General features: G+C 69.6%; 47 protein-coding genes and 2 pseudogenes. 27 read left to right on the forward strand and 22 right to left on the reverse strand.

Annotation, left to right across the window (positions count from 1 at the left end; genetic code table 11):
• Positions 1-111: 111 nt before the first annotated feature.
• Together D7Y21_RS16375 and D7Y21_RS16380 are read right to left on the reverse strand one after the other, a co-directional pair.
• Positions 112-1,047 carry a DUF2381 family protein gene (locus tag D7Y21_RS16375; RefSeq protein ID WP_147443058.1) on the reverse strand — a complete coding sequence of 312 codons (936 nt, stop codon included), beginning with the start codon at positions 1,045-1,047 and terminating at the stop codon, positions 112-114.
• Between the two features lie 95 nt (positions 1,048-1,142).
• Positions 1,143-1,538: a hypothetical protein gene (locus D7Y21_RS16380; protein ID WP_120560882.1), complete on the reverse strand. Its 396-nt coding sequence runs from the start codon at positions 1,536-1,538 to the stop codon at positions 1,143-1,145.
• A 256-nt stretch (positions 1,539-1,794) separates the two neighbouring features.
• Between D7Y21_RS16380 and D7Y21_RS16385 the strand changes: the two genes are divergently transcribed.
• The gene (locus D7Y21_RS16385) at positions 1,795-3,129 is read left to right on the forward strand and encodes a hypothetical protein (RefSeq protein ID WP_120560881.1); all 1,335 of its coding nucleotides are present in this window, start codon (positions 1,795-1,797) and stop codon (positions 3,127-3,129) included.
• 183 nt (positions 3,130-3,312) lie between these two features.
• Positions 3,313-4,956 carry an ATP-binding protein gene (locus D7Y21_RS16390; protein ID WP_121714269.1) on the forward strand — a complete coding sequence of 548 codons (1,644 nt, stop codon included), beginning with the start codon at positions 3,313-3,315 and terminating at the stop codon, positions 4,954-4,956.
• Here D7Y21_RS16390 and D7Y21_RS16395 read toward each other — a convergent pair.
• Together D7Y21_RS16395 and D7Y21_RS16400 are read right to left on the reverse strand one after the other, a co-directional pair.
• Complete coding sequence (locus tag D7Y21_RS16395; protein WP_120560879.1) at positions 4,898-5,308, reverse strand: hypothetical protein; 411 nt, start codon at positions 5,306-5,308, stop codon at positions 4,898-4,900. The genes D7Y21_RS16390 and D7Y21_RS16395 overlap by 59 nt on opposite strands.
• 94 nt (positions 5,309-5,402) lie before the next feature.
• A complete protein-coding gene (locus tag D7Y21_RS16400) occupies positions 5,403-7,376 on the reverse strand; it encodes an ATP-binding protein (protein WP_121714308.1) in 1,974 nt (657 codons plus the stop codon).
• Positions 7,377-7,648: 272 nt separating this feature from the next.
• On the opposite strand from D7Y21_RS16400, the gene D7Y21_RS16405 reads away from it, so the two are divergent.
• The 10 genes from D7Y21_RS16405 (at position 7,649) to D7Y21_RS16450 (ending at position 19,825) form a co-directional block, all read left to right on the forward strand.
• Positions 7,649-8,101: a Fur family transcriptional regulator gene (locus D7Y21_RS16405; RefSeq protein WP_014400341.1), complete on the forward strand. Its 453-nt coding sequence runs from the start codon at positions 7,649-7,651 to the stop codon at positions 8,099-8,101.
• A gap of 203 nt (positions 8,102-8,304) precedes the next feature.
• Positions 8,305-8,682, forward strand: coding sequence for a response regulator transcription factor (locus D7Y21_RS16410; protein WP_120560878.1), 378 nt, complete (start codon positions 8,305-8,307; stop codon positions 8,680-8,682).
• Positions 8,683-8,728: 46 nt separating this feature from the next.
• The gene (locus D7Y21_RS16415; RefSeq protein ID WP_120560877.1) at positions 8,729-9,214 is read left to right on the forward strand and encodes a hypothetical protein; all 486 of its coding nucleotides are present in this window, start codon (positions 8,729-8,731) and stop codon (positions 9,212-9,214) included.
• A 164-nt stretch (positions 9,215-9,378) separates the two neighbouring features.
• On the forward strand, positions 9,379-10,644 hold the full coding sequence (locus tag D7Y21_RS16420) for a TolC family protein (RefSeq protein WP_233612124.1): 1,266 nt from the start codon (positions 9,379-9,381) through the stop codon (positions 10,642-10,644).
• Positions 10,645-10,743: 99 nt separating this feature from the next.
• Complete coding sequence (locus D7Y21_RS16425) at positions 10,744-11,817, forward strand: efflux RND transporter periplasmic adaptor subunit (protein WP_121714271.1); 1,074 nt, start codon at positions 10,744-10,746, stop codon at positions 11,815-11,817.
• Entirely contained in the window at positions 11,814-14,927 is a 3,114-nt protein-coding gene (locus tag D7Y21_RS16430) for an efflux RND transporter permease subunit (protein WP_121714273.1), read from the forward strand. The genes D7Y21_RS16425 and D7Y21_RS16430 overlap by 4 nt, the downstream gene beginning before the upstream one ends.
• Positions 14,924-15,607 (forward strand): response regulator transcription factor, encoded by a 684-nt coding sequence (locus D7Y21_RS16435; RefSeq protein WP_120560873.1) that lies wholly within the window; start codon positions 14,924-14,926, stop codon positions 15,605-15,607. The genes D7Y21_RS16430 and D7Y21_RS16435 overlap by 4 nt, the downstream gene beginning before the upstream one ends.
• Complete coding sequence (locus tag D7Y21_RS16440; protein WP_120560872.1) at positions 15,604-16,980, forward strand: sensor histidine kinase KdpD; 1,377 nt, start codon at positions 15,604-15,606, stop codon at positions 16,978-16,980. The genes D7Y21_RS16435 and D7Y21_RS16440 overlap by 4 nt, the downstream gene beginning before the upstream one ends.
• A gap of 147 nt (positions 16,981-17,127) precedes the next feature.
• Positions 17,128-18,693 carry a hypothetical protein gene (locus D7Y21_RS16445; protein WP_120560871.1) on the forward strand — a complete coding sequence of 522 codons (1,566 nt, stop codon included), beginning with the start codon at positions 17,128-17,130 and terminating at the stop codon, positions 18,691-18,693.
• A gap of 223 nt (positions 18,694-18,916) precedes the next feature.
• Positions 18,917-19,825, forward strand: a complete 909-nt coding sequence (locus D7Y21_RS16450) for a metallophosphoesterase (RefSeq protein WP_120560870.1) — start codon at positions 18,917-18,919, stop codon at positions 19,823-19,825.
• Positions 19,826-19,852: 27 nt separating this feature from the next.
• On the opposite strand, the gene D7Y21_RS16455 is transcribed toward D7Y21_RS16450, so the two are convergent.
• Positions 19,853-20,383: a DoxX family protein gene (locus D7Y21_RS16455; protein ID WP_233591293.1), complete on the reverse strand. Its 531-nt coding sequence runs from the start codon at positions 20,381-20,383 to the stop codon at positions 19,853-19,855.
• Positions 20,384-20,508: 125 nt separating this feature from the next.
• Here D7Y21_RS16455 and D7Y21_RS16460 point away from each other — a divergent pair, with 125 nt between their 5' ends.
• The 4 genes from D7Y21_RS16460 to D7Y21_RS16475 are packed head-to-tail and all read left to right on the forward strand — an operon-like array spanning position 20,509 to position 23,994.
• The gene (locus D7Y21_RS16460) at positions 20,509-21,399 is read left to right on the forward strand and encodes a transporter (RefSeq protein ID WP_121714275.1); all 891 of its coding nucleotides are present in this window, start codon (positions 20,509-20,511) and stop codon (positions 21,397-21,399) included.
• Positions 21,399-22,136 carry a hypothetical protein gene (locus D7Y21_RS16465; RefSeq protein ID WP_121714277.1) on the forward strand — a complete coding sequence of 246 codons (738 nt, stop codon included), beginning with the start codon at positions 21,399-21,401 and terminating at the stop codon, positions 22,134-22,136. Before D7Y21_RS16460 ends, D7Y21_RS16465 begins: the two co-directional genes overlap by 1 nt.
• Entirely contained in the window at positions 22,133-23,440 is a 1,308-nt protein-coding gene (locus tag D7Y21_RS16470; RefSeq protein ID WP_120560866.1) for an ATP-binding protein, read from the forward strand. The genes D7Y21_RS16465 and D7Y21_RS16470 overlap by 4 nt, the downstream gene beginning before the upstream one ends.
• A complete protein-coding gene (locus D7Y21_RS16475) occupies positions 23,437-23,994 on the forward strand; it encodes a response regulator transcription factor (protein WP_120560865.1) in 558 nt (185 codons plus the stop codon). The genes D7Y21_RS16470 and D7Y21_RS16475 overlap by 4 nt, the downstream gene beginning before the upstream one ends.
• 10 nt (positions 23,995-24,004) lie before the next feature.
• Here D7Y21_RS16475 and D7Y21_RS16480 read toward each other — a convergent pair whose 3' ends face one another.
• The 7 genes from D7Y21_RS16480 to D7Y21_RS41450 all read right to left on the reverse strand — a co-directional run bounded on the left by D7Y21_RS16480 (position 24,005) and on the right by D7Y21_RS41450 (position 29,497).
• Positions 24,005-24,421 (reverse strand): hypothetical protein, encoded by a 417-nt coding sequence (locus D7Y21_RS16480; RefSeq protein WP_121714279.1) that lies wholly within the window; start codon positions 24,419-24,421, stop codon positions 24,005-24,007.
• Positions 24,421-24,714, reverse strand: coding sequence for a hypothetical protein (locus D7Y21_RS16485; RefSeq protein ID WP_121714281.1), 294 nt, complete (start codon positions 24,712-24,714; stop codon positions 24,421-24,423). The genes D7Y21_RS16480 and D7Y21_RS16485 overlap by 1 nt, the downstream gene beginning before the upstream one ends.
• A gap of 86 nt (positions 24,715-24,800) precedes the next feature.
• Complete coding sequence (locus tag D7Y21_RS16490) at positions 24,801-25,283, reverse strand: hypothetical protein (RefSeq protein WP_147443055.1); 483 nt, start codon at positions 25,281-25,283, stop codon at positions 24,801-24,803.
• A gap of 59 nt (positions 25,284-25,342) precedes the next feature.
• Entirely contained in the window at positions 25,343-26,278 is a 936-nt protein-coding gene (locus D7Y21_RS16495; RefSeq protein WP_121714283.1) for an Imm5 family immunity protein, read from the reverse strand.
• Between the two features lie 539 nt (positions 26,279-26,817).
• Positions 26,818-27,129, reverse strand: a complete 312-nt coding sequence (locus tag D7Y21_RS16500; RefSeq protein ID WP_147469304.1) for a hypothetical protein — start codon at positions 27,127-27,129, stop codon at positions 26,818-26,820.
• 108 nt (positions 27,130-27,237) lie between these two features.
• Positions 27,238-27,528 carry a hypothetical protein gene (locus tag D7Y21_RS16505; protein WP_121714287.1) on the reverse strand — a complete coding sequence of 97 codons (291 nt, stop codon included), beginning with the start codon at positions 27,526-27,528 and terminating at the stop codon, positions 27,238-27,240.
• 1,510 nt (positions 27,529-29,038) lie between these two features.
• Complete coding sequence (locus D7Y21_RS41450) at positions 29,039-29,497, reverse strand: hypothetical protein (RefSeq protein WP_147469305.1); 459 nt, start codon at positions 29,495-29,497, stop codon at positions 29,039-29,041.
• Positions 29,498-29,688: 191 nt separating this feature from the next.
• On the opposite strand from D7Y21_RS41450, the pseudogene D7Y21_RS16520 reads away from it, so the two are divergent.
• The 4 genes and pseudogenes from D7Y21_RS16520 to D7Y21_RS43345 form a co-directional block, all read left to right on the forward strand.
• Positions 29,689-30,081, forward strand: a pseudogene (locus D7Y21_RS16520) (NAD-dependent deacetylase); the annotation flags it as partial.
• 120 nt (positions 30,082-30,201) lie between these two features.
• Positions 30,202-30,681 carry a hypothetical protein gene (locus D7Y21_RS16525; RefSeq protein ID WP_120560862.1) on the forward strand — a complete coding sequence of 160 codons (480 nt, stop codon included), beginning with the start codon at positions 30,202-30,204 and terminating at the stop codon, positions 30,679-30,681.
• A gap of 201 nt (positions 30,682-30,882) precedes the next feature.
• Positions 30,883-31,182 (forward strand): annotated as a pseudogene (locus tag D7Y21_RS43340) (recombinase family protein); the annotation flags it as partial.
• Positions 31,177-31,356 (forward strand): helix-turn-helix domain-containing protein, encoded by a 180-nt coding sequence (locus tag D7Y21_RS43345; RefSeq protein WP_255427327.1) that lies wholly within the window; start codon positions 31,177-31,179, stop codon positions 31,354-31,356. The pseudogene D7Y21_RS43340 and the gene D7Y21_RS43345, both read left to right, overlap by 6 nt.
• A gap of 151 nt (positions 31,357-31,507) precedes the next feature.
• Here D7Y21_RS43345 and D7Y21_RS16535 read toward each other — a convergent pair whose 3' ends face one another.
• On the reverse strand, positions 31,508-31,774 hold the full coding sequence (locus D7Y21_RS16535; protein ID WP_120560860.1) for a hypothetical protein: 267 nt from the start codon (positions 31,772-31,774) through the stop codon (positions 31,508-31,510).
• 1,765 nt (positions 31,775-33,539) lie between these two features.
• Here D7Y21_RS16535 and D7Y21_RS16540 point away from each other — a divergent pair.
• The 4 genes from D7Y21_RS16540 to D7Y21_RS16555 all read left to right on the forward strand — a co-directional run bounded on the left by D7Y21_RS16540 (position 33,540) and on the right by D7Y21_RS16555 (position 36,408).
• Positions 33,540-35,036 carry a hypothetical protein gene (locus D7Y21_RS16540; protein WP_121714297.1) on the forward strand — a complete coding sequence of 499 codons (1,497 nt, stop codon included), beginning with the start codon at positions 33,540-33,542 and terminating at the stop codon, positions 35,034-35,036.
• An 84-nt stretch (positions 35,037-35,120) separates the two neighbouring features.
• A complete protein-coding gene (locus tag D7Y21_RS16545; RefSeq protein WP_121714299.1) occupies positions 35,121-35,552 on the forward strand; it encodes a VOC family protein in 432 nt (143 codons plus the stop codon).
• A gap of 11 nt (positions 35,553-35,563) precedes the next feature.
• Positions 35,564-35,926 (forward strand): helix-turn-helix transcriptional regulator, encoded by a 363-nt coding sequence (locus D7Y21_RS16550; protein ID WP_120560851.1) that lies wholly within the window; start codon positions 35,564-35,566, stop codon positions 35,924-35,926.
• Positions 35,923-36,408, forward strand: a complete 486-nt coding sequence (locus D7Y21_RS16555; RefSeq protein ID WP_120560850.1) for an SRPBCC domain-containing protein — start codon at positions 35,923-35,925, stop codon at positions 36,406-36,408. Before D7Y21_RS16550 ends, D7Y21_RS16555 begins: the two co-directional genes overlap by 4 nt.
• Positions 36,409-36,427: 19 nt before the next feature.
• Here the strand turns inward: D7Y21_RS16555 and D7Y21_RS16560 are convergent, their stop codons facing one another.
• The 3 genes from D7Y21_RS16560 to D7Y21_RS16570 all read right to left on the reverse strand — a co-directional run bounded on the left by D7Y21_RS16560 (position 36,428) and on the right by D7Y21_RS16570 (position 42,376).
• A complete protein-coding gene (locus D7Y21_RS16560; protein ID WP_120560849.1) occupies positions 36,428-37,369 on the reverse strand; it encodes a hypothetical protein in 942 nt (313 codons plus the stop codon).
• A 193-nt stretch (positions 37,370-37,562) separates the two neighbouring features.
• Positions 37,563-39,131: an ATP-binding protein gene (locus D7Y21_RS16565; RefSeq protein ID WP_158627300.1), complete on the reverse strand. Its 1,569-nt coding sequence runs from the start codon at positions 39,129-39,131 to the stop codon at positions 37,563-37,565.
• A 206-nt stretch (positions 39,132-39,337) separates the two neighbouring features.
• Complete coding sequence (locus D7Y21_RS16570; protein ID WP_233612125.1) at positions 39,338-42,376, reverse strand: TonB-dependent receptor domain-containing protein; 3,039 nt, start codon at positions 42,374-42,376, stop codon at positions 39,338-39,340.
• Positions 42,377-42,738: 362 nt separating this feature from the next.
• Between D7Y21_RS16570 and D7Y21_RS16575 the strand changes: the two genes are divergently transcribed.
• On the forward strand, positions 42,739-43,158 hold the full coding sequence (locus tag D7Y21_RS16575; protein WP_120560846.1) for a hypothetical protein: 420 nt from the start codon (positions 42,739-42,741) through the stop codon (positions 43,156-43,158).
• Between the two features lie 7 nt (positions 43,159-43,165).
• Here D7Y21_RS16575 and D7Y21_RS16580 read toward each other — a convergent pair whose 3' ends face one another.
• From D7Y21_RS16580 to D7Y21_RS16600, 5 genes are all read right to left on the reverse strand, one after another.
• Positions 43,166-43,579, reverse strand: coding sequence for a helix-turn-helix transcriptional regulator (locus D7Y21_RS16580; RefSeq protein WP_223639461.1), 414 nt, complete (start codon positions 43,577-43,579; stop codon positions 43,166-43,168).
• Positions 43,580-43,889: 310 nt separating this feature from the next.
• The gene (locus D7Y21_RS16585) at positions 43,890-44,498 is read right to left on the reverse strand and encodes a putative glycolipid-binding domain-containing protein (protein ID WP_121714303.1); all 609 of its coding nucleotides are present in this window, start codon (positions 44,496-44,498) and stop codon (positions 43,890-43,892) included.
• A gap of 60 nt (positions 44,499-44,558) precedes the next feature.
• Entirely contained in the window at positions 44,559-45,383 is an 825-nt protein-coding gene (locus D7Y21_RS16590; protein ID WP_233591292.1) for a DUF4157 domain-containing protein, read from the reverse strand.
• Positions 45,343-45,741 carry a hypothetical protein gene (locus D7Y21_RS16595; protein WP_233591291.1) on the reverse strand — a complete coding sequence of 133 codons (399 nt, stop codon included), beginning with the start codon at positions 45,739-45,741 and terminating at the stop codon, positions 45,343-45,345. Before D7Y21_RS16595 ends, D7Y21_RS16590 begins: the two co-directional genes overlap by 41 nt.
• A 152-nt stretch (positions 45,742-45,893) precedes the next feature.
• Entirely contained in the window at positions 45,894-47,141 is a 1,248-nt protein-coding gene (locus D7Y21_RS16600) for a metallophosphoesterase (protein WP_370038726.1), read from the reverse strand.
• A 123-nt stretch (positions 47,142-47,264) separates the two neighbouring features.
• Here D7Y21_RS16600 and D7Y21_RS41455 point away from each other — a divergent pair, with 123 nt between their 5' ends.
• Positions 47,265-47,645, forward strand: a complete 381-nt coding sequence (locus D7Y21_RS41455; protein ID WP_147469306.1) for a hypothetical protein — start codon at positions 47,265-47,267, stop codon at positions 47,643-47,645.
• A gap of 7 nt (positions 47,646-47,652) precedes the next feature.
• Positions 47,653-48,030 (forward strand): DUSAM domain-containing protein, encoded by a 378-nt coding sequence (locus D7Y21_RS16605; RefSeq protein ID WP_121714306.1) that lies wholly within the window; start codon positions 47,653-47,655, stop codon positions 48,028-48,030.
• 43 nt (positions 48,031-48,073) lie between these two features.
• Here D7Y21_RS16605 and D7Y21_RS16610 read toward each other — a convergent pair.
• On the reverse strand, positions 48,074-49,612 hold a 1,539-nt coding region (locus D7Y21_RS16610), incomplete at its 5' end, for an MYXO-CTERM sorting domain-containing protein (RefSeq protein ID WP_233612126.1).

Here is a 49,612-nt window from a genome sequence, read left to right on the forward strand (position 1 = left end):
CCACCTCCCAGCGGTCCACGCGGGTTCCAGGCGGCAACCACTCGGGGGAGAGCAGGACCCGTCCCAGCACCGCCTCCGCATGGCGAAGCCCCAGCTCTGGTGACTCACTGCTCACGGGGACAGCCCTTTCCATCGCACGGAGCGATCACCTTCCTGATTCCAGACCTCCAGCACATAGCGAGCCTGGGGATCCAGGCCCTCTGGCAGATGCCATTCCAGGACCACCTGGCCGCTCGCGCCAGGTGCCAGCCGGTCCTCCAACATCCGAACGGGAATCTCACGATGAATGACCTGCCCCTCCTTCTCATCCGGCCCCAACTGGATGAGCCGTCCCACGCCGGGTACCCACAGTGCGGAGCCGGGTGAGTTTCTCAGGGTGAAGGCCATCAACCGGGTTTGGATGTGGCGGTAGAGAAGCGCACTCCTCACGACCTCCAGGCCTGGCGTTTCAACGGCCGTAGGAGGCCGCTCCACCGACACCGGCTCCCGCCCCAGCGCTCCGGTGAGCACCGCCCCCGCCAGTCCGGTCTGGGCGCACTGCGCACGCAGGGTGGCGAGCCCCGCCTCGGCGGCGACGCACCGTCCCCGCAGCAGGGACAGCTCCTCGCCCAGGTCCTCGGCGGACAGCGCGTGGCGGGACACCTCCACCACGGTGTCCACCTCCTTGGGGTCGGTGACGAGCAGGAAGGACACCTGCCGGGGTGCGTCCTCTCCCGCGAAGCGCGCGGTGATGAGCGGTCGGGACGTCTCCGGCATGGCCACGGCGGGGCGCAGCACCATCACGCCCGGGTACACCTTCAGTTGCCCGAACAGCGGCGCCAGCGCCTTCGTATCCACGGACGCGGGCAGGATGTCCTCGTTGAACACGACGGTGGTGACGGTCCCGGGAGCGACGCGCAGCAGGTGCAGCGTCGTGGCCTCCTCCGCCCGCACCACCAGCTTCCGCTCCCGAGTGACTCGCGGTCCGGAGGCCCCAGCCCACGCCGGAACCGCCGCGCCCAGCATCATCAGCAGGATTGGACAGACAACCAGACGGGGCGTAAGCACGAGGGGCAACCTCCAGCATCACACCCTAACAGATAGGGGTGACGTGACACGGAGGTTTGGAGCCCGGCATGTGACAGGTCGTCCAGCGGAGCCACCTACGTCGGCCCCGGAGGGAACTTCTTCATGAGTTCTTCAGGCAAGGGGGTCCGCAGGAGTGACTGCTGGCCTCCGCCAGTCCGGATGACCTGGAACCCTTGCCCCGCGATTCTGAGGAGGTCTCCATCCTGCCCCTTGTCACTCTCCAACCACTCTTCCGCAGCCTGACGCGTCTCGAACGTCCCCGCGACGACGACATCCTCGATGGCGGGCGTATCGAACGAACGGAAGAACGCACGGTATTCGTCCAGCCGTCGTCCTTCCTGGATGTAGATCAGCGCGACCGCCGCGATCCGCAGTGCTTCATCCTCCGCTGAGCCCTCTTCGTACTTCTCATTGATGCGCCGAAGCACGTCGAGCACCGACTCCACCTGAAAGCCTTGATTGTATTTCATGAATATCTTCCTAGAGGGCAAGAGGAGCGAGGAGCAACGCCCCCGCCGCACAGATGTCTGCGGATGCTCGAGACGCCCTGAGGTACTACGGTGATGCGCTGAGCATTCGCCGCCCCGGAATGGAGATGGAGGCACAGGTCCGGAGGGTCAATCTCATCTATGAGGGGGGCGACCTGAAACCTGTCGACCCGGGAGTATGGAGAACGTCCGTGGAACAGGTTGAGACCAAAACCCAAGGAGTGGAGGTATCGACTCAATGAAGGCGTTTGAATTCCATGAATTGGGCACGACGGACAGGCTCCGGCTTTCGTTCGACGGCACCTTCAACCCCCTTGCGGACTTGGGGGTCGAACTGGAGCCGTTCTTCCATGCGCTCGAGACATACGCGGGGGAGTGGATGCCAGACCTCATCAAAGGCAAACGACAAAGAAAGTACTCCCGCACCGCTGTCTGGAAGACCCTGAAGGAAGAGCGCAACGAAAACAGTACATCCATCGGTCTCTATCGAACGGAATCACCAGCCTTGGACATCGGGCTTGATCTTTGGTTTCCGCCGCTCCCGCCAAGACTGCATGTATGGATTGCAGTCCAGCCGATGTCGCTCTTCGCGGACGCGGAAATCTGCGACAAGTTCACGGAGATGGTCCGTGCCTGGGCCAGCCGCCATCCTGCAACCCATGCCATGGCCAACAGCCTGGCCGAAGACCAGATGTCGGGTGCTCCCGACTTCGGCCGCGATCAAAGAACCTCGCGAAGAGACGGATTCGACAAGATTTACGAGGTCTGTTGGCTGAATGTCTTCGGCCCGAAGCTGGTCGCTTCCGTCGGGCGCGAGCGGATGCTGTCCACGCCTGCCCACCGCGTGGAAGAACTCCCCAACGGCTCCGTCCTGCTGGTGCTGTGGCCCACCGCCGCGGACTTCGCCAGTGACGAGGCGCGCGTGGCCCAGGCCCGTGCCCACGTCCACCTGCGGCCGGACCTCGACTTCGACACGGTGCTCCGCACGCTGAGGGAGCGCAGTGCAGCACTCGTCCCCGTCGAGCCCCGCTTCCATCCGGACCTGGCACCTCTGCTTTCGCGGGTGGTGGACAGGGTCGCCATCAGTGAACGGCAGCGGAAGATCGCTGAACTCAATGCCTTCCAGCCACCCGAACCGGAAGAGTGGCTCCCGGCCGACCTGCCCTCGGACGTAGCGAGTCCAGCGCAGGTCCACAGCGGCGATAGCGACCTGACCGAAGGCCTCGTGGCCGCCCTGCATACCCACGTGCCCAGCATCTTCGACGCGACACCCGAGTCCCTCACGGACCTCGACTTCTACTTCTGGCGGGAGAACTTCCCGGAGCGCTACAAGCGGGACCTCATCGACTCGCACACCGCCCCGGCCCTGGGGGCCTATCTGGGTGGCATCCTGGTGAAGCACCTGGGGGGGACCTGGATTCCGCGACAGAACCCCGAAGAGTCTCAGGTGCGTGTCGGCCAGCGCGTCTGGCTGCCCTTCCTCCGCGCACGCCGCTACATGGAATCCCGCCAGTCGCTGCTGACGCACTCGCTCACGCAGTTCTTCCGGGAAGCGGAGCGACACAGGTCGTGACAGGAGCCGCGCTCGTGCGCTCCATGAAGTGCCCGCGGATACGGCGCACACCCGCTTCACCAAGTGTTGGCGCATCAACGACCGTGACTGGCTGTCTACCGGGCAACCAACCCTCATGAGGCCGCTGCCCGCCGCCACTAGACTTGGGTCTGACGGACGCACTAGGACCCCGTCCATCGCCCGATGCCCTCTGCCCCCCCCACACGCCCCGACCCGGCGGCACGCCCCACCGTGTGGCTGTTGGAGGACTCGCCCACCGAAGCCCGGGCCACGCAGGCGGCGCTCGCTTCCGCGTGTGACGTCACCGTGTTCCCCGACGGGGCCGCGCTGGTGGAAGCGATGGGCTTCCAGCAGCTGCCGGACGCGCTCGTGTTGGACCGGGAGACGCCCGGGCTCACCGGCCTGGAGGTCTGCGCCTTCGTCCGGAGCACCCCCGCCACGGCCCGCATCCCCGTCCTGCTGCTCACCTCCCACCAGCGCCCCGAGGACGTCATCGAAGGACTGGGCGCGGGCGCCAATGACTACGTCTTCAAGCCCTTCCGCCCCCAGGAGTTGGTCGCCCGCGTCCTGGGGCTGGTCCACTGGAGCTGGCAGCAGCGCCGGCGCGAAACCGAGGCGACGAAGGAGCTCGACGACAGCCGCCAGGACCTGTCCGATGAGCAGGCGCGCCGCACCCTGGCGGAGAGCACGCTCGTGGAGGTCCGCGCCGCGGAGCTGCGCGCCTGGAACAGTGAACAGCGCTTCCGGCTGGCCGCCCGCGCCACCCAGGACGCCATCTGGGAATGGACCCCCCAGACCGACACCCTGGAGTGGAGCAGCGGCGGACGCGACCTGCTGGGCCCGCTGGACGAGCCACGCGTGCCACGCCTGGACTGGTGGCGGAGACACATCCATCCGGATGACCTCGCCGCCGTCCAGCGCGGCTTCCGCGAAGCCCTCGATGGAAGCGGCGACGTGTGGCGCAGCAGCCACCGGCTCCGCGACACGCACGGCGCCTGGCGGGAGGTGGAGGAGCACGCCCTCATCGTCCGCGACGCGAATGCGCGCGTCGTCCAGGTGGTGGGTGCCCTGCGGGACGTGACCGCCCGGAAGCAGCTGGAGCAGGAGGCACGCCAGCGTGGTGACTTCGAGCGGCAGCTCATCGGCATCGTGAGCCATGACCTGCGCAGCCCGCTGTCCTCCGTCCTGCTGTCCGCCTCGCTGCTCCTGGAGCGAGAGAACCTCGACGACTCACAGCAGCAGCGCGTGCACCGCATCCGCACCGCCACCGAACGGGCCGTGCGGATGATCCGCGACCTGCTCGACTTCACCCAGGTGCGCCACGGCGACTTCCCCCTCCAGCTCCAGGCCGCGGACTTCCATGCCCTGGTGGAGACCGCCGTCGAGGAGGCCCAGACTCGCGCCCCCGGACGTGTCTTCCAGGTCACCTCCACGGGCGACGGCGCGGGGACCTGGGACGCGGACCGGCTCGTCCAGGTGGTGAGCAACCTGCTGGGCAACGCGCTGACCTACGGCGACCCGGCCGCCCCCATCCAGGTGCGCAGCCAGGGGACGGGGGACACGGTGGTGCTGGAGGTCCACAACGAGGGCCCCCCCATCTCCCCGGAGCTGCTGCCGCGCCTCTTCGCCCCCCTGGAGCGCGGCACCGCCCACCAGGGAGACCGCGCGAACCGCAGCATCGGCCTGGGGCTCTTCATCGTGCGGCAGGTGGTGCACGCCCACGGCGGCACCGTGAGCGTGACGAGCCTGCCGGAAGCAGGCACCACCTTCACCGTGCGCCTGCCACGCCACTCCCCCGCTTCGCGGCCTGGCCCACCGCCCGGGTGAACTGGTCGATATCATAGGGTTTCAACAGCAACTCGATGACATCCGGACCGGTGTACGCCTTCGCGCCCTCGCGGTTGGTGGTGGTGAGCACGAAGGGGATGCCCGCGGCGGCCGGGTTCGCGGCCAGCTTCTGGAACGCGCGCCAGCTCAAATCAAACGGCACGCTGATGTCGTAGACGATGACCGCCGGCGCCGTCACCTTCACCAGCGTGGCGAAGTCCAGGGGGCCGCGGATGACGTCCTGCACGCGCACGCCCTTCGTCTGGAAGCCCGCCCCGTCGAGCACCTCCTCCAGCGCCTCGATGAGGTCCTCGCTCCCGTTGAGCACCAGCACGGTGGGTCGCTTTTCCATGCGGGGAAGGTGCGTCCTCCTGCCCGGGTGAAAAGCGTCCCAGGGCCCGCGGATGTAGCGCACCCGACAGAGGCGCCGGTCGCCCGGACGGCCGTCAGGCGTGGGCCACCACAGGCCCCGCGCGAGGCAGCCGCACCCGGAACGTCGCCCCCTGCCCCAGGGTGCTCGTCACCGCCACCTCGCCGCCGTGCGCCTCCACGATGCGATGCAGGCGATACAGCCCCAGCCCCAACCCACCGTAGTTGCGCGTGGGCACCGCGCGCTCGAAGCGGCGGAAGAGGCCGTCCACCCGGTCCGGCGCGATGCCGATGCCGTGGTCGCGCACCACCAGCCAGGCCGTGTCCCGGTCCGCCCGGACCTCCAGCTCCACGGGCTTGCCCGGACCGAACTTCACCGCGTTCACCAACAGGTGCGTCACCACCTGCCCCAGCCGCAGCGCGTCCCAGTGGCCCACCGCGGACGCCACGTCGCGCACCACCAGCAGGCACCCCGCGCGCGCCGCCAGCTCCTCCGAGCGCAGCACCACGTCCCGCACCACCTGCCCCAGGTCCACGTCCTCCAGGTTCAGCCGGGGCGCGTGGCCCTGCATCTGCGACACGTCCAGCAGCCCCTCCACCAGGTCCGCCAGCCGCTGCACCTGCCGGTCCGCCGCCACCAGCGCGCGCTCCAACCGCTCCGGCGCCACCTGTCGCTCGTGCTTCAGCGCCGCCGCCGTGCCCTGCACGCGCAGCCGCAGCGCGGCCAGGGGCGTGCGCAATTCGTGCGCGGCCACCGCCAGGAACTCGTCCCGCACGCGCACCGCCTCGCGCGCCTCGCGGTACAGCCGCAGCTGCTCCGTCACGTCGCCAATGATGCCCGCCATGCGCACCGGCCGGCCCTGCGCGTCGCGGATGGCCCGGCCCCGGCTCACGCACGAGCGGTAGCCCCCGGCCTCGTGCTTCAGCCGGAAGGACACGTCGTAGGGCGTGCCCTGCTCCAGGTGCCGCGCCAGCGCGGACGCCACCTCGTCCCGGTCCTCCGGGTGCACCCGCGCCAGGAAGGCCTCGGAGGTCCCCGGAAAGTCCTCCGGCTTGAGCCCCAGCATCTCCAGGAGGCGCGGGCTCCAGTACATGCGCTGGTTGCGCACGTCCCAATCCCACACACCGTCATAGGAGCCGGACACCACCAGCCGGTAGCGCTCCTCGCTCTCGCGCGCGGTGCGCTCGGCCTGCTCCAGCAGTCCCACCCGTCGCTCCAGCTGGCGCACCATCGAATACAGGTGCGTCTCCGTGGACAGCTCGCCGGGCACGGGCGCGGGCAGGGGCCCCTCCGCGAGTGACTCGCGCAGCAGCATGGCCACCAGCTCGTCATCCCCCTGCGCGCGCCGCACGAAGCCGTTGGCCCCCACGTTGGCGGCCATGCGCAGGTCCAGCTCGTCCGGCGCGGTGGCGTGCGTGAGGATGACCGGCACGCGCGCGAGCTTGGGGTCCTGGCGCAGGGCCAGGCACAGCCGGAAGCCGTCCAGCCGGGGCATCAGCACGTCCGCCAGCACGATGTCCGGCGGATGCCGCCGCGCCAGCTCCAGCGCGGACATCCCGTCCTCGGCTTCCATGAGCTCGAAGCGGAAGGGCGCCAGCGCCAGCTGCAGGAGCTTGCGGTAGACGGGGTCGTCCTCCGCCACCAGCACCCGCAGCCCGGCCCGGCGGTCCTCCGCATCCCGCACCTCCCGCGGCAGGGCCCGGCGCACCGCGTCCACCCGGGCCCCCAGCGACATTCCCGGCGCGAGGCCCCCCGCCACCGGCAGGCCCGACCGCCGCAGGGCGTCCTGCTCGGCCGGCGGCGCCTCCGCCCAGAGGGAAGCCCCGGACGCGGTCAGCGCCTCACGCAGCGCGTCCAACTGCCCCGCCGCCGAGGCCAGCAGCGCCCCCGCCGCCAGCACCAGGTGCACCGGCGGGGACTCGCGCAGCGCCTGCACCAGCGGCTCCACCCCCTCCGCCAGCAGCACCCGCCAACCCTGCCCCTGGAACGCCAGGGACAGGAGCTCCCGATGAGGGCCCGGGGCTTCGACGAGCAACAGGGTGGGCTTCATTGGGGGCGGAAGGAGGAAGACGGGCGCGGGCGACAGGTCGTTCTGGGAGGCGGGACCCCAACGGCCCGCCACCAGGGTGTGGAAAGGGCGCAGTCTGGTGACAGGGGCCTCCGAGTCAAGGCAACCCTTTGGAAGTGTTGGAAGTTGGAAGGCCACGAACCAGGGAGACCCGCCGCTAGCCTGCCGCGTCACTGGTACAACCGGGCTACAGGTACACTTCGTTTGCACGGGCGCGGGCGACGTGGCGCGGCGGGTGTGTTATTCGACCGCGCATGGGTGCCAAGAAAGTCACGGCGCAGGAGAAGCTGACCGGGTTCCAGGATCGGATTCGCGCCGCGGGGCTGCGCAGCACCGCCCCCCGCGTGGCCGTGCTGCGCAAGCTGGAGACCGCCACCGCCCCCATGAGCCACGCGGACCTGGTGGAGGAGCTGGGCGGCGAGGGCTACGACCGCGTCACCATCTACCGCAACCTCACCGACCTCACCGAGGCCGGACTCGTCGTGCGCGCCGACCTGGGCGACCACGTCTGGCGCTTCGAGCTCAAGCGCGCCGGCGCCACCGAGCACACCAACAACCACCCCCACTTCACCTGCACCGACTGCGGCACCGTCGCCTGCCTCCCCGAGGAGTCCGTGCGCCTCACCACCGCCCGGGGCGTCCCCCGCGCCGTGTCGCAGCGCGCCGTGGAAGTGCAGCTGCGCGGCCTCTGCGACCGCTGCGAGTAGGGCCCCCACCCCTCCCCTCCCCTCCCGCCGGGCAACCGGACTGGCGAGCCCCTGCTGGGGATGTGCTCACTGGTAGGCATACGCCTACACATGAGCTTCCGCTCTCCTGACCCCGGGTACAGATTCGTCCTGGCGAAGGCGGGGACCCGCCGTTCCGGCTCGGGGGACGGTGCGGGCGCTCCAGGGTTCGCAGGGGGATTGGGATGGAAGCCCATCACACGTTGCTGGTCGTCGACGACGACATGGACATCCGGGATGCGCTCCAGGACGCGCTGGAGCTGGAAGGCTACGCAGTGCAGCTGGCGGCGGACGGGCTGGAGGCGCTGGAGCGGCTGCGCTCATCGGAGCCCCGGCCACAGCTCATCCTCCTGGACCTGATGATGCCGCGCATGGACGGCGTCGCGTTCCGCGAGGCGCTGCGCCACGAGCGCGCGTGCTCGGACATCCCGGTGGTGGTGGCCAGCGCGGACCTGGACGTGCGCGACACGGTGGATGGCATGGGCGTGGCGGGCTACCTGCGCAAGCCTTTGGACCTGTCCGCGCTGCTCACCACCGTGAAGCAGCTGTGCCTGCCCGTCTGAACGTTGAGCAAGGACACGAAATCCATCCACGAAAGGGAGCGGGACCATGAAGAAGCTCATCATCGCGGCAGTGATGTGTCTGGGAACGACTGCCTTCGCGCAGGAAACCACCGGCACGCCGGAGAACCCGGGGCCGAGCGCGCCCAGTTCGCGTCAGCACGGTCGCCGGTCCACGGGCATCGAGGCCCAGCAGGTGGGCCCCGCCATCGGTGACGCCGCGAAGAGCGTCGTGGGCGCGCAGACCTCCAAGGAGGAGGCGGCGCAGACGGGCGTGTGGAAGGAGAAGCACGCCTTCAACATGGAAGGCACCGTGAAGGCCAAGGACAAAGACGACATCACCCTGGCGCGCAAGGACACGCTGCCGGAGGTGAAGCTGGAGGTGCGCGACAAGACGAAGGTGACCCTGGACGACCAGCCGGCGAAGGTGAGCGACCTGCCGGAGGGCGCCAACGTGCGCGCGAAGTTCCAGCTGGAGGGGGATGACTCCGTCGCGCTGGAGCTGAAGGCCACCTCGCCCAAGCCCAAGAAGTAGTCCGGCCGTCGGACCGGTTCTTCAATGCCTCACACCGGGCCCGCTTCCCACCGAGGGAGCGGGCCCGTCGTCTTCGCGGGAAGAAGCCGGGACGCCATAAGCAGGGCTACGTGCTCGATACAGGGCCCGGCGTTCTCTGAGACTCCTCTCACGGACGTCTCAGGATGCGCTCGCGACGGGTCTCTACCGTGCCTCGCATGGTGGTTGCCCTGACCGCGTTGCTGCTCGCCGCCTCGCCCGCACCGACTCCGATGAGCTTCGCGGAGGCGCTCGCGCTGGCGGAGCGTGCCCCCCTTCCCGCCGCCGCCGCGCGCGCCGTGGTGTCCCAGCGCACCGAGGCGTCCCGGGTCTCTTCGCTGTCCAACCCGCAGCTCGTGGTGGAGCCCGGCTGGCGGCGTTCAGCCGCGGCGGGGAGCGGACTGGACCTGCGCGTCGGCGTGGCCCAGCCGTTCCACCTCTCCGGCCTCGGCACCGCGCGCAAGGAGGCCGTGCGGCTGGAGACCCGGACGTTGTCGGAAGAGGCGCGCTCCGCGCTGTTGGCCCGCCGGCTGACCGTCGCCGAGGCCTGGCTGTCGCTGTGGGCCGCCGAGCAGGCCCGGTCGCGCGCGGCCGAGGAGGTGCGGCTCGCTGACGAGTTTCACGAGAGGGTGGAGTCCGCGGCGGCGCTGGGTGCGGCGACGAAGCTGGACGTGGCGGAGGCCGCGACCTACGCGGCCGATGCGCGACTCACGGAGCTGGACGTCCAGGGCGTGGCCGTGGCGCGCCGCGCGGAGCTCTCCCAACAGGTGGGCGCGCGGCAGGCGGTTCCCGTCACCGCGACGGGCCCGCTGCCCGAAGTGGCCCTGCCCCCGGAGTCGCGGTGGCCGGCGTTGCAGGAGCGGGCCGCGGACCTCCCGGAGGTGACCTTTCGCATGTCGCTGGCCCGCGCGGAGCGTGCCCGCGCGGACGAGGCGAAGGCGGCCAAGGGGTTCCAATTGCAGCTCGGCGCCGCGGCCCTGCGCGAGTACGACGGCGCGGTGGGAGCAGTGGCCACGGTGGGCCTGACGCCTCCCGTGTTCGACCACGCCGAACGCGAGCGCGGCACCCTGCTGGCGAACGCCGCGCGGCTGGAGGGTGAAGGCCTGGAGGCCGCCGCCGCGGCGGCTTCAGCGCTGGCGCTCGCGCTCCACGAGGTGGAGCACTCCCACGAGGTGGTGGAGGTGCTGCGCGGCACGCTGCTCCCCGGCGCCGAGGAGGCGGCGAGGCTGGGCGAGCTGCTCTTCCGCGCCGGAGACACCACGGTCCTCGAAGTGGTGCGCCTGCGGCGCGCGCTCACCCACGCTCGCATCCGCCTGGGCCATGCGCTGGCGGAGGAGGCGCTGGCGCGCGTGCGAGCCCGGCTCCTCATCGATGCGCTCGCTGCGTCCGCCACGAAAGAAGCCACCCCCTGAGCACGGCCTGCCTCGCGCCGCTCCACCGCGGCGCTTCGCACCGGCTCCCTCATTCCACGCCGACACACCTGGCGCTCCTGCCCCGGAAGGCGCTGCACCATGAAACACGTCCTGCTCCACACCCTGCTGCTGCTGGCAACCGTCCCGGGTTGCGCCTCACCGAAGGAGGAGCCCCCCGCGACCGCCCGTCTCGAGGCGCCCCGCCCCAGCTCCGCCTCCGCGTGGGTCCAGCCCCGTCCCGCCCGAGGCGTTCCGCTGACGGAGGCCCCCGCCCGCGTGCTGCCCTCGCCTGAAGGCGCCGCCGTGGTGGGCGTGCCCCTGCGAGCCAGCGTGTCCCGCGTCGCGGTACGCCCCGGCCAGCAGGTGAAGAAGGGCCACGTGCTGATGGAGGTGCGCATGCCCGAGGCCGTCCAGGCCGCGGGACGGCACCAGGCGGCGACGCTCCGTCGTGAGGCCTACGCCAGGCGGCGGGAGCAGCTGCTCGCCCTCCAGGCACAAGGCATGGCGCGGCTGACGGAGCTGGCCGAAGCAGAGACCCAGCTCGCGGAGGCCCAGTCCGAAACACAGGCCGCGCTCGCGCTGCTCGCGGTGGCGGGACTCAACGCCGCGGACGCCGCCGCCGTGGCGCGCGGGGGCCTGGTGCCGCTGCGCAGCCCCGTGGAGGGCATCGTCACCGAGGTCTCCGGCGTGCTGGGAGAGACGCGTGAAGGCGGAGGCGCGCCACTGGTGCGCATCATGGGAGAGGGTGAAGCCCTGCTCGAAGCCCGCTTCGCCCGCCCCCTCCCCGCCGAGGCGCGCTTCGAGCTGGTGCTCCCCGGAGAGGCCCCGCTGCCGCTGAAGGAAGCCGGCCGCGCGCCCGCCATGGACCCGCGCGATGGCACCACGGCCACGTGGTTCATCCCGGAGCCACCGCGCGCCCTGCCCTCGGGCCTCACCGGCAGGGTGCGGGTGCGCGCGGACAGCCTGCCGGGCGTGAGCGTCGTCCCCGCGAGAGCGCTGCTGCTGGAGTCCGGCCAGGCGGAGGTGCTGGTGCGCACGGCGGCCGGCTTCCGCCGTCAGCCGGTGGAGGTCGTGGCCACCTCCGGCGCGGAGGCCCTGGTGCGCGGCGCCGGAGAGGGAGACGTGGTGGCCGCGGACGCGGAGTCCCTGCTCCTGGCCGAGGGCACGCGATGATTGCCCGCCTCGTGGAGGCCAGCGTCCGGCATCGCGTCCAGGTGCTCGTGCTGACGGCGGTGCTCGCCATCGCCGCGGGCGCGGTGGCGTGGCGCCTGGAGCTGGACGCGCTGCCCGACATCACCACCAACCAGGTCCTCATCCTCACCCGCGCCCCGGGCCTCACGCCGGAGGAGGTCGAGCGGCTCGTCACCCGTCCCATCGAAACCACGCTCGGCGGCATCCCCGGCCTCGTCGAGCACCGAAGCCTCTCCCGCTACGGCATCTCCTCCGTCACCGCCGTCTTCGAGGACTCCGTGGACGCCTACCGCGCGCGCCAGGGCGTGCAGGAGCGCCTCAATGGGCTCGCCTCCAGCCTCCCGCCCGGCGTGGAGGCGCCGGAACTCGGTCCCCTCACCGGCGGACTCGGGGAGGTCTTCCACTTCACGCTGGGCTCCCCCCTGCGCACCCCCGCCGAGCTGCGCGAGCTGGCCGAGTTCCGCGTGGCCCCGCTCCTGCGCGCCGTCCCGGGCGTCGTCGAGGTGAACAGCTGGGGAGGCCAGCAGCGCACGCTGGAGGTGCGCGCGGACGCGGCGAAGCTCGCGGCGCGCGGGCTGACCCTCTCCGACGTGCGGGGCGCGTTGGAGGAGGCCTCGGGCGCCGTCCCCGGAGCCGCCCTCCCCGCCGGAGAGCGCCAGGTCCTGGTGCGCGCGGTGGCCCGTCCCCCGGGCGCCACGGAGCTGGGCGGCGCCATCATCCGCACGCCCGGCGGCGCCACCGTGCGCGTGTCGGACGTGGCCGAGGTCGTCCCAGGCGCCCTGCCCCGCATCGGCACCGCCACCGCCAATGGCCGGGGCGAGACCGTCTACGTCATGGTGCAGATGCTCCGCGGCGCCAACGCCCTGGACGTGGTGGAGGCCCTCCACGCCCGCATGCCCGACGTGAAGGCCGCGCTCCCGGAGGACGTGCGGGTGGACCTCGTCTATGACCGGGGCGTCCTCGTGCGCGGCACGCTGCGCACGGTGGCGAAGAACCTCGCCGAGGGCGGCCTGCTCGTCATGGCGGTGCTGCTCGCCCTGCTGGGCAGCCTCCGGGCGGGCCTGCTCGTCGCCTCGGCAATCCCGCTGTCCATGCTGGGGGCCGCCATGGGCATGGTGCTGCTGGGCATCCCCGGCAACCTGATGAGCCTGGGCGCCATCGACTTCGGCCTCCTCGTGGACGGCGCGGTGGTGATGGTGGAGGGCGTGTTCCATCACCTGGGCCACGCACGCGGCCCGATGTCTCGCGAGGCGTGGCGCGACAAGGTGGGCTCGGTGACGGCCTCCTTGTCGCGGCCCGTGTTCTTCTCCGTGCTCATCATCATGCTCGTCTACGTGCCCGTGCTGTCGCTCACCGGCGTGGACGGGAAGATGTTCCGCCCCATGGCCCTCACGGTGGTGCTGGCGCTCGCCACCTCGCTGGTGCTGGCGCTCACCTTCATCCCCGCGGCGGCGAGCCTCGTGCTGCGTCCCCGGGACATCCCCGAGCGCGAGCCCTGGCTGGTGCGCGCCGTGGAGCGCGCCTACCGCCCGCTGCTGGAGCACGGCCTGCGCCATCCCGCCTGGGTGGCGTGCGGCGCGGGGGCCCTGCTCGTGCTGGGCGCGGTCCTCTACCTGCGCGCCGGCATCGAGTTCACCCCCCAGCTCAGCGAGGGCGACCTGGTCGTGCAGACGACGCGCGGGGGAGACATCGGCCTGGAGTCCTCCGCGCGGGAGGCCGGCCGGCTGGAGGCCGCCCTGCTGCGCCACGTCCCCGAGGTGACGCAGGTGGTGTCACGCGTGGGCAGCCCCGCGGTGGCCACCGACATCATGGGCCTGGAGCAGGCGGACGTCTTCGTCACCCTCAAGCCGCGCGAGCAGTGGCGCCCCGGGCTCACCCCCGAGACACTGGTGGAGGACATGCAGCGCGCGCTCGATGCCCACGCTCCCGGAGGGGAGCCCTCCTTCACGCAGCCCATCCAGATGCGCTTCAACGAATTGCTCGGAGGCTCCGTCGCCGACGTGGCGGTGAGCCTCTACGGCGAGGACCTGCGCGAACTGCACCGGCTGGCGGAGGCCGTGGCCGCCAAGGTGACGGGCGTGAAGGGCGCGGTGGACGTGCGCGTGCTCGCGCCGCCGGAGGTGTCCCTGCTGGAGGTGGAGCCCCGCCCGCTGGACGCCGCGAGCGTGGGCTTCTCCGTGAGGCAGGTCCTGGAGGCGGTGCAGGGGGTGCGCACGGGGCTGGAGGTCGGCGCCACCTTCGACGGGCCCGTGCGCGTGCCCATCGTCCTGCGGCTCGGCGCGAATACGGAGGCCTTCTCGCTGGAGTCCCTGCCGCTGCCCACCGCGTCGGGGAGCCTGGTGCCGCTGTCCCGCGTGGCGGACGTGCGGCTGACCTCCGCGCCGGCGCTGGTGAACCGGCAGGAGGGACAGCGCCGGCTGGTGGTGGGCTTCAACGTGCGCGGCGCGGACCTGGGCACGGTCGTGGAGACCGCCCGGGCGCGCGTGGCGGCGGAGGTCCCGCTCCCGCCCGGCTACCGCGCCGTCTGGGGCGGCCAGTACGAAACGCTGACCGCGGCCACGCGGCGGCTCTCGGTGGTCATCCCCGCGGTGGCGGTGCTCATCGTGACGGTGCTCATCGCGGCCTTCGGGCGGCCGAGGCCGGCGCTCATCATCTTCACGCACGTCCCCTTCGCCTGCGTGGGCGGCATGCTGGCGCTGTCGCTGCGAGGCATGCCCGTGTCCATCTCCGCGGCCATCGGCTTCATCGCCCTGTCGGGCATCGCGGTGCTCAACGGCGTGGTGTGGGTGTCGCGCCTGCTGCACCATGAAGCGGCGGGCATGCCGGTGAAGGAGGCCGTGCGCCTCACCGCGAGCGAGCGGCTGCGCCCGGTGGTGATGACGGCGCTGGTGGCCGCCCTGGGCTTCGTGCCCATGATGCTGGCGCGGGGCATGGGGGCGGAGGTACAGCGGCCCCTGGCCACGGTGGTGGTGGGCGGGCTGGTGACGTCCACGCTGCTCACCCTGGGCGTGCTGCCCTCGCTCTATCCGTGGCTGTCCCGGCGCCGCACCCGGACCGGGCCCCTGCCCACGGCACCGGAGGAGCCCGCATGAAGCTGCTGCTGGTGGAGGACGAGGAGCGCATGGCCCTGCTGCTGCGCCGGGGGCTGTCCGAGGCGGGCCACCAGGTGGACGTGTGCGAGCGGGGCGAGGACGCGCTCCAGCAGGGCATGGACGTGCCGTATGACGTCGTGCTGCTGGACTGGAACCTGCCGGACCTGGACGGGCTCGCGGTGCTGCGGCGCTGGCGCGAACGCGGACTGCGCACCCCGGTGATGCTCCTCACCGCGCGCGGCACGGTGGGCGAGAAGGTGGTGGGGCTGCGCGCCGGCGCGGACGACTACCTTGCGAAGCCCTTCGCCTTCGAGGAGCTGCTCGCGCGGCTGGAGGCCCTGCACCGCCGGGGCGACACGGGCACGCCGGTGCGGAACATCGGCCCGCTGGTGCTGGACGCCCGCCGGCGGGTGCTGCGGCACGGGGACCAGGAGCAGCCGCTCACCGGGCGCGAGTTCGCCCTCTTCCAGGAGCTCGCGGGGCACCTGGGCGAGGTGCACTCGCGCTCGGAGCTCCTCATGCGCGTGTGGGGTGACGCCTTCGACGGGCCCCCCAACATCGTGGATGTGTACGTGGGCTACCTGCGCGGGAAGCTGGCCCGGCTGGGAGCGGGGAGCGCGGTGTCCATCCAGTCCGTGCGCGGGGTGGGCTTCCGGCTGGTGCGGGGGGAGTCGCCGTGAGGCTGGCCGTGCGGCTGTGGCTGCTGGGCGCGCTCGTGCCGGTGCTGGGCGTGGTGCTGGCGTTGCTGCTGGCGGGCCAGCTCTTCGAGGCGTACCTGGAGCGCGTGGTGGACGACGCGCTGCTGTCGCAGGCCGCCACGGAGGCGGTGAGCCTCTTCGACGGCCCCGGAGGGGAGCCCCACCTGCACATGGAGGATTCGCCGCTCTCGGGCCTGGTGCAATCCTTCGCGCCGGTGGCGGAGGTGTACGGGCCGGACGGGCGGCGCGTGCTGTCCTTCCCGCCCACGGCCGACACGTCCGGAGAGCGGCTCCAGCGGCCCCCCGACACGGACGCGCCCCGGCTGGAGACAGTGCGCGAGGGCGACGCGCCGCTGCGCCGCGTGACGGTGCGCGTGGTGTCTCCCCGGGGCATGCCGTACGTGCTGCGGCTGTCCGCGTCACTGGCGTGGCAGGAGACGGCGGTGCGCGCCTTCCATGGCATCACCCTGGGGCTGGCCGGCCTGCTGGGGCTCGTGTTCTTCGGCCTGCAGACCTGGCAGGCGCGGTGGCTGGAGCGCAGGCTCGCGGAGCTGCGCGGCCTCATCACCCACCTGCGCGAGGGCCTCTGGTCCGGAGCACCCGCGGGAGGGACGGCCAGGGACGAGGTGGCGGAGGTGGAGGCCGCGCTGCGCGAGGCCGCGAAGCGCCTGTCGTCCGCGCGCGAGGCCCAGGAGCAGCTCATCGCCCGCGCCGCGCACGAGCTGCGCACACCGCTGGCGCTCATGCGCACCCAGCTGGACCTGGCGCTGTGGAAGGAGCGCGATGGCGCCGAGCTGCGCGAGTCGCTGGAGGAGACCCGCCGCGAGGTGGAGCGCCTGTCCCTCCTGGCGGGCAACCTGCTGGACCTCGCCTCCTTCGGCCGTGGCGCGTGGGAGGTGAAGCCCGAGGACCTGCGCGTGCTGCTGGAGGATTCGTCGGCGGCGGCGCGAGCCCAGGCGGAGGAGCAGGGCGTCTGGGTGACGGTGGAAGCGCCGGAGCCAGCGCCGTGTCCCGTCCACGCCAGCTCCGTGCGGCAGGCGGTGGACAACCTGCTGGCCAATGCGCTGCGCTTCGCCCCGAGCGGCACGGAGATCACGCTGCGCGCGGAGCGGCACGACGGCCTGTGGCGGCTGGCCGTGCGGGACCGGGGGCCCGGCATTCCTCCGGAGCACCGGGAGAAGGTGTTCACCCCGTTCTACCGCGCGGAGCCCTCCGGCCGAGGCGCGGGCCTGGGGCTCGCGGTGGTGCAGGAGGTGGCCCGGCGGCACGGCGGCCGCGCCTTCGTGGCGGAGCCCCAGGGCCCTGGCGCCGAGGTGGTGATGGAGCTGCCCGAGGCGGGACCGGCCACGAACTGACGGCCCTCACTTCACTGCCCTTCCAGGGTCGCCCCATGCCCTGACTGGGAAGAAAATTGCCCTCTCCCCAGGGAATGCCGCACGGACAGCCTGCTCTCCGGGGCGGGTACGCCGCTTGCTTAGGTGGCGCGTACGCGTAGGGAGACCATGGTGAATCGACGACTGCTGGGGCTGGGCGTGTGTGCGGGTGCGGTGATGCTGTCGGCGTGGGGGTGCGGCGGGACGGATTCGCCCACGACCCCCATTGATGACACGAACAATGTCGACCCAAGGCCAGGGGTGGATGCGGGGACCGGCGGCGACACCGACGCCGGGACGGACGTGGACGCGGGCACGGATGCCGGCACCGACGTCGATGCGGGCACGGATGCGGGGACCGATGCCGGAACGGATGCGGGCACCGACGGCGGCACGGACGCGGGCACGGTGGTGGATCCGTGGCCAGAGGATCCGGTGACGAACTATTCGGACCGCTACGGCATCGGCAGGGTGAAGTCGGTCGGCATCGACCTGGGCAAGAACATCTGGGTGCTGGACGGCGACCGCATTGGCGTCGTGCGCGCGGACACGCAGAAGCTGGTCTGGGTGTCCGGCGCCGTGGGCCAGGCGGCCACGGGCCAGCCCTCCACCGTCATCTGCGGCGGTGAGGCGGGCCGCGCCTACGTGGGCTACAACGCGCCGGGCCTGGGCGAGGATCCGGAGTGGCCGGACATCCACCCCAACTTCATCGTCACCGCGAAGCCGTGCGAAGTCGCGGTGAACGAGACCACCTGCTTCCCCTTCAGCACGCGTCGGCTCAACCTCTACACGCAGGGTGACGTGGATGCGGTGAAGCTGGACGCCAACGGCCAGGTCGCCCTCGAAAGCCACATCAACCAGTCACGCCGTGCCAACATCGACGCGAACGGCAAGCCCTTCATCCAGACGGGCCCGACCGTGGTGGACGGCGTCAGCCTGGGCATCCGCAACAGCAACGACCACCACTTCGACGAAGACCGCGCCATGGTCAGCTGCACGTCCGTGCTGCGCGGCCCGAACAAGGGCGACGTCTTCTTCGGCACCAACCACGGCGTCGTGCGCCTGCGCGGCCTGACGTTCAACGCCCACCGGCACCCGGTGTGGTTCAAGAAGGATCCTGAGAAGCCCAACTCCCAGGGCTCGCAGCAGGCGGGCTACACCTACGGACTGGGCATCTCGCCGTCGGGTGACGTGCTCATCGCGAACGACTGGAACTTCGGCACCGTCACGCCCGACACGAAGATGGAGACCTGGGACGACACCACCACGCCCACCATCAACCAGCAGAAGGTGAAGTCCTCGTTCCTTCAGGACCTCAACTCCCAGGAGGAGTTCGACTTCTGGCGCGGCTTCCAGCAGACGACGGACAACAAATACTACCTGGGCAGCAGCACCTACGGCCTGTGGGAGATGACCATCGGCTCGGCTGGCAATCCCTCCCAGAGGGGCACGCGCATCGGCGCGGACGTGCCGGCGCTCGGCAGCATCAACACGCTGGCCTCCACGAATGACGGCTCGCTCTTCATCGGCACCAACGCGGGCGGCCTCTACCGGCTGACCCCGTCCAAGACGGTGGAGAAGGTGGCGAACGTGCGCGGCAACAAGGTGCTCCAGTTGGTGTACGACGGCTCTGGCACCTCCGGCCTGCTGCTGGTGCTGACGTCGGAAGGCCTGACGGTCCTGCGCGGCTACTGAGCAGGACTCCTACCCTGACGCCGGGGCGGCGCGCATGTCGCACCCGGCGCCACGGAGGGGAAGGCCGCCTGGAAGGCGCGGGAAATGTTCTGGAGGGAGGCCCGGTTCTGCTTCCGCCCCCCTGCCTTCGCGCAAGGGGGCAGGCGGGCCGGGCCCCCGGGCTTCACGGCCCTCCGGACCGTTCTCTACAATCGCCCTCGCCCCGCCGGAGGAATCCAAACGCATGCGCTTGAGACTCGCCCGCCGCCGTCACGCCGCTGGTGCCACCTCCTCCCTCGCCCTCTCCGAGGCAGTGGAGCCCCACGGCCGCAACGAGCTCCAGGCGCGAGGCCCCGACCCCTTCCGGCCGGACCGGCGCCTGCGCTGGCGCGACCACTTCGTCCTCACCGAGCACCTGCTCCAGTTGGACAGCATCCACCCGGAGCACGACGGCCTGCGCATCGCGCAGCTGTCGGACGTGCACGTGGGCCAGGCGACCAGCGACGTGCGCATCCGCCGCGCGGTGGCCGCGGTGAACGAAGCCGCGCCGGACCTGGTGTTCCTCACGGGCGACTACGTCACGCACAGCCCCAAGCCGCTGCCGCGCGTGCGCCAGCTGCTCCAGGGGCTCAACGGCCCCGTCTTCGTGGTGATGGGCAACCATGACCACTGGGTGGACGCGCCCTACCTGCGCATGTCCTTCGAGGCGCTGGGCTACACGGTGCTCCAGAACGAGCACCGCGTGGTGCACGTGAAGGGCGCGCCGGTGACGGTGCTGGGCATCGACGACGGGCTCACCGGCATGGAGGACGTGGAGGCCACCTTCCGGGGCGCGCCCTCGTCCGGCACGCGGCTGGTGCTGGCCCACACGCCGCCCACCGCGGACAAGCTGCCCGCGCACGCGGGGCTGGTGCAGTTCTCCGGGCACACCCACGGCGGGCAGTTCATCGTCCGGGGCCTCACGGAGGCGCTCTTCCGCCGCGCGGGCCAGCCGTACATCCGCGGCCACTACCGGGTGAACGGCAACCACCTGTACGTGAACCAGGGGCTGGGCTTCGGCTTCGGCGGGCCGTACCTGCGCCGGGGCAGCACGCCGGAGGTCGCCTTCTTCACCCTGCGCACGCAGCAGGCCGCCCACGTCGGGACGACCTGATCCACGAGCAGGACGGCGCGCCCGCCTTCAGCGCAGGGGCGCGCCCAGCTTCATGCCGCCCAGGGCGTTCTCGCGCTTCTTGCGGGACAGGCTGAAGGGGCCGGGCCCGAAGTAGACGATGAGCAGGGCGCCACCCGCCATGGAGAGGTTCTTCATGAAGTGGATGAGGTTGTTCTGCGCCTGGACCGGGTCATCCATCTTCCAGAAGTGATGGACCATGAAGGCGGACGCCACCAGGAACACCGCGAGCATGGCCGCGCCCAGGCGGGCGAAGGTGCCCAGCAGGACGCACAGGCCCCCCACCACCAGCACACCGCCGGACACCAGCACCGCCGTCTTCGGGTCGGGCACGCCGGACGCCTGGGCGTAGGCCGTGAGGGCCTGGAGCTGGATGAAGTGATTGAGCCCGCTGGTGATGAAGATGACCGAGAACAGCAGCCGTCCCAGCGGTGCGAGCAGCCCCATGAATGACCTCCATGCCTCCGGCGTGTCCTCCCTCAACGCGGACGGGTCGGTGTCATTCTCCAGATAGGCACGGATGGGCGGGCGGACAGCCATCCCCCGCTCCCCTGCCCGCTCCCCTGACGGGTGGACAACCGGTCCGTCCCCGGGGTGACGCACCGGCGGGCTGCGACAACTCGCCACAGTGTGCTGGGACGGGGGGACGCTAGGGTGCCCACGCCTTGAAAACCCCCACCCTGGCCCTCCTGAGCGCCGCGCTCCTCCTCGTGCCCACCGCCCCGGCCTGGGCCTGCGCGAGCTGTGCGTGTGGGGACCCCACCCTCACGTCGATGGGAGGCGAGCAGCCCTTCGAAGGGCGCCTGCGGCTGTCCACGATGCTGCGCGCGTGGGGCCACACGGAAGGGGTGACGGGCGTGGACGCGCAGCGGCTGCGCGAGCTGCGCATGGACGTGGCGGTGGCGTACGCACCCAGGCCCTGGCTGGTGTTGGCGGTGAACCTGCCGCTCCAGGCCCGCGAGGTCCAGGACGTGAGCCTGGGACTGGAGCGCGGCTGGGGGCTGGGCGACATCGACGTGACCGCGAAGGCGTTCGTGTGGAAGGACAAGGAGTTCTCGCCGGACCAGCTGATCAGCGTGGTGGGCGGAGTGAAGCTGCCCACGGGCCCCAGGCTGCACGCGAGGGACGGCACGACGCTGGGCATCGACGCGCAGCCCGGAAGCGGCTCCGTGGATCCGATGGCGGGGCTGGCGTGGCAGGGCTTCCGGGGCAACTGGTCGTTCCTCGCGAGCGCCCTGGGCTTCCTGCCCTCGCGAGGGCGCGACGACTTCCGGTTGGGAGCATCGGTGCGCACGCAGGTGGCGGCGCAGTACCAGCCGACTCCCAGGTGGGCGGTGCGGCTGGGCGTGGACACCCGGGCGGAGAAGGCGCCGGACACGAACGGCACGCCGGAGGAGGCCGGAGGAGGCTTCATCGCGTACGCGTCACCGGACGTCCTCTTCAGCCCGGGCATGGACGTGGTGGTGCAGGCCGGGGTGCGCATTCCTGTCGTCAACCAACTGCGCCGGGTGTCGTCCACGCCCATCGCGGTGCTCTCGCTCGCGTACGACCTGTGATGATCCGTTCCTCGTGTCTGGGATTGGCGCTGTTGGCCCTGAGCGCGTGCGGCGAGCGCGTGGACGGAATGACCGTCACGCTGGGCCTGGAGCACCGGGCCACCGCGCAGGGCGTGCAGGCAACAGGCGGCGAGCGCTCCTTCACGCGAGCGGATGGACAGGTGCTCACGCTGACGCGCGGCTACGTGACGCTGGGCAGCGCGGAGTTGAAGCCGTGCGAGGAGGCGCTGGGGTGGCGGCTCCTGAAGGCGCTGTCTCCCATTGGCACCGCGCACGCGCACTCGGTGGGTTCGCCGTTGAGGCTGGGCACGCCGCACATCAGTGGCCTGGAGCGGCCGGACGGGAGCGTGCTGAAGTTGGGCACGGTGCGTCCGCCGCCGGGGCGCTACTGCCGGGCGAGGCTCACCTTCGAGCCCGCGGACGCGGACGCGGAAGGGCTGCCGGGAGCGGACAGCGGCGTGGACATGGTGGGGCACACGCTGTGGCTGGAGGGGACGCGGGTGCCCTCGGGCGGCGGTGAGCCCCAGCCCTTCCGGCTGGTGACGTCCAACCTGGCCACGGTGGACGTGGTGTTGGACGGGCTGACGCTGTCCGAGGACGAGCCGGCGGCCGAGCGAACCTTCGCGCTCGCCTGGGACACGTGGCTGGCCACGGTGGACCTGGAGTCACCCGGGGCGGCGGCCTCGGCGCTGGACACGGTGGCCCGCTCCGTGGCGATGTCCTCCGTCGCGCCATGACGTCCTCTCCGCCGCCCTCCTCCGAACCCTCGCTCCGGGCCCGCATCAACCTGGTGTGGCTCTTGAGGCTGCGCTGGGGCGTGCTGGTGGGGCAGGCGGTGCTGGTGGCGGTGGCGGTGTGGGGGCTGAAGCTGGCGCTGCCGGTGCCCGCGCTGGTGGCGCTCTTGGGCGTGGAGGCGGTGACGAACGCGGCGGTGCGCGCGGGGCTCGCGAGGGCAAGGCCGGTGGCGGAAGCGGCCATCTTCGGGCTGATGCTCTGGGACACGCTGGTGCTGACGGGGCTCTTGGCGTTGAGCGGCGGGACGCACAATCCCTTCACGGCGCTGTACCTGGTGAACGTGGCGCTGGGCACGGTGCTGCTGCCGCCGCGCCGCACGTGGGCGATGCTGGGCTTCACGCTGTTGGCGTTCGGGTCGCTGTTCGTGTTGCAGGACGTGACGCTGCCGGGGCTGGAGAGGCCGGACCACGCGGAGCTGATGCGACTGCACCTGAGCGGCATGTGGGTGGCATTCGCGGTGGCGGCGGGCTTCATCGTGTATTTCATCCAGCGAGTGACGCGAGCGCTGGCGCTGCGTGAGCAGGAATTGGAGCAGACGCGGGCAAGGCACGCGAGGCAGGAGAAGGTGGCCTCGCTGGCGACGCTGGCGGCGGGAGCGGCACATGAATTGTCCACGCCGCTGTCCACCATCGCGGTGGTGGCGAAGGAGTTGGAGCGAGCACTGGCGGCGTCACAGACCTCCGAGTCCGTGAGAGAGGATTTGAGGCTGATCCGTCAGCAGGTGGACCGCTGCCGGGACGTACTGGTGCAGATGTCCGCGGACGCGGGCCAGACGACGGGCGAGCCTTTCCAGGCGATTCCCCTGGAGCGGCTGGTGGAGGAGACGCTGTCAGAACTGTCCGGCCGGGAGCGCGTGAAGGTGGACGTGCCGGAAGCGTTGAAGGCGCACCCGGTCCACGGACCGCCAAGGGCATTGGCGCGGGTGCTGAGGGGCCTGGTGAAGAACGCGCTTCAAGCAACGCCCAAGGGTCGAGGCGTGGAGCTGCGAGTACTGCCGGAGGGCACGGGAGCGAGGCTGGAGGTGCGCGACGAAGGCCAGGGCATGCCGGAGACGGTGCTGACACGCGCGGGCGAGCCGTTCTTCACCACGAAAGCGCCGGGAGAAGGCATGGGCCTGGGACTGTTCCTGGCGCGCTCGCTGGCGGAGCAGCTGGGCGGGTCGCTGGAGCTGCGCTCGAAGGCAGGAGAAGGCACGACGGCGAGCCTGAGCCTGCCGGGCGCGGACGCGAAGGAGGCAGCGGCATGAGCACGGCCCCAGTGGATCAACGCCCCAGCCTGCTGCTGGTGGACGACGACAGCACCCTGCGTGAGCGATTGGCACGAGCCTTCCGCGAGCGCGGCTGGGACGTGACGACAGCAGGCAACCACGACGAGGCGATGGTCGCGGCAAGGCGCGAATCACCGGAGTACGCGGTGGTGGATCTGCGCATGCCGGGGCAGAGCGGGCTGGAACTGGTGCGAGACCTGCTGGCGGTGGACGCGTCCACGCGAGTCATCGTGCTGACGGGCTATGGCAGCATCAGCACGACGGTGGACGCCATCCGGCTGGGAGCGGTGAACTACCTGCCGAAGCCCGCGGACGCGGACGACATCCTGGCGGCGTTCGCGCGAGCGGAAGAAGCGCCCAACGTGGCCGCCCCGGAGACGCTCCAGGCACCGTCCCTGGCCCGAGCGGAGTGGGAACACATCCACCGAGTGCTCGCGGACAGCGCCGGCAACATCTCCGAGGCCGCGCGCAAGCTGGGCATCCACCGCCGGTCGCTCCAGCGGAAGCTGCAGAAGTACCCGCCGTCGCGCTGACGCGGAGCCGTCACGTCCGTTGCCGGAGTTCCGAAATCCATCCATCCACGTTCGGGTGGCCGGTCTCCCGCAGGGCCTGGACGACCTCCGGCTTCAAAGCCTTCTCAATCTCCGAAACGGGTTCAGGGAAGTAGAACCGCTCCACCAGCCATCCCCGGTCGAATGACTCGACGCTGAGCGGAAGCGCCCCGAACAACTGCTCGTATTCAGGCTGACCGCCGTACTCGGACCTGAGCCAGGCCAGGAAGAGGAGCTTCATCTGCACGAGATGCTCTTCCCGGTTCCACGGAGAGCGGTCCGGCTCTCCCTTGCGCCAGAACTGTGGCTCCACGAGCCACTCGACGTCACCGAGACCCGATGCGGCGGCCTGAGCCAGGACCGTAGGCTTCGGCCTGATGAGATAAAACGCCTCGTGAAGCATCGCCATCACTCCTGGACTTCGCCTGCATGAATCAGGCGCCAGCCACCCTCCGCGAAGGCAGCGGCTTCGACGTCAACCGACTCGCGAGTGGAAACCGACCGGAGATCCTTCCGCGCATGCGTTTCCGGCAACATTTCCCCCTCAAGTCGCAAGCGCTTTACCCTTTCTGTCCCCTGCCAGAGTTCACAAACACAGGGGCTGATGAAGCGGGGGCCCTTCTGGATCCTTCCCACAAAAACCACTTGGCCGTCGGCGAAGCGGAAGACATTTTCGATAGCCATCTCCCATTTCATGTTCATGTCCCTGTCGACACGGTCCTTTCGGATTTCAACATGAGTCAAGAATCGCCTCTCCGCAATGCGTAGCCGGCTACAAGCCGTGACCATCACTTCGACAGCCCTCCGGCAGGTAGCCAGGAACTGCCCGCAAGGAAGGAGGCATAGCGTTCCCGCAGATCCCGGATCATGACGCCTCGATCGTAGGCGCGAAGCAGCACTTCTCCGCCCTGTAGTGAGACCAAGGTCCTGCACGAGAGGCGAACCGACAGTGCTCGACCCAGCTGATCCCCCAGCACAGCATCCATCTCCTTCCCGAAGTACTCGCGCTGGCCAAAAATCTGCACCTCCACCACGAAGGCGTCCAGGTCCAAACCCCATGCATCATTGAGTTCATCAACAAGGCGATGGGTACGAAGAAACGCTCTCGTGTAAGCCAGCTCGGCGGAGAGGTCCTCAACGGAAACATGAAACCCAAGGACGCTCGCCTCGGATAGATCACCTTTCAATCCCAGGCATCCCCGCAGGGCGCTCTCGACCCCAGCCCTATCCCGCGATTCTACTGCAATGCGAACAAAGGCTTCTCCGAACATGTACACGTCTCCGTACTCACGGCAACCGAACCTCGCGAAGCCCCGGTAGATCCAACTCATCAACCACAGAGATTTCCACCGAGCACGTCTCCCTGCGCGAGACTCTCCGCACCATCGCCAGACAAGACCAACTCGGCGGTCATCCCAGCATCAAGCGCCTGGAGGCTGTAGCCATAAGCGTGGATCTGCTCGATGCAAATCGAAACTGGCCGATCGCCTGAGCGAATTGGCGGAGCATACCCATCAGGTGTTCGCACGTGCGTCCGCTTGAACGCGACCGAGAAGACATCGCCGACGCAGATGATGCCTTCGATGAGGCGTCCGGCCGCGCGTACGCCACCCGGCCGTGGATTGACCATCAACACTTCGAATTCGATGGGTCTGCTCGCCACGGCTCGATACGCATGGGGTACAGCTTCGGACAGCCACCACTCCCAGAACTGAAGCCGGCGCTCGGGGTCGGATGATGCGTCCCAGGAGGGCCCGCCCGCGGAGGCAGCCGCTGCGAACATGGACGCATCCATGTCTTCCGCATCGACCTGGTTGTCGCGCAGGTTCTCATCGTCCTCAGTCAGCTGGAAAGTCTCGTCGTCGATGCAGGTGAGCAGGGCCTGCACCGCGGAGAATCCCGCTGCGGCTCCCTGCGAATCCTCATCCGAAGACGACAACTCCACCATGTGGTCCCAGGCCCGCTGCCAGAGTGCCTGGGCTTCGATCTTGTCGAGTCGCCCCACCCTCATCGCTTCCGCCGAATCCAGCACCGTGTGCGGCGTGCGGTCCTGCGAGTACCTCAGTTTCCATAGAGGAAGCACATGCCGGGCAGTCGTGAGCGCCAGAGACACACGCCGGGCATACCCTGGCCCATGGCCCAGCTCACGCCCCAGCGACCTCCAGATCTTCCGCCGCAGGCCCAACGAAAGGTCGTGCACGGGGTCCGCTCGCACTGACTCAATCGCCCGTTGAAGCAGGGACTTCAAAATCTCGGGCTCACCCATCCTCAATCTCCACGTTCGGCCTCCCCTGCATCGATTCAAGGGGCATCAGGCGGCAGGATCCCCCATGCGTCGGGATTCTCCGGCTCGGGTGTCAGCGCGAGCCGGGAAAACCGGCCCCCCCGGACCTCAACAACCGCCCACAATTCGGCCAGGCAATTCGGGCAGCGGCCAGGTCCGTAAGCCCAGACGTCTCGCCCTACCGTCCCTGACTCAGGCCCCACGGGCGACCGCAGCATCTTGGGTGCAAGCCCCCAGACAATCTCACCGGCAGAAAAACGCCTGTGCTCCAGGACACCGATGTCCGCCTGAAAGGCCACCTCGCCCAGGCAACCGCAGGCACTGCACCCAACCACTCCCAAGAATTCATTGTACCTGCCCATCGCGCAGCCCCCTCAGCTCCACATCCCCCCGGCAGGAGGCCAGATGCACTGTCGTTGGCTCATCGCCGCATTGCTCCAACTGTCCGTCGGATGCGCCCATCATGGCTCCCCAACAGCATCGGTCCGTACTGTTCCTTCTGTCGTTTCCAACCACGGAGATCAATGCGGATCCGGAACGAAGTTCATCCCCACGAATCTCCTGGCGAAGTCATCCGGATCAATCACCTCTCCATGCCGCCGTGCGCGTTCCTCGTTCTTCTTCCAGATCAGGATGATTTCTGCGGCGGGATCGGTGTCCCACTGCATCGCGGCCCGGAGCACAGCCTGCCAGCTCCCCTCTGCGTGGAATACAGTTCGCAGCTTCGGACAAGCCACTTCCAGCTTCGCTTCGTCCTCGGCACTGAGGCGGCCGATAGCCCAAAGGACATAGCGCTCCAACAACCAGAACAGGATTTGGCGTGAGGCGTCCACTACAGGGTTCCTCTTGGTTGGGTAGGTGGTGCTCCGTACCAGGCCGTGGAGCATCAGGAGTTCAAGCGAAGGAGCAGGCCCACCTCCACGAGGCAACGGGCCACCCTCTCAGCCCCATAGACCGCGGCGCAGTTCCTCGAACGAGAGAACCTCGCGCCCCGCCTGCAGGTCGTAAACGCGCATCCCCCTTCGAGTCAGCGCGCCGAGTATCACGAGCAACTCTGCCCATACATCCTCGGAAGCGGCACGAAGAGGCACAGAGATCCCGATGGCGTCGCTCTCGCCCGCCTCGGCGGGGACAGGTAACAACTCAACAAGCCTTCTTGCGCTTGCGAGTTCGGAGTGGAGGTCCGGCCACTCGACCTGCACCTGCGCCTCAGCGATGAGATTGAAAGACACCTACGACCTCTCCGACGCAAAGGTGACGCCCACCACGTAAGGCGCGAGAGCGGACTTGATGCTCTCGCGGGCAGTACTCGCCAGCACCTGCCCCCGGTCATCGAACCGGACGGCATGCCTCGTGCCCTCGGGCAACTGGCGCATGAACCACCGGACCCGCCCGATTGCAAAGCGGACGCTCTTGCGCACGGCTTCTTCGCTCGTGAGGTCATGATTGAAGACGTGCACGGCAAGCCCACGCTCCGAACTGTACAGTTCAACGGTAGCGGGCCCCCACTCCATCGACAACTGGTCAACGTTCACTGGGCATCATGGCCGTCTCTGATGACGATGACATCCCGCCCGTAGCCTGAGCCCCAGGGCTGCTGGTCAAGGCCCCTGCTCGAACTCACCACTGAGGTGCGCAACTGAATACACAGCCATAGATCCTCAACTCACAACACACTCCAGCACTACCTGACACGAGATTCCAGCTTCCGACGCAGGCCCTCAGCATTCTCACGCGCCCCAGGCGCGCCACGCTGAATTGCGAGCTCATACGCATCAAGCGCTCGCGCATACCATCTTGCTGCCTCGGCAGCAGCATCCGGGCTACGTCCTGACCTGGAATCGGCCTCCATTGCTAGCAATTCCATGGCATGGGCTTGACCTCCCTCCTCAGCTGCACGCCGGAGCCACCGCAATGCCCCGACCGGATCGCGCTTCAGCCTGCTCCCAGAGACTCCTAGTAACCATACTCCCATTTGCAGCATGGCAGATGAGTCCCCATCCAAGGCGGCCCTCTCTACTTGCTCGAAATACCCTGGCGGATAGTCACGCATTTGACCGTCATGTCTCCACGTCACCTACTCTCCAGGAAAAGCGATGCATCCTTCAGGCTCTTGTCCGTTTTCCGCAAGCGCCCCATCGCATCCAAGCACAAAACCTTCCGCTCCTTATTACCCAATCCGGGAGCAAACACCCTCTCACGCTTGACGAAGCGCTGCCTCCAACGCTTCGGGCTCAGCCGTGAGCTTTGACAGATCTACATCCAGCTCACCTGACCACCACGCCGGAACAAGCGCTGTTGCATGTTCGTAGGAACGGCAGGCACTGCACCACTCCCAACTCGCTCCGCGCGACACGTACAACTCTCCATCAGCCACGACCTCAACCTTCTTTCCATGCTGATAATACCGATGAAGTGTTCGTGCGCCACAGACCGGGCATGGCGAGGACAAGTTCAAGCCCTCTCTTGAGCCTGCGAAGACAGCATACCACTCCCGCAGGCACTCTTCCGGCACACCCCGCCAAGCCTGACCATGACCGGTGCTCATCTTTCACCTCGAATGCCTCAAGGGCATTCCCAGCACCACAGGGACTTCCATCACCAACAGACGACATATTTCCATGAGGCTTATGAATACCGCCACGCAGACAGCCGCACCCATGACTCAATTCGTGCGCGACAGTATTTGCAAGAGTGGCTTCGTCGGCAAGCGCGTCGGAGCCAACGCGAATCACTCCCCCCTCATCTCAGATGGCGAAGACGCTCCACGAATCGACCGGCTGCTTCTTGGCACCCCCATCCATCTCCTCGCACCCCAACCTGATGTAGAAACCCTTGAACAGTGTTCTCATAAGCACCTGTCCAGGCTTTGGTCTCATCGACAATTCCAGCCCCAGAAACTCTCGCCAGCGAAATCGCCAACGCTGCGGCCAAGACGTACCCCATCGGCTCAAGCTCGCCTCCCACTTCGAGCATTGCTTCGAGCTCTCCATCAGGCGCTTCGACCACCGTACAAAACACCAGGCTTTGCGGAGCAACCGTGGCAAACCGCCAGACAGCCATGCCGCGACCAAGCTCGCGCAAGCTCGCGTACTCGTCTTGATTTCCGAAGCCATCGAGCACCACCACCTCAGGAGGTGGCGCATCAATCAATTCGGCAATAGCTCTCGATGCACCAACAATGACATCCCCAAGACCCATCTTTCCACTCGCACGAACAGCCAACGAACTCCCCATCACCACCCCCGACCAGGAAGTAGCACGACGCCATCCCCAGCAAAGACTGTGATCCTACCAATGACACCTTGATTTGGTATCCGGCCCAAGCCTCCAATCGGAACCAAGGCAGGCGCATCATGCATCCGAACTAGTCGTGTTGAGTCGAGCAACTCCATGGAGCCTTGATGGTCACGCGGTGCTCGAACGAGGAGTGCCCGGGGAGCGCGGGGTTCCATGACGAGGCCAGCTACGGCGAGGTGCCGACCTGCACCGACTGCGGGGCCAACCTGCGCCCGGGCGTCACCTGGTTCGGCGAACCCGTGGAGAGCGAGTCCCTGGAGCGCGCCGTCCGGTTCATCCAGGCGGCTGAGGGATACCCCTTCTACTTCCTGGCGGCGGGCACTTCAGGGCAGGTGCTCCCGGCCGCCCTTCTCGTGAAGCTGGCCCGGGCGTACGGCGCCCACACTGTCCTCGTGAACGTCGGGGAGGCGGAGAACTCCGCCGACTTCGACACCATCCTCGACGCGTCCGCCGGCCAGGTACTCCCGCGTCTCCTCGGAGCCTGACCCCGCGGGGGGCGCGCGAGCCCCGTCCGCCATCCGAGCCGCGCCTCCCCAGAGGAGTCCCCCGCCACCAACGCACAGCAAGCATCAACCCCACACCCACATCCGCCTGGAGCCCTCGCCATGTCCATCCCACGCGACTACTGCGACCTCGACTCCACCTCGATGCTCACCCCCGTGGACCTCGTCACCCTGGCGGAGGAACTCGCAGACTTCCTCGACTGCGGCCGGGAGGACTTGGTGGGCTGGTACCGCTCGCTGGCCATCGCACTCTTCGAGCGCTTCAACCTGCTGCGCCTCCCCCAGCAGCAAGCGGTGGCGGAGGCGACGCAGGGGGCGGCCCTCCTCAAGGTGCTCGGGGTGGTGGAGGCGCCCGACCACCACAACGCCCTCGGCCGCGCCTGGGCGATGCGCGAGCGGCTCCTGGCCCTCCCCGACTTCGAGGCCGGACTGATTGAGGGCCGGCCCTTCCTACTCGCTATCGGCCGCAACGTCCTGTCCAAGCCGGTCCGCCCTCTCGCCAAGGAGGTGTCCGACTCCCTGCTGGCCCACGCCCGCCAAGCCATCGGACTCACCCGGAAGCTCCAGACGTTCGACTCCTGAGGCAATGGCCGCACCCGCCCGCTCACGCCCCCAGTGCCTATCGAGCCCACCCGCCACCAACCGCCCAAGGAGCCCGCCATGACGACCGCCGCCTACCTTCGCGTCTCCAGCCGAGCCCAGGACACCGCCACCCAGCGGGCCGCCGTCGAGCGCGCAGCCTCCGCCCGGGGCGACACCGTCACCCACTGATACAGCGAGAAGCGCAGCGGCAAGACGCTCGCCCGGCCCGAACTGGAGCGCCTCCGGGCCGATGCCCGGGGTGGCCATGTCCGCCGGCTGTACGTCTTCAAGCTGGACCGGCTCACCCGCTCGGGCATCCGGGACACCTTCGAGGTCATTGAGGAGCTACGCGGTGCCGGGTGCCAGCTGGTGTCCATCAGCGATGGGTTCAGCCTGGATGGGCCTGCGGCGGAAATCATCCTCGCGGTCATGGCCTGGGCCGCAAAGATGGAGCGCCTGGGCATCAACGAGCGGATTGCTGCCGCCCGGGAGCGGGTGGAGGCCGAGGGGAAGGCGTGGGGGCGGCCGAGCAGGCCAAGCGACGCGGATCGGGGGCGTATCGCCGCGATGAAGCAGATGGGTCGGAGCATCCGGGCCATCGCCGTGGCCCTGAAGGTGCCGAGGTCCACGGTGGCGCGGGCCTTGGCGGCCGGCCCGGAGTCCGCAGTCGCCTGAGAGGGGCTGTCTCGGAAGTAGACTACCGGCCCCCCCCTGCTCACCACAGTTGCTGGGAGGGCCGTCAAGCAGCAGGACGACCCCACCATTTCGGGACAGCCACGCTCGGAATCGCAAGGCGCCACCTACAGCTGCCCGCTGCAAGCGTGAATCAGTCTTCCGCTCGAGCGATAGAGACGTACTCAAGAGCCAGCCGGACCAACTCCTCCATGTCGGCCACGGGGCGCTCGGTCATCATCTGGCCGGGCCCCATGTGGGAGAACGTCCACGTCTCCCTTCTCTTGCATAGCGCGAACGCTACGTAGTTCCCGGTCGCGGGGTGCCTGTAGCGGCACATAATCATTGAGTCAGCCCCCCCCATGTAGCGGACCTCGATACCCCTGCTCCGCAGGAGTTCAACCGCCTGCGCCAGGTTCACTGACTCCCTCCTTCCAAGCTGCCTCCTGCGCCTCTGGACGTCCGAGTAACGGTCCAGAAGTGGGCCGGTCTCGTAACCCAGATGCACTCTGACCTGTCCATCTTGGCCTCGTAGCCAATACCGGGACCTGGCGACTCAGGAGACGCCTCAGCCTGCGGCCCCCACGGGTCCCGAATCCGAACCTGCTTGGGGGTCGTCTTGTCGACAATCACTGCATGGGCGGGGCCATAGGAGCCTCGCATGAACGCAATGTACGGGTAGCTCTGCTGTTCAAGCTCGTCAGGATACACAGGTTTTGCCACCCACTGGGTACCGGAGTCAGGCTCGTACTTGTTCATCGCCCTGGCGAGACTTGGCGCATCTGTTCCCATCTCAGGCGAGAAGTTTGAGGCATCGCGAAGGTCTGTCTCAGAAACACCGGGGCGATCCGCTTGGCCGGCCCTCACGCGGTCCATGCCCCTGGTCCTTGACACGGAAGCGACTCTTGCCGACCGATTACTCTCCAGCCGACTCAAAGGAAACTGGAGAGCCGCCCCCATACAGGACTTGAGCGTCTCCCCTTGAAACGCGCTCAGCCAAGCTCCGGCCGACGAAAATGGGGACCTTGTCCTTGGAAACGAGGGGACTCTCCTTTTCAACAAACGCCAGGAGTTCCTTCATCATGTTCTTCAGGCGCCTTCCCTCCGCACCCCCACCGGGCGACGCATCAAGATAGAACCGCCCTGGAATCACATCGCGGTCCCGCGCCTGTGCTCTGGTCCACTCCAAACATGCACCAGCCTTGGGATAGACATGGAACTCGCCATTCCGCCCGACCACGGGAGCAACGCGACCCTGGACAAGAGCCAGCAGGTCTGCCGGAAACACGACCTGCTCGGGACTCGAACATTGCCCGACCGGCACCGCCTCTAGCTGAGGGTTCGTTGAAAACCGTGGTGCGCACATGGCCTGCCAGCGGTCCCTCAGAAACTCACAGAGCCGTTGCTCGTCGCGCGCATCAACTGCGATTTGAAACTGAGTACTCATGGCTGCCGATTCCCTACTGGACCCCAGCTGGGCTGAAGGTGCGGATTTACGACGGGGCCTGCAGCCGGATTCGTCTTGTCCCAGAAGTAGATGGTCTCATTGCTGTAGTCAGTCGAGTCAAGAATATCCTGGATTGCTTCACGCTCGCGCAGAATCGGGTCCCCACGTTTGTTCAGGCCACCAATCTGGTGAATCTCGCCAAGCCTGACCATGACCGGTGCTCATCTTTCACCTCGAATGAATGCCTCAAGGGCATTCCCGGCACCCTAGGCGCTTCCATCACCAGCCCACGCTCCGAACTGTACAGTTCAACGGTAGCGGGCCCCCACTCCATCGACAGCGGGGCAACGTTCACTGGGCATCCTGGCCGTCGACTCTGATCACGATGTCGTCAGTGGAGAACCGTCTGTACTCCAAGACTCCGATGTCCGCCCGAAAGGCGACCTCGCTCAAGCAACCGCAGGCACTGCATCCGGCCAACCCCAAGAACTCATTATACCTGCTCATTGCGCCGGCCCCTTTTCCAGAAAATCAATCGAACACCGGAATCCGACCCCATCTCCCGCCCTTGTTCCAGCCGCACGAAACCCAAATGGCATTGTCCTTTCGTGCGTGAGCCCCCAGCTGGATTGGGATCTGGTCTACAACATGGCCAGGGCCCGGGAAGCCCCCCTCTGGCCTTTCCGGCGCGGAACAGGCTCTACTGAGAGGCGCTTTGCATTTCTCTCAGGGGGACAGAATGCATTGTCGTTGGCTCACCGTCGCAGTGCTTCTGCTGTCTGTCGGATGTGCCCACTCGAAGCGTGCACCCGAAGCGGAGCTGCCCAAGTACGAGCACGTCTTCCAGAAGCCGCTGGCGGAGGCGCTCGCCGCCACGCGCCAGCTGCTGGAGGAGCAGGGCTACACGTTCGAGGAAACGGAGGATCCGAACCAGCTCGTCACCACCTGGTCCGAACCCGACCGGGCCGGCTCGCGCAACACCACCTACACGCGCTACCTGGTGACCGGCGTCAGCGTGGCCCCGCGCCAGTCCGTCGTGCGCATCTTCCGCATGACGCAGCAGGCGGCGGGCAATGACGTCGAGTGGAAGAAGGTGTGGTGGAAGGTGTACATGGAACGCTGGGAGCAAGAGGCCAATCCCTTCGTGAAGGAGGTGGACTTCGGCCAGGACGACGCGATGACCAAGCGCCTGTCCATGCTGCGCGGCGCCCAGCACGGCACCCGCGACCTGGACCTGGAGCAGGCCCTCACGCTGCGGCTGGAGTCCGCTCCCTCCGTCGAAGTCCTCGCCGGCAACGCAGCGGAGGAGAAGCGCCCCACCGCAGTGCGGGCGCCGGAGTTCTACCTGGAGCGCTGGAAGGATGAGCTCCCCGCGGAAGGACCGTGCACCACGTCCGTGCGCGGCCTGCCGGAGCTGCTGCACCCGGGCCTCACGCTGCTCATCGGCGAGCAGCTGGGCTCCAACGAAGCGCCGGACGTGGTGGGCCACGTGGTGTGCCAGGCGGCGCAGACAGGGCTCGCCGTGGTGCTGGGCCTGTCACTTCCCGAAACGGAGCAGGCGCGGGTGGACGCGTACCTGTCCAGCCCCGGCGCCCCCGCCGACCAGGACGCGCTGCTGGAAGGCCGCTTCTGGACGCGCACGTACCAGGACGGCCGCAGCAGCCGCGCCGTGATGGACCTCATCGACAGGATGCGGGCCCTGCGCGCGGCGGGCCTGCGCGTGACGGTGGTGGCCTACGACACGGACGTGTTGAACGGCAGCGAGCGCGACGCCGCCCAGGCTCGCGTCTGGACGAAGCGGCGTGCCACGAAGCCAGACGAGGTCCAGGTGGTGCTCGCGGGCAACACGCACACCCAGATGCAGAAGGGCACGCAGTGGGACCCGTCCTTCACCCCCATGGCGCACCTGATGAAGGAGAACCGTTCGCTCATCGTGCTGGACATGAGCTACGCGCAGGGCACGCGCTGGGGCTGCGACCTGGACCGCGACAGCAAGCTGGTCTGCGGCGTCGTGGGCGCCACGCCCGCCCCGGCGGTGGCGGCCCGCCCCGGCCTGAGCCCGTACATCCAGATGCGCAAGACCTCCGCCACCGAAAGCCTCCAGGGATTGCTGTACGTGGGCAAGCTCACCACCTCCCTGCCGGCCCTCCTCGGGCCGCGCATGGCGCCGCCCACCGACCCCGCCCAGGCCCCCCGGATGCCCGGCCGCGACCAGCCTCTCCCGGGCATCTTCTAGCGGCTCACAGGTTGACGAACGTTAACGCCAGGGTTAACCATTCACCCTGACGTTAACGAATTTCGTCCGCCCGGAGCCACCGCCATGAAGCCCATCCCCCAGGACTGGCCGCGCATCTCCTCCAGCCTCTTCTACGTGGACGCTCCCGCCGCCATCGACTGGCTGGAGCGCGCGTTCGGCTTCCAGACGCGCCTCAAGGTGGAGGGCGCGGACAACACCATCGTGCACGCGGAGCTGGCCTACGGCGACGGCGTCATCATGGTGAACTCCTCCGGGCGCCACGGTCTCCACCAGAGCCCCCGGCTGCACGGGGGCGTCAACACGCAGACCCTCACGGTCTACGTGGACGACGTGGACGCCCACTGCGCCCAGGCGCGCGCGGCCGGCGCCGACATCATCCAGGAGCCCGAGACCAAGAACTACGGCGACGACTGGGGCACCAACCGCACCTACGGCGCCCAGGACCTGGAAGGCCATCGCTGGTGGTTCACCCAGCGCGTCCTCGGGCCGAAGTAGGTTCCTCCGTCATGGCCACCCCGTCCGCGCTCGACCGCACCCTGGCCGCCCTCGCCGACCCCACCCGCCGGGGCGTCGTGGACCGGCTGCGCCGCCGGCCCCACCCCGCCGGAGAGCTGGCCGCCGCGTTCGACATGAGCCCCCCGGCCATGTCCCGCCACCTGCGCGTGCTGCGCCAGACGGGGCTCGTGGAGGAGCGCATCGACGCGGACGACGCCCGCGTGCGCGTCTACTCGCTGCGCCCGGAGCCCTTCGCCGCCCTGCGCGGCTGGCTCGACGAGGTGGAGTCCTTCTGGGGCGAGCAGCTGGGCGCCTTCAAGGCCCACGCCGAACGCACCCGCGGCACGAAGCCCTCCGGGGGCCGCAAGTCATGACGGCCGACCGCGCCCGCGTCACCACCTTCGTCGCCGTGCCTCCGCTGGACGCCTTCGAGGTCTTCACCGAGGAGACCGACCTCTGGTGGAACAAGGGCCCGCGCTACCGCGGCCTCCAGAACCCTCGCGGCGTGCTGCGCTTCGACCCGCCCGGCCCCGGCGGCCGCCTGCTGGAGTCCTTCGAGGAGGAGGTCTACGAAATCGGCCGCGTGCTCGTCTGGGAGCCCGGTGCGCGGCTCGTCTTCCAATGGCGCGCGAGCAACTTCGCCCCCGGAGAGACCACCGAGGTCGACGTCCGCTTCGAGCCCACCTTCGGCGGCACCCGCGTGGTGCTCGAGCACCGGGGCTGGGACGCCATCCGCATGGACCACCCCGTGCGCCACGGCCAGGATGGAGCGGCCACCGTCGCGACCATCGGCCGCTGGTGGGGGGACCTCGTCACGCGCTACCGGCTCCACGCCGCGCGGCCCCACCCCACTTGAGAAAGCCCCCTCCCGCTGACTACTTGCAGGGGCCGCAGTCCGAGCAGCGGTCCGGCGTGGTGCTGGCGCCGCACTTCTCCGTCAGCTGACACACGCCGTCGCCGCAGCGGTAGATGTCCTGGGGCAGCATGCGCGTGGTGATGGGCCGGTAGTTCACCCCGTTGTACGTGCAGCGCGTGTAGTACGTCCGCGTGGCGTCCAGCGTGCAGTAGTACCGGCACGCCCCCACGTGCTGCATGGGCGCACACGTCGTCGTGTCACTCCAGGACGACAGGCCGCAGGTGCGCACCGTGCTCTCGTCGTAGTCCAGGTACGCGCCGTCATTCGCCGCGAACACGCCTTCACCCGTGAAGAGGTTGCCGAAGAAGCACGCCTCCTTCTCGCTGTAGGTGCTCAGCTCGTCCTGGGTGTACGGCACCGCCCCGCCCACCGCGTCGCGCCCCAGCACGGAGATGTTCACGTGCACTCCGTACTTGTTCGCGTGCGCCGCCAGACACGCGCTCACCACCTGCTGCTCCGCCACCGACATGGGCTGCCCCGCGGACCAGTCCGGCGCCAATCCCAGACTCCCGTCCCAGACGTAGGGCTTGCCCGTGGCCGGGGCGTGGTACCTCAGCGTCGTCCCCGCCGCCATCGAGCACTTCACCACGTAGCTCATCACCATGTCCGACAAGGCAGGGGCCTGATGGAACCAGGTCCGGAACGCGTCCGTGGCCAGGCCATTCACCGTCAGACCATTCACTGTCAGCCCATTCACCGTCAGGCCATTCACTGTCAGCCCATTCACCGTCAGCCCATTCACCGTCAGCCCATTGGTGGAGGCGAGCGCGTCCGAGGACTGGCCCACCTCCTCCGTGGCATCGCCGATGGAAGCACCGCAGCCCACCAGGGCCGCGGCCAGGCAGAGCGCCGTCCAGGGGGAGGAACGGAGCAAAGAGCTGCGAGGGGGATTGAGATGCATGGGGACTGCCTCCGCGTGAGGGCCTCACGAGCCGTGCGGCCTGATCAACCGGTAAACGCACTCCGATGAAGCGCGCAGCATCCCTGCCCTCCCGGCCCATCCCCTTCGGTCCTTCGCACAACACGCGCGGCGTGCGGCGGCGGACGCTCCCTCCCTCAGCGCATGGCGGCGAACGCTCACCCCTTCCAAAAGATCAGGCGGTTCGCGTCCGACTCCGGCCGGCCTTCGCCTTCGCCTTCGGGCGCGGCGGCCGAGGCAGCCGGACCGTGAACGTCGTGCCCTCCTTCTGCGTCGACGCCACCTCCACCGTGCCCCCGTGCGCCTGGACGATCTCCTTCACGATGAACAGTCCCAGCCCCAGCCCGCTGTTGCGCCGGCCGCCCTGCTCATGCTCGCCCTCGCCCTGGCGGAATGGATCAAACAGCCGCTCGCGCAGCTCCTCCGGGATGGGGCTGCCGGGGTTCTGCACCTCCAGCACCTGGTGCTCGCCCTTCGTCCAGCAGCGCAGGAACACCGGCGCGTCCGGGCTGCCGTGCTCCAGCGCGTTGCCCACCAGATTGGAGAGCACCTGCGCCAGCCGCTCCGCGTCCCACTCCCCTTCCGCCTTGCCGTCCACGTCCACGGCCACCGCGCGGTCCGGGTACGCCGCGGACAATTCGTCCACCACCTGCTGACACACCGCCCCCAGGTCCGTGGGGCCCTTGCGCAGCGGGATGCCGCCGGCCAGCCGGGCGCGCGTCAAATCCAGCAGGTCCGCGATCATGTTCCCCATGCGCGTCGCGGAAGATTCAATCCGCTGCGCATGCTGGCGGTGCTGCTCCGGCGTGCACTCCAGCGGCCCCCGGCGCTTCTGCGCCCGCGCGGACAGCACGATGGCGTTCAGCGGATTGCGCAGGTCATGCCCCAGGATGCCGATGAAGCGCTCGCGGAAGCGCGCCTCCTCCACCATCGTCTCCATCTGACGGGTGCGCTCGGTGACGTCCATCATCGAGCCGATCATCCGCACCGGGCGCCCCTCGTCGTCGCGCGCCAGCACGCCCCGGTCCAGGACATGCGCCCAGCTGCCGTCCGCGCGCTGGAAGCGGTACTCCTCGCTCCAGACGTCACCCGTGGACGCGACGAACTCCACCAGCCGGTCCACCACCCGGTCCCGGTCGTCGTCGTGCACACGCTCGCCCCACCAGCCCAGCTTGTGCTCCAGCACGGACGTGGCGTGGCCGAACGCGTTCCCCGTGCCCGGGTCCCACCGCACGTGGTCCGTGGCGAAGTGCCAGTCCCACAGCACGTCATGCGTGGCGCGCGTAGCCAGCCGGTAGCGCTCCTCCGCCTCGCGCAGCGCGCTCACCGTCTGCTCCGCCCGGGCCAGCGCCGCCTCCACCTCCTGCCGCGCCGCCCGCTCCCGCTCCGCCTGATGCGCGTCCGCCGCCTGGCCCTCGTCGCGAGGCAACAGCCACAACGCCAATCCCTCTCCGTGCCGCACCACCACGTACCGCCGCCCCGCCGCGTCCCCCGGCAGCAGTCCCACATGCGGAACACCGCGCATCAGCACGCGCACGAGCGCCGCCATGTCGAACAGCGTGGCGCCCTCCCGCGTCCACAGGGACACGTGACGGCCCAGCTCCAGCGAGCGCACCCAGCCCTCCGCCGGGACGTTCATGGACGTCCAACGGAAGTCGAGCGCTTCGCCCGTCTCCCCGTGCAGCGGCTCGAGGAAGATACAGGGCGTCTCGCTGTCAGCGGGCAGTTCCCATGCCGGAGCCATTCCCGGCCCCCAGGACAAACCCATCATCGTGCTCCCCCCGACGCTACAGGTCTGTTCCCCCACCCTTCACGTCGGTGCCGGGCAGGCTGGAAAAACCCGCGTCTCACGGAATACTGACACATCTGGCCACGAGTGGAGCAGCCCTGGAGGGCAGGGTGCGCGAAATTCGGTTCACCCCCGAGCAGTGACCTGCCCTTCAGGACAGGTCAGTACCGGCCCTTGACGCCGATGATGGGCAGGGCAATGGGCAGACCCACCGCACTCTTGGTCAGGGGTTGCCGGCTGTAGCCGCCGCCCAGGTAATCGAAGCCCAGCGTCTCCGTGTTGAGGGTGACGTTGAGCATGTCCAGGTAGGCCTCCAGGCTGAACGTCTCATAGGCCCAGGCCTTGGAGACGCGCAGGTCGAAGCGGAAGAAGGCCGGCAGCCGGTCCACCTGATCGCGATCCACCTGCACCCACGTGGGGCGGCCGTCGGTGTCCACGCCCTCGCGGTGCGTCTGGCTTCCCAGGGTGCCGTACTCCGGGCGTCCGCTGTTGAAGTGGAGCACGCCTCCCAGGGTGATGTTGTTGGAGAACTTGTGGCTGACCACCAGGTTCAGGATGTGTGTCTGGTCGAACGCGAAGGGCAGATCCGCGGTGTCCTCGGAGACGGCCCGACCTGACGAGTCATACCGGTAGAAGGTGGTGCGCCGCGTGCTGCGCTGGAGGCTGTACGAAAGCCAGCCGAACCAGTTGTTCCCCAGCGGGTAGCGGATCAGCAATTCCAACCCATACGCCAGGCCATGGCTGGTGAAGTCCGGCAGGTCCCAGTCGTCCCGGCTGATGGGCGGTCCATCCACGTCCACCTGCCGCGCGCGCACCCGGCGGAAGCCATCCTGTCGGACGCCCCCACCCCCGGGCGCGGGCGGCGGCTCGTCCGGATCACCGCCAATGTCGTCCAGGTCGTCCGTCAGGCCCTCGTCGGAGAAGGGCGTGAGTTCAATGGTGCGCAGCATGGGGTTCACATAGACGTCCAGCCCCACCTCCCACTTGTCGAAGGCCTTCCACTCCACGCCCGTGGAGAGCTGCACGCCCTCCTGGAGGCCCAACAACAGACTGCCCACGTCCACCACCGGCAGGCTGATGAGGGTGGTGGGAGGCTGGTGGAAGATGCCGGCGCCGCCCTTGAGCGTCACGGTGTCGGTGAGCTTGTGGCGCACGGTGAGGCGCGGCTCGATGACCTTGTGGTCGAACCCGCCGGACAGGTGGTAGCTGTCCAGGCGCAGGCCGGGCACCACCGTCCATCTGTCATTGGGCGTCCACACGGCTTCCGCGTACGCGCCGGTGAAGGTGGCCAGGGCCACGGGCACGCGCACCGTGTCCTCCTCCACCTCCTGGCCGTTCTCCACCGTGAGCACATCCACGATGGCGCGCTTGTGCTCCAGGTCCGCGCCCGCGCGCAGCAAGAGCCGCTCATCCAAGGGCACGCTGTAGCCCAGGCGCCCGGAGAAGTTGCCCTGGTCGATGTAGATTTCGTTCCCGTTGTCCGGCCCGCGCGACACGACGGCGAAGCGGTCCATGCCCCAGGTGCCGCCAAGCTCGAGCTCGCCCTTGCCCAACGGGTGGCGGCCGCGCAGGTCCACGCGGTGGAAGGCGACGGACTGGAGCGCGGTGTCGCCCTGGTCGTCCTGCGCCTCCGAGCCGAAGGTGTCCGACGAGCCAAAGGCAAACAGCCGCAGCTTGCCCTGCCCCACGTCCTGCTCCACGCGGGCCTGATAGTCCCAGAAGTCCAACACCACCTTGGGATTGGTGCGCCCCGGCGGCGGCGGGTCCTGCAACTGATTGGCCGCGAGCGCGATGATCCACGGCGTATAGGAATAGCGGCCCGCGAGGCTGACACTGGTGCCGGTGGACTTGAAGGGCGTCTCGATGAAGAAGCCCGCGTTGATGAAGTCCGCGTAGGCGCTGCCGTGCACGCGGTCATCACGAGGCCGGGTGAGGCGCCCGTCGATGGCGCCGCCCATCAGCCGGCCGTACTGAGGCGGCGGCGAGCCTGGGTAGAAGTCGATGGCGTCCAGGAAGTCCGGGTGGATGACCGCGGGCCCCAGGAACAGGTGGAAGAGGATGGGGATGCGGATGCCGTCCAGGAAGTAGCCCGTGGACGCGGGCTGGCTGCCGCGCACCACCGGGTACGCCACGCCGGACAGCATGCTGCCCACGCCCGGCAGCAGCATGACCACGCGGAAGGGGTCGCCCATGGTGCCGGGCACCTCCCGCAGCTCCGCGTCGTGCAGCGTGATGCGGCTCACCTCCGTGCGCTCGCGGTCGCCGCGAACCACCGTCTCGTAGGGGTTCACCACGAGCGGCTCCAGGCCGTAGACGACCTCCAGCGACTCGCTGGCCTTCAGCGCCTCGCGGAACAGGCCGGGCTTGTGGCCCGGGGCGAACACACGCACCGCCTGGCCGCCCGTGGGGAAGCGCGCCTCGAAGCGGCCGTTCTCGTCCGTCTGCACCGGCGAATCCGGCGCCGCGTCCGACACCAGCGTCGCCCCAATCAGCGGCCGGCGGTTGCCCTTCTGCCGCACCAGGCCCTTGAGGGTGATGGGGCCCTGGGGGACGAGCGTGCCGCCGTCCGCACCGCTGGCCACGGGGACGGGCGCCTCGAAGCGGTACTCGAAGAACAGGCGCACCGCGACGGGCTGGCCCTCCATCATCGCGGGAGAGAAGCGCAGGGACGGCGCCGCGTGCAGCGCGGCCTCGTTGAGCAGCGGGTGCACGCCCTCCACCAGCGTGGCGGTGTCCACCTCGCCTGCCTCGTCCACCAGCAGCTCCAGCTTCACCGTGCCCGCCACGCCCTCGCCCACCAGCCGGGGCGGGTACGGCGCGGGCGAGTCCCGCACCAGCGCGGGCGGCACGAAGGCGGCCAGCGCGGGGCCTCCGTCCGCTCCGTCGCCTGGAGCCGCGCCGGGCTCCACCGCCCAGCCACCGTCCGTGGTGCGCTGGAGGTCCGCCTCCTTCGCGACCGTGCCGCCGTCCTGGGGGCCGTCCCCCTCCGTCCACGGCACGTCCATGCCGCGCGGAGCGGAGCCGGTGGTGAGGTTCTCCTCCGTGACGGGAAGGCCCGCGTCCAGGGTGTCGCCCAGCCGGGCACCGCCAGGGTCCGCTTCAGGGGATTGGGCTCGAGCGGTCAGCGCCGGCCACGACAGACACAGGGAAAGCGCCAGCGCGGCGGCGTGCCAGGGCGTGCTCCTCTTCGCGAAGGTCATGGGCGATGGCGTTCGTGCAAGGCGGGTCCCGGCCATCATCCATGAGGCCAGGGGATGTCCGCCCTGACAAGCGCTGCTCCGTGACGCGTGCCATCACCGCCCGACCGGGGCCGTGCGGGCGGCGAACCCTTTCCGCTGGAGGACATTTACCCTCCGCGTCACGTCTCGCCGTGGATGACGAGGTGGGTCCCTGGGACGGGGCGCCCCATTTCGGATCCATCCCCACCTTCCAGGAAGTCGCCCTTTCCCATTTCCCCGGACGCCATGCCCATGGTGGAACGCCCCAACCCTTCCAGACTTCTCTCCAACGACATGCTCCAAGGCAGGGTTCGCGCGGCGCCCGGCGTCACGCGAGCCTGCTTATGATTCCGCCGCCGTCCCTGCGCTACCTTCCCCACGGACTGCTCGCGTCACTGCTGTTGGGCCTGATGTTGATGCCGCTGCTCTTCCCGCCGTCGCTGGCGCGCGCGGGCAATGAAGGACCGGACACGTTCATCGACGAAGGGCCCCCCGGGGCCACGCCCTCCAGGGAGGCCACCTTCGTCTTCACCGCCACCACGCTGAAGCCCGTGTTCTGGTGCTCGCTGGATGGCAGCCTCTACATCCCCTGCGAATCCCCGTGGCGCCTGAAGGACCTGCCCATGGGCGAGCACACCCTGGACGTGTACGCGGTGGACGTGAACACCGCGCAGCGCGACCCCACCCCGTCCGGCTGGGTGTGGCGGGTGACAAAAGCCGACCCGCGCGCGGGCACGGCCCGCCCTTCCGCGTCCGCGCCCTGAGGCCCTTTTAGCGGCGCGTGGGCAGGATGGCGCTGGCCACCAGGCTCATCAGCTTGAGCTGGGGGCGCGGCAGCCGGCGCACCGCGCGCAGCAGGCGGCGCATCTCCGGCAGGTCGTCCTTGTCCGTGGAGTCCTCCTCCCACAGCCCCGCGCCCGCCGCCGCCGCCAGGGCCAGCCCCAGGGACGCGTCCGCGGACAGCTGCAGCGCCAGGCACAGGCGGAACAGCGTGGGGACGCTGGGCATCATCTTGCCCCGCTCCAGCCGGCCGTAGACCTCCGACGCGATGCCGACGCGATCCGCCACGTCCGCCTGCGTGAGGCCAGCCCGCAGCCGCGCGGCCCGGGCCGCCGCCCCCACGCTGACCGCCAGCTTGCGCTCCAACTGCCGCCGCGACAGCGCCGCCGCCGACGCGGGCGCCACACGGGGCTTCTTCCGGACGCGGCCGGATGCGAGAGGACCTCGGGGGTGGGTTTTCACCACATCAACCTTGCACGTGACGTCCGGTGGGGTGGCCGCAAGGCTCGCGACCCCTCCACCGCCGGAACGGTTCAGAGGTCGTTATAACCCGCCACGTCACCCGGGCCCATTCCTATATGGGAGGTAGTCCTGCATTCCCACGTCCACCGGAAGCGCGTCGTTCATGGCTCCATTAGCCCACATGAAACGACATGCGAGCCCTGGAAGGACTGGGAGATTGTCCGGGTTCGGGGCCCTGGGGTTGCGCCGGGGCTCAACCGTCCGTCGTGGCGACGCGTTCCCAGCCATCCGGGTAGTGCGTGACGAGCCCCAGGGCGTCGGTGTCCAGCTCGGCGACGAAGGTGCCTCCCGCGCTCTCATAGCGGTAGCGGGTGGAGGACAGCCGGGTGTAGCGCTGCTCCAGCCGCTCCAGGGACAGGTCCGGCAGCCGCACCCACGCGGCCGTCGCGTCCCGGGACTGGCCCGGCTCCAGCCCCAGCCGGCGGATGGGCAGGGTGTTGGTGGCGGGGGTGACGCTCAGGTCCACGTCCACGCACCCGCGCAACTCCGGCACCTCGCGCCCGTCGCGCCACCAGCGCTGGTGGTCATCCACCTGGAGCACCAGCGTGCGCCGCGTGCCGCCCTGGTGCACGACCAGCCGCGCCTCGCGCGTGTGCCAGTCCGGGTCGCACGCCACGGTGTAGCGCACGAGCAGCGGCAATCCCTCGCCCACCCCCACCACGGTGCCGGTGAGGAGGGGTCCCAAGGCGGACTCCCACAGCTCGAAGTGCTCGGTGCCGGGGGACTCCAGGCGCCGCCAGGTCAGGGCCTGCAGGCAGCGGCCCTCGGGCGCTCCGCCGGGCCGGGCGGTGCGCGCCGTCATGGGACGGGGCTCCGGGGGCTCGGGAGTGTCACCGAGCCGCCTCGGGAGCCGCCTCGGGTCTCACGGAGCGCCGCGTCCGGCGTAGAGGCAGTCCAGGGCCTCGTCCAGCAGGCACAGGGCGGCGTCGCTCCAGCCGCGCAGCCGCTGTTGGGGCGTGGGGCGGCCCACGTGGGGGATGAGCTGCGCGTCGGCGGCGTCCTCGATGAACTGGGCCTGCTGCTCCGGGTTGAGCTCCGCCCAGCGCCGGTGGCCCACGGCCTTGCGCCAGTTGTAGCCGTCACCCAGGTATTGGGCGGCGAGCGCGCCGCTCAGGTAGCCCGTGCCGCCGTGCTGGTGCTGCCACACGTGCGTGAGCTCGTGCACCAGCAGCCGGAAGCCCACCGCGCCGTAGCCGGGCGGGATGAAGAGGACATCCCCATGAGCGAACGCGCGGCCCGGCAGGCCCAGGAGGCCCAGGGCGCCTTCCTTCACGCGCACGCAGCGGTAGTCCAGGCTGTCGCCGAAGATGGGACGCAGCCGCTCCACCTCCGCGTCCGTCAGCCGGCGGCCCACGGGCTCCAGGCCCGTCACCACCTGCACGGCGGACAGCACGCGCCCGCCCAGCATCAGCACCAGGTCCACCGGCACCTGCGCCACGCGGAACAGGCAGCGCTTGAGCTGCGGCAGCCCGTCGCGTGAGCGCCCCGTCGCGCAGCGGGCCATGCCGCTGGCGAAGAGCATCAGCGCCAGGTACGCGCTGCGCGCGGCGCCCGCGGACGCCCCGGCGATGCCGGTGAACAGCCCGTGGCCCGCGTCCGCCACCCGCGCCGTCAAAGGCGCCAGGCGGGGAGCGTCACGGCGGGAGTCACGGACGGCTTGCGGATTGAGCGAGGTGGGAGACCCCAAGGACCCTCTCCAGGAGCGTGCGCAGCTCACCGGCCCGCCAGGGCCGGCCGAGTGCGAAGTGGGTGTCACAGGCCGTCAGGAACGTGGCGCTCGCTTCAGGACGGAAACCGGAGGACAGGAGGATGCGCGGACCGTGGAAGCCCCGGTCCACCAGACGGCAGAGGAAATCGCTCACGACGCGGCGATCCGCGTCGAGGTCCAGCACCAGCCCGTCCACCGCCACGCCCATGTCCAGCCGCCGGTCCGCCGACGTCGCCCCCAGCGCCGTCACGATCCGGCACCCCAACCCCACCTCACGCGCCACCGCCAGCCGGACCTCGGGGGCCTCGGAGACCACCAGCAGCACCGGCGCCGCCATCCCCGTCCGGGGCGAAGCGACCGGGCCCCGGGTCCCGCGCCGCGCACCCGGGACCGCGGGCGCCGTGGGACGGCTGAAAGCGAATTCCGGGACAAGGAGGGAAGACGGTGCGGTGGACACGTCCCGAACAATAAGCAGCAAGAACGGAAATATCAAGCTTGGCTTGAATCACCGGCAGAACGGGGAGCTCCTACCAGGGTGAGGGCTGCGATCTCCGGGGCGGGACCCAGGCGGAGCGGGGGTCCCCAGTAGCCGGTGCCGCGGTGCGTATAGACCCGGGTCCCGGCGACGGTGGCCAGGCCCTGGACGACGGGCTGCTGGAGCTTCACGAAGAACATGAAGGGGAAGATCTGCCCGCCGTGGGTGTGGCCGGACAACTGGAGGTCCACGCGCAGGCCCTGCAGGGACAGGGCGGTGCGGGGCTGGTGGGCCAGCAGCAGGCGGGGCACGTCCGGCGGGGCGCCGGCGAGCGCGAGGTCGGGGCGGCTCTCCAGGGGCGGATCGATGTGGCCGGCGTCGTGGTCGGTGACGCCGGCGACGACGAGCCGGGCGCCGCCGCGCTCCACGACGCGGTGTTCGTTGGTGAGGACGGTGATGCCCAGCCGGGCGACCTCGGCCATCCAGGCGCGGGCGCCGTGGTAGAACTCGTGGTTTCCGGTGACGAAGTAGACGCCCAGCGGGGCCTCGAGGGACGCGAGCGGCGTCATCTGGTCGCGCAGCTCGTCCACGGAGCCGTCCACCAGGTCACCGGTGATGGCGACGATGTCCGGCTTCAGGGCGTTGACCTGGTCCACCACGCGCTGGAGCCACACGCCGTCCAGGGTGGGGCCCACGTGCACGTCGGACAGCTGCACGACGCGGATGCCTTCCAGGCCGGGCCCCAGGTCCTTCAGAGCCACGGTGGTGCGCTCCACGCGGGCCTTGCCGCGCGCGGTGACGAAGGCGAAGGCCACGGCGGGCACGACGGTGCCCAGCACGGCGGCCGCGCGGCCCCGGGCGAGCGCGTGCATGTCCGTGACGGTGCCGGACAGGGACAGCGCGGCGCCAACGACGTCCGAGGCGAGCACGGCGGTGAGGAACACGCCGAACGCGCCCAGCCAGAGGTACGCGCCCCACTGGATGACGCGGGAGAAGCCGGTGGCCTCACGACGCGCGGCGCGAAAACCCGCCAGCAGGACGAGGAAGCAGAGGCCCAGCAGTCCCCAGCCCACGGCGGCCCAGGGAGCGGGCCAGCCGGGCGCGGTGAAGAGGCGCAGGCCGATGTAGACGTGCAGCGCGACGGGCAGACCCAACCCCAGGAGGAGGGACAACCCCCGCCGCCAGCCCGGAGCCCCGGCCGAGCGCCGGGCCCGCCGCGAGGAAACTTCTTCCGAGGACACGTCCGTCGTCACGCGCGCCACCCTGTCATCCCGGGAGCCGGGACGCCTTCGAGCGCAGGAAGATAACGGCCACCCCCACGCCGCGCCCGCCGACCCGGCCGGACGCCTGGCGGGCCCGCCGTGAACCAGTATTTCTTGGTAAACATGAAATCACTCCCTGGATATTCCTGGCTCGCGCTGGCGCTGTGCAGCGTGTTGACGACGGGCTGCGCGACCGCGACGTGCATCGACAGCGAGACGTGCTGCGTGGAGGCCCACCCGGGCAATCCGGCCGCGTGTGGACTCACTGACGCCGAGGCCGCTGCCCTCCTGGGTACTGCGGCTGCCGGAGCAGCAGCGGTCGGCGCCACGCTCAAAGAGGTGGATGATCCGAACGAGGGATGGCGACAGCACTGCATTGACCGCTACGTGCAGTGCAAGGACTCGAAGAAGCCGCGTTGGTTGGGCGACTGTTACGCCTGCCTGCGAAACTGCGAGGGCCAGAAGCAGTGGCCATTCGACCTCTGCCGTCCTCGCCGCAATTAGGAGCCCCATGAACGAGCAGGATTTGAACTGGGACGACGTTCGGGACCTCTCGCGTCGCGTCTCGGCCGGGGAGCCGTTCACGCTCACCGCCGAGTCGCGTTCCATCCTCCAGCGCACCGGCCCCCAGGTCGGCATTCCAGCAGCAGACGTCGAGCGGGCGCTTCAGAGCGAGGCAAGCGCCGCAACGCTGCTCACCGAGATTGCAAGGCGCATCCGGGATGGGTCCCACCGTTTGTCACGCGCCCTCAGCGAAGCGACGAGGCTCCAGGAGATGAGCAACATGGCCGGCGCGCGGCAGGTGCTCCGCGCCATCGTGGAGGACGAAGTGGTGCCGCTCTACCGCGACATCGCGCAAGTCCAGCTCGAAGCCCTGGATGAAGGCTGATGGCCCGGGCGCGGCGCCCGCGAGGCACCGCGCCCTGCCCCTGTCAGCTCCGCGAGCGGCGGCGCACCAGGGCGCCCAATCCCACCAGCGCCCAGAGGCTGATCATCCCCGCGGGCGCCGAGCCGCAGCCGCAGCCCACATCCAGGTCGGTGGGGCCTCGCACCTGGAAGCCCACCTCCGGTGAGCGCAGCCCCGCCTCGCCCTGCGCGGTCACCACCTGCGCGACGACCTTGTGCGCCCCCGTCGCGAGCGCCTTGTCCGCCGTCAGCACGTGGCGGAAGACGCCTTCGCCATCCGCGGTGGCGGTCGCGAGCGCCGTGCCGTCCAGCTCCAGCCGCACGGTCGTGCCGGGCAGCGCCACGCCCACGAACATGAAGGTCGGATCCACCGTCGCGCCCTCCTCGGGCACGAGCACCATGGGCATCGCCGGATCCGCCGGGCCCGCGTCGGTGCCGCCATCCGCTCCGCCGTCCGCGCCGGCCACCACCACCTCGAAGCCCACGACGTCGGAGTACGGCCCGTCATCGCCCGCCTCGTTGTGCGAGTGCACCGTGACCTTGTGCGTGCCCACGCTCAGCGGCGCGGAGTCCGGCACCTGGTAGCGGAAGCGCCCCAGCAGGTCCAACGGCACGATGTTGTCCGGTCCGTCGTCGATGACCACGCCCACGCTGGCGCCATTGGGCGCGGTGCCGGCGAACAGCGGCGTGGGCCCCACCGTGTCCCCGTTCGAGGGCACCACCAGCACGGCCATCTGCACGACACCACCGTCCGCGAGCACCACCGCGGGCGTGGTGAAGCGCACCGGCGTGGAGGGCTTGCTCGCAACGCCCAGTGACTCCGCCCAGGCGACCACGTCGTGCGTGCCCGCGGTCAGCGGCGTGGTGGGGTCGTAGGTGAAGCGGCCGTCCGAGCCCGGCACCGCCGCGCCAATCTCGCGCCCATCCACGACGATGTGGACGGCCGGCCCGTTCGTGCCCACGGTCCCTTCGAAGCGAGGGCGCGTGGTGGTGGACGCCTCGCCCGACACGGGCACCGTGATGACGGGCGTGACGGGAACCTGGAAGGGCTGGGCCATCTCCTGCACCGTCCCCGCGGACGGGCCCCCTTCCGGAGTGCCGCCATCCGACGTCGCGGAGGCCGGCCCCGCGCCGTACGAACCCGCGCCCGGGTAGGCGGACACACCCGCGCTGCCCGCGCTCACGTTGGGCACACACGCGAGGGTCTTGCCCTCGAGCAGGATCCGGCCCCCGGCGCCACCACCGCCCGGTCCGAAGGGCTGCTTGTCCAACTGGGTGTTACCGCCCGCGCCACCCCGCGCCTCGACCCCGCCGCAGTTCACGATGTCCACCGCGCGCAGCACCACCGCGCCGCCCGCGCCGCCACCGCCCGCGCCGTCGTTGCCCGCCGAGGCCCCCGCCGTCGAGCCCGAGGCGCTGTAGACGCCCTTGCCCTCGAACGCGGTGGAGCGGATGAACACCACGCCGCCGCCCGCGGCGCCGTTGGAGCCGGCCGCGTCGGAGCCCTGCCCCGCGCCGCCGCCGCCTCCGAACGCGAAGCGCTCGAACACGGAGTAGCTCAGCGC

The sequence above is a fragment of the Corallococcus sp. AB045 genome (assembly GCF_003668895.1).
GTDB classification, from domain to species: Bacteria; Myxococcota; Myxococcia; order Myxococcales; family Myxococcaceae; genus Corallococcus; species Corallococcus coralloides.

Coding starts and splice junctions, on each gene's coding strand:
- D7Y21_RS16495 (WP_121714283.1), bottom strand. CDS start 26,278: ATGGGTGAGCCCGAGATTTTGAAGTCCCTGCTTCAACGGGCGATTGAG.
- D7Y21_RS16395 (WP_120560879.1), bottom strand. CDS start 5,308: ATGGAAAAGCGACCCACCGTGCTGGTGCTCAACGGGAGCGAGGACCTC.
- D7Y21_RS16390 (WP_121714269.1), top strand. CDS start 3,313: ATGCCCTCTGCCCCCCCCACACGCCCCGACCCGGCGGCACGCCCCACC.
- D7Y21_RS16575 (WP_120560846.1), top strand. CDS start 42,739: ATGATTCCGCCGCCGTCCCTGCGCTACCTTCCCCACGGACTGCTCGCG.
- D7Y21_RS41450 (WP_147469305.1), bottom strand. CDS start 29,497: ATGGGTCTTGGGGATGTCATTGTTGGTGCATCGAGAGCTATTGCCGAA.
- D7Y21_RS16480 (WP_121714279.1), bottom strand. CDS start 24,421: ATGGCGATGCTTCACGAGGCGTTTTATCTCATCAGGCCGAAGCCTACG.
- D7Y21_RS41455 (WP_147469306.1), top strand. CDS start 47,265: ATGAAATCACTCCCTGGATATTCCTGGCTCGCGCTGGCGCTGTGCAGC.
- D7Y21_RS16455 (WP_233591293.1), bottom strand. CDS start 20,383: ATGGCTGTCCGCCCGCCCATCCGTGCCTATCTGGAGAATGACACCGAC.
- D7Y21_RS16420 (WP_233612124.1), top strand. CDS start 9,379: ATGCGCTCGCGACGGGTCTCTACCGTGCCTCGCATGGTGGTTGCCCTG.
- D7Y21_RS16385 (WP_120560881.1), top strand. CDS start 1,795: ATGAAGGCGTTTGAATTCCATGAATTGGGCACGACGGACAGGCTCCGG.
- D7Y21_RS16435 (WP_120560873.1), top strand. CDS start 14,924: ATGAAGCTGCTGCTGGTGGAGGACGAGGAGCGCATGGCCCTGCTGCTG.
- D7Y21_RS16525 (WP_120560862.1), top strand. CDS start 30,202: ATGTCCATCCCACGCGACTACTGCGACCTCGACTCCACCTCGATGCTC.
- D7Y21_RS16540 (WP_121714297.1), top strand. CDS start 33,540: ATGCATTGTCGTTGGCTCACCGTCGCAGTGCTTCTGCTGTCTGTCGGA.
- D7Y21_RS16565 (WP_158627300.1), bottom strand. CDS start 39,131: ATGGCTCCGGCATGGGAACTGCCCGCTGACAGCGAGACGCCCTGTATC.
- D7Y21_RS16470 (WP_120560866.1), top strand. CDS start 22,133: ATGACGTCCTCTCCGCCGCCCTCCTCCGAACCCTCGCTCCGGGCCCGC.
- D7Y21_RS16380 (WP_120560882.1), bottom strand. CDS start 1,538: ATGAAATACAATCAAGGCTTTCAGGTGGAGTCGGTGCTCGACGTGCTT.
- D7Y21_RS16410 (WP_120560878.1), top strand. CDS start 8,305: ATGGAAGCCCATCACACGTTGCTGGTCGTCGACGACGACATGGACATC.
- D7Y21_RS16585 (WP_121714303.1), bottom strand. CDS start 44,498: ATGACGGCGCGCACCGCCCGGCCCGGCGGAGCGCCCGAGGGCCGCTGC.
- D7Y21_RS16475 (WP_120560865.1), top strand. CDS start 23,437: ATGAGCACGGCCCCAGTGGATCAACGCCCCAGCCTGCTGCTGGTGGAC.
- D7Y21_RS16555 (WP_120560850.1), top strand. CDS start 35,923: ATGACGGCCGACCGCGCCCGCGTCACCACCTTCGTCGCCGTGCCTCCG.
- D7Y21_RS16415 (WP_120560877.1), top strand. CDS start 8,729: ATGAAGAAGCTCATCATCGCGGCAGTGATGTGTCTGGGAACGACTGCC.
- D7Y21_RS16405 (WP_014400341.1), top strand. CDS start 7,649: ATGGGTGCCAAGAAAGTCACGGCGCAGGAGAAGCTGACCGGGTTCCAG.
- D7Y21_RS16490 (WP_147443055.1), bottom strand. CDS start 25,283: ATGTTCGGAGAAGCCTTTGTTCGCATTGCAGTAGAATCGCGGGATAGG.
- D7Y21_RS16545 (WP_121714299.1), top strand. CDS start 35,121: ATGAAGCCCATCCCCCAGGACTGGCCGCGCATCTCCTCCAGCCTCTTC.
- D7Y21_RS16560 (WP_120560849.1), bottom strand. CDS start 37,369: ATGCATCTCAATCCCCCTCGCAGCTCTTTGCTCCGTTCCTCCCCCTGG.
- D7Y21_RS16570 (WP_233612125.1), bottom strand. CDS start 42,376: ATGACCTTCGCGAAGAGGAGCACGCCCTGGCACGCCGCCGCGCTGGCG.
- D7Y21_RS16400 (WP_121714308.1), bottom strand. CDS start 7,376: ATGAAGCCCACCCTGTTGCTCGTCGAAGCCCCGGGCCCTCATCGGGAG.
- D7Y21_RS16465 (WP_121714277.1), top strand. CDS start 21,399: ATGATCCGTTCCTCGTGTCTGGGATTGGCGCTGTTGGCCCTGAGCGCG.
- D7Y21_RS16485 (WP_121714281.1), bottom strand. CDS start 24,714: ATGAACATGAAATGGGAGATGGCTATCGAAAATGTCTTCCGCTTCGCC.
- D7Y21_RS16550 (WP_120560851.1), top strand. CDS start 35,564: ATGGCCACCCCGTCCGCGCTCGACCGCACCCTGGCCGCCCTCGCCGAC.
- D7Y21_RS16425 (WP_121714271.1), top strand. CDS start 10,744: ATGAAACACGTCCTGCTCCACACCCTGCTGCTGCTGGCAACCGTCCCG.
- D7Y21_RS16430 (WP_121714273.1), top strand. CDS start 11,814: ATGATTGCCCGCCTCGTGGAGGCCAGCGTCCGGCATCGCGTCCAGGTG.
- D7Y21_RS16605 (WP_121714306.1), top strand. CDS start 47,653: ATGAACGAGCAGGATTTGAACTGGGACGACGTTCGGGACCTCTCGCGT.
- D7Y21_RS16450 (WP_120560870.1), top strand. CDS start 18,917: ATGCGCTTGAGACTCGCCCGCCGCCGTCACGCCGCTGGTGCCACCTCC.
- D7Y21_RS16595 (WP_233591291.1), bottom strand. CDS start 45,741: ATGGCGGCGCCGGTGCTGCTGGTGGTCTCCGAGGCCCCCGAGGTCCGG.
- D7Y21_RS16445 (WP_120560871.1), top strand. CDS start 17,128: ATGGTGAATCGACGACTGCTGGGGCTGGGCGTGTGTGCGGGTGCGGTG.